Source organism: Aeromonas sobria, from assembly GCF_050266975.1.
GTDB classification, from domain to species: Bacteria; Pseudomonadota; Gammaproteobacteria; order Enterobacterales; family Aeromonadaceae; genus Aeromonas; species Aeromonas sobria_B.
Map to the genome: position 1 here is coordinate 1 of NZ_JBKISU010000011.1, position 57127 is coordinate 57127.

A 57127-nucleotide genomic window follows, 5' to 3' on the forward strand; every position below is an offset into this window, starting at 1 on the left:
CCTCCTCTTTGAACTCAGCAGAGTAAGCCTTGGTCGTGATGGTCAAGCCAGCTTCACCACTGGCTTTCCAGTGCTCAGTCCAGCGGCGAACGGCGCCATGATCGACCCCAAACAGGGCGGCCGTCTTTTTGGCACCGTCATGACCGTTGAGATAGTGAAGAACGACCTGACGTTTGAAGTCGGTCGAGTATTTTTGCTTTCCCATAGAAACGAAGAACCCCTACTCGTTGGGTGTCCAACTTTCGGGGTTCACTTCACTCGGGCGGCCTTGTCATGATTGGCGAGTCAGCGTCTCACCCGCAGCATTTCTTGAACTTCTTGCCACTGCCGCACAGGCAGGGATCATTGCGCCCGGGCAGCGGCAGGGGGTCGACCGCAAACTGCACCCCGTCGGTATAGACCCAGCGCCCCGCCAGGCGCACGAAGCGGGATCGCTCGTGCAGGCAGTGGCGCTGCCCCTGCAGGACAAACCAGGCCTTGAACTCCACCTCGCCCTCCTCATCGCTCGCCTCGCCCCCCTGGCTGGCCAGGATCTCGAGCCCGGTCCAGCGGGTCTGCTGGTCGGCCAGCTCGGCCGCCGTGAGACTGCCGAGATAATCCGGGTGCCAGCTCTGCACCAGGTATTCCCCCAGTCCCAGCACGAAGGCGCTGTAGCGCGAGCGCATCAGCTGGCGGGCGCTGGGGGCCGCCTTGCCCTGATGGAAGGGGGCGCAGCAGCTGGCATAGGGGAGGGCGGAGGTGCAGGGGCAAGGGGTCATGGCATCTGTCGTCTGTGGATCATGGGAGCGCAATTGTAGTCAAAGCGGGGGGCCGCAGACCAGCGCCGCGGCCGGTTAAGTGATAGGGGCCTAGAACTTGGTGGCGCGATTTGGGGATTGGCCGAGAATATGGGAACATTAGCCATCTTTCGCCCGCTTCGTTAACACACCCTATGAATGAGATCGTCAAAGGCAGTATCGATTTGATCCGTCAGCTCAACTACGGCCTGGTCTACGCCAGCCTGGAGGAGCACAAGGAGCTGTCCCGCACCGATCTCTCCCGCCTGACCGGACTCTCCCCCGCCAGCATCACCAAGATCACCCGGGAGCTGCTCGATGGCGGCCTGGTGGTGCCCTGCGGCGAGAGCTCGGTCGGCCGCGGTCGGCGCCAGATCCTGCTGCGCATCAACGAGCGCCGCTTCCAGTTTCTGTCCATGCGCCTGGGGCGGGGCTATGTGGACATGGCCCTGTTCGACTTGGCGGGGCGCTCCCTGGCCCGCCATCGCCATCAGTTCAGCGACGGGGAGCGCGGTGATCTGCTGCCCAGCCTGATCCAGGCCATCGAGGCCTTCTTGCCCAAGCGGGCCCTGCGCCTGGCCTGCATCGCCCTCTGCCTGCCCGGCCAGGTGGAGCGTCACTCCGGCATGGTGCGCCACTTCCCCTACTATGATCTGCGCAACTGGCCCCTCGGGCCGACCCTGGAGCAGGCCTTCTCCGTGCCCGTGCTGGTGAGCGGCGACGTGCGCACCTGGATCCAGGCCGAGCGCGAATGGGGCGCCGCCAGGAACTGCGCCGATGCGGTGCTGGTGTTCGTCCACAACGACATAGGGGTGGGCATGGTGGTCAACGGCCAGCTCATGGAGAGCGAGTCCGCCATGCTCGGGGATCTTAGCCATCTGCAGCTCGAACCCTATGGCCAGCGCTGTTACTGCGGCGGCTTTGGCTGCGCCTGCACCCTGGTCACCAATCAGGCGCTGGAGGCCCAGTATCGCGAGCTGCGCGAACGCATGGCGGACACCGCATCGGATCTGCCCGAGAGCGTCACCATCCGCGAGCTGTGCGAGCTGGCCCTGGCGGGCAACAACCTGTGCCAGGACATCTTGCACCAGGCGGCGGGGCGTCTGGCCCGGGTGCTGGCCAACCTCATCTGCCTGCTCAATCCCGGCAAGCTGCTGCTGGGGGGCGAGATCACCCGGGCCGATCGCCTGCTGTTCCCCATGTTGCATCAGGCCCTGGCGAGCCAGCTGCCCGCAGATTACCTGGTGCGCCTGCAGATAGAGTCCACCCATTTCTACGAAGATCCCACCAAGCCCACCTCGGTGCAGGTGCACAAGGCCCTGCGCGACGGCAGCCTGCTGCTGGAGCTGCTTCGCGGCGGGAGCGGAGAGTCATGAGGGGCGGCGGGACCATCCCCTGCGGCCAGGGGCGGGAGGGGATCGATGACACTGGGACTGCAGGGACGCTTCCTTCTCATCTTGTGTTTTATCAGCCTGTTGCAACTCATCCTGCTCAGCACCGCCAGCTATTACTATGTCTCGGAGCAGCGCTACCGGGAGATAGGGGATCAGGCCCTGGACGTGGCCCAGCTGGTGGCCCGGGACCCGGCCGTGGTGGCCCAGGTGCGCCGGGCCGACACGGCGCGCCTCAATCCCCTGGTGGAGCGGATCCGCGCCGATGTGGGGGCCAGCTTCATCGTCATCGGCGACAGCAATGCCCTGCGGCTGGTCCACCCCAGGGCCGATCGCATTGGCCAGCCCATGGTGGGGGACGATCCGACCCGGGTCCTGGTCCATGGGGAGTCCTATGTCTCCCACGCCCAGGGCTCTCTCGGGGTCTCGGTGCGCGGCAAGACCCCGATCCGGGACGAGCTGGGCCAGATCATCGGCGTGGTGTCGGTCGGCTACCTGGTGCGGGACATAGATGCGGACTTGCGGGGCTTCCTGCGCTTTGGTCTCTTCATCACCCTGCTCATCGTGCTGCTCAACAGCCTGGCGGCGGGCTGGCTGGCGCGGCGCTACAAGAAGGCGATTTTCGGCTTCGAACCCGAGCAGATAGGGCGCCTCTACGCCGAGCTCGACTGCACCCTGCGCACGGTGCGCGAAGGGATCCTCACCATAGATGGCGAGGGGCGCCTCACCTCCCTCAACCCCAACGGCGTCAAGTTGCTGCGGCTCGAGGAGGAGCAGGCCAGGCGGGCCATCGGCCGCCCCATCAACGAGCTGCTGCCCGAGACCCGGATGCTCTCGCTCATCGACGATCCCACCCCGCAATATGACGAGGAGATCTGGCTCAACGGCCAGCAGTTGATCGTCAACCGCCTGCCCCTGGTGCGGGGCGGCGAGCTGATCGGCGCCGTGTCGAGTTTTCGGCGCAAGGACGAGCTGGCCGAGCTGACCGCCCAGCTCAGCCAGGTGCAGGCCTACAGCGATCTGCTGCGGGTGCAGACCCATGAACACAACAACCAGCTCGGCACCATCGCCGGGCTGATCGAGCTGGGGGCCCATGAGGAGGCTCTCGCCTTCATCGGCCGGGAGGCGGAGACGGAGCAGACCCTGCTGGCCTTCCTGATGGAGGCGATCGCCAAGCCCAAGGTGGCGGCCCTGCTGCTCGGCAAGTACCACAGGGCCCACGAGCTGGGGCTGGAGCTCATGGTCGAGCCGGGCTCGCGGCTGCACGACATTCCCGCCCGGGTCTCGGGATCCCAGTTGGTGACCCTGCTTGGCAACCTCATCGACAACGCCTTCGAGGCGACCCGCCGCCACGGCGCCCCCTATCAGCCCATCCGGGTCTCCCTGAGCGATCTGGGGCAGGATCTGGTGCTGGAGGTGGAAGATGGCGCCGGCGGCGTCGATCCGGTGCTGGCGGATCGATTGTTCGAGCCCGGGGTCAGCTGCAAGGCGGAGCCCGGCCACGGCATCGGGCTCTCCCTGGTGCACAAGACCCTGGATGCCCTCAAGGGACAGATCCACATCGAGGCCACCGAGCGGGGCAGCTGTTTTGTCTGTTACATTCCCAAGGACGCGTGAATGATCAAGGTATTGATAGTGGAGGACGATCCGGCCATCGCCGAGATCCACCGCCGCTTCGTCGAGCGGCTGCCGGGCTTCGTCCTGTGCGGCCTGGCCCTCACCTTAAGCGATGCCCGCGAGCAGATCGCCGTGCTCAGACCCGATCTGGTGCTGCTCGACGTCTGGCTGCCGGACGGCGAGGGGCTGGGGCTGCTCAAGCAGCTGCGCCAGGAGGGGGCCGAGGTGGATGTCATCTTGCTCACGGCGGCGCGGGAAGCCGCCACCCTGCAGGAGGCGATGCGCCTCGGGGTGGTGGATTTCATCTTGAAGCCCGTGGTGTTCGAGCGCCTCAAGGGCACCCTGGAGAAGTATCAGCAGAGCCGGCTGGCCCTGGCCAGCCTGGCGGACATCAGCCAGCAGGACGTGGACGCCCTGTTGGGTGCCGGCGCCGCTGGCAGCCAGCCCCTGACCCTGCCCAAGGGCATCGATGCCCTCACCCTGGAGCGGGTCCTGAGCGCCCTGGCGGGCCAGGGGGCGAGCGCCGAGGAGATCGGCGCCAGGGTGGGGGTGAGCCGCACCACGGCGCGCCGCTACCTGGAGTTTCTGGTGGGTCAGCAGCTGGCGTTCCCCGAGCTCGAATATGGCACGGTCGGGCGGCCGGAGCGGCGCTATCGCCGCCGCTGAACCCGGTGTCAGCCAACCAAACAAAGAGCGCCTTTCGGCGCTCTTTTCGTACATGACGTTGTGTCACTCATCAAGGTCTCTGCGCGTTATGGGTAGGGTACAGGGCGGCAGAGTGTCATCGATTCAGTGATCCGTGACCGGGGTGCCCTTGGGCTCCTTGCGAGCCTGCCACCACTGCCAGAGCGGGATCAGCAGCATGGTCAGGGTGATCAGGGTGAATGCCAGGGTGATGGGGCGCTCCCACAGGAAGCTCAGGCTGCCGTCGTTGATCACCAGGGCGCGGCGCAGGTTGTCCTCCAGCATGCCCCCCAGGATGAAGCCGAGCAGCATGGGGGCCATGGGGAAGGTGAGCAGGCGCAGGCCGATGGCGATCAGCGCAACGATGACCATCACATGGATATCCATGGTGTTGAACGACACCAGATAGACCCCGGTCAGGGAGAAGAGCAGCACCATGGGGATGAGCACGGGGCGCGGCACCGCCAGCACCTTGGCCAGGTAGGGGATGAGGGGCAGGTTGAGTACCAGCAGCACCACGTTGCCCAGATACATGGAGATGATCACCGACCAGAACACATCTGGATGCTCCATGAACAGGCGCGGGCCCGGCTGGATGCCGTAGGCCACCAGGGCGCCGAGGATCAGGGCCGTGGTGCCGGAGCCCGGGATCCCCAGGGTGAGCAGGGGCACGAAGGAACCGGTGGAGGCGGCGTTGTTGGCCGCTTCCGGCGCCGCCAGGCCGCGCAGGCTGCCCTTGCCGAACTGATCCTGATGTTTTTTGCCTGCGATGTTGCGCTCGGCGCCATAGGCCATGAAGGCGGCGATGGTGGCGCCGGCCCCCGGCAGCACGCCGATGAGAAAGCCCAGCACCGAGGAGCGGGCGATGGGGGGCGCTATCTCGCGCACCTCCTCGCGGCTCAGCTTGAGGCTGCCCAGATGCTGCATCTGTTTGGCCTCCTCCTCGCTGTTGTCCTTGCCCGGGCGCAGCACCGCCATCAGGATCTCCGCCAGGGCGAAGGTGGCCATGGCCAGCAGCAGGAAGGAGAAGCCGTCCCGCAGATCCGGCAGGCCGAAGGTGAAGCGGTCCACCCCGACGCTGCGGTCGATGCCGATGGTGGAGATCATGATGCCAAACAGCGCCATGATCAGCGCCTTGAGCACCTGACCCTTGCCGGCAAAGGCCGCCACGGCGGAGAGGCCCAGCACCATGAGGGCGAAGTAGTCCGCCGACTGGAAGGAGAGGGAGACCTTGGCCAGCAGGGGGGCCGCCACCATCAGCATGATGGCGGAGAGGGTGCCGCCGGTGAAGGAGGCGTAGGCGGCGATGGCCAGCGCCTTGCCCGCCTGACCCTTGCGTGCCAGGGGGTAGCCGTCGAAGGCGGTCACCACGGTAGCCGAGCAGCCGGGGGCGTTGATCAGGATGGAGGAGGTGGATCCGCCGAAGATGGCGCCGTAATAGACCCCCGCCATCAGGATGATGCCGGAGGAGGGATCCAGGCCATAGGTGATGGGGATCATCAGGGCGATGGCGGTGACGGGCCCCAGGCCCGGCAACATGCCGATAAAGGTGCCGACGAAGCAGCCCAGCACCACCATCATCAGGTTGACCGGCAGCAGTGCGGTGCCGAGTCCTTGCAAGATTCCGTCTAACATGGTGACTCCTTAAAACCCGAGCAGGGTGAACAGGCGACCCGGCTCCAGATAGACGTTGAGCCCCTTGGTGAGCAGGGCCCAGAAACCGAGGGAGAAGGGGACGCTGATCATCAGGCCGTAGCGCAGGCTGGGCTCACCCAGAACCCGTATGCCCAGGGTCAGGAAGGCGATGGTGGAGAGCACGAAGCCAAACCAGGTCAGCCCCAGGCCATAGACCACCATGAGTCCGAGCAGGATGAAGACCCGGCGCCAGTCCCCCTCTTCCCGGCGCAGGGGCTGGCCCCCCGGAAAGATCACCAGCAGCAGGGAGAGCAGCACCCCGAGCCCGGCCAGGGCATAGGGCAGGGTGCTGGCGGTGAAGGGTTCGTACTCGTCGCCGGGGTAGCCCGGGATCTCGGTGGCGTAGTAGCCATAGGCGAGGGAGAGCAGCAAAAACAGCAGGCCTCCCAGTCGCTCCTTGGTGATGTTCATGTCTGTCTCTCCAACATGGACGGCGGGCCAGTGCCCGCCTGTGATGTGACAACCAGGATTACTTGATGAAGCCGAGCTCGCGCATCAGGCCGCCGATCTGCTGCTCCTGGCCATCGAGGAAGGCGGTGAACTCGGGACCCGACTTGTAGAGGTTGGTCCAGCTGTTGCGGCTGCGGACCACTTCCCACTCCGGCTTGTCGTACATCTGCTTGAGCAGGGCGGCAAACTCGGCGGATTTCTCCGGGCTGATGGTGGGGGAGGCGAAGTAACCGCGCCAGTTGGCGAAGACGGTGGGGTTGTTCTGCTCGCTGAAGGTGGGGACCTGATCCGCCCCCGGCAGCCGCTGGTCGGAGGTGACCCCGAGGATCCGCATCTGGCCGGACTTGACTGCTTCCATCGCCTCGCCAAAACCGGTGGAGATGGCCTGGGTCTCTCCGGCCAGCACGGCGGCCATGGCGCTGCCACCGGCATCGTAGGCGACGTAGCGCAGCTTGCTGGCGTCGGCGCCGGCATTCTTGAAGGTCAGGGCGGCGACCAGGTGATCCAGGCTGCCACGGGCGGAGCCCCCGGCGATCTTCACCTTGGCGGGGTTCTCCTCATAGGCGGCCAGCAGCTGGGCCCAGTTCTGATAGGGGGAGTCCGCCTTCACCGCCAGGGCCTGGTAATCGGCGATGATGGCGGCGACCGGGGTGAGATCCCGGAAGGACTGGGGCAGCTCCTTGGAGAGGGATTTGACGATGATGGGGGTGGAGTTGACCATCAGGGTCTTGTCGGACTGGGCCGAGGTCTCGATGAGGTGGGCGATGGCCTTGGCGCCGCCACCGGCGGACATGTTCTGGTAGGAGACGGTCTGGACCAGACCGGACTTGGCCAGCACTTCACCTGTGCCTCGGGCCGTGGTATCCCAGCCGCCGCCGGCGCCGCCGGGGATCAGGAAGTGAACGTCGTCGATCTGGGCGTGGGCGCCGAAGCTCAGTGCGAGCAGGCTACCGATCAGGGTGCGCTTGAAGGTTCCTTGCAACATGGTGCTCTCCTTGTGATTGTTGCGGGAAGGTTAATGCGAGGTGGCCACCCGGAAAAGATTGTGACCGAAATGGTTATTTAGGCTGTTGTGGCCATTGTGTTCATTCTGTTCGCGGCTTTTCCCCGGGGGCGCCGTGCAACGGGGGAGATGAGGGGGCGAGCTGTCTATCGGGGGATCTGAGGCGTGGGATCTGAGGCGGGCGGGCCGAGGGCGCCGCGCGGTTGAACGACCAGAGGGGGTGCGAAGGCTGCAAGGGGCCGGATAGAAAAAAACCGGCGCACATGGCGCCGGTTTTGATTCACTGCGACTGGTTTACAGAGAGGCGGTGAAGGTACGGGTGATGACGTCCTGCTGCTGCTCTTTGGTCAGCGAGTTGAAGCGAACGGCATAACCGGAGACGCGGATGGTCAACTGCGGATATTTCTCCGGGTTCTCCATGGCGTCCAGCAGCATCTCACGGTTCATCACGTTGACGTTCAGGTGCTGACCACCCTCTACGTTGCTTTCGTGGTGGAAGTAACCGTCCATCAGACCGGCCAGGTTGGCTTTCTGGGCTTCCATGTCTTTGCCCAGGGCGTTCGGCACGATGGAGAAGGTATAGGAGATACCATCTTTGGCGTAGGCGAACGGCAGCTTGGCGACGGAAGTCAGTGAGGCAACCGCACCCTTCTGATCACGACCGTGCATCGGGTTGGCACCCGGGCCGAACGGCGCACCGGCGCGACGACCATCAGGGGTGTTACCTGTCTTCTTGCCGTACACCACGTTGGAGGTGATGGTCAGCACGGACTGGGTCGCCACGGCGCCGCGGTAGGTGTTGAGCTTCTGGATTTTCTTCATGAAGCGCTCGACCAGGTCGCAGGCAATGTCATCGACGCGGGCGTCGTTGTTGCCGAACTGCGGGTATTCGCCGTCGATTTCAAAATCGATGGCCACGCCGTCTTCGTCGCGTACCGGCTTGACCTTGGCGTACTTGATGGCAGACAGGGAGTCGGCCGCAACCGACAGACCGGCGATGCCGCAGGCCATGGTGCGATAGACGTCACGGTCGTGCAGCGCCATCAGGGAGGCTTCGTAGCTGTACTTGTCGTGCATGTAGTGGATGATGTTCAGGGCAGCAACGTACTGCTTGGCCAGCCAGTCCATGAAGTGGTCCAGACGGTCCATGACGTTGTCATAGTCCAGGTACTCGCTGGTGATCATCTCGGTCTTGGGACCGACCTGGATCTTGAGCTTCTCGTCCATGCCGCCGTTGATGGCGTACAGCATGGTCTTGGCCAGGTTGGCACGGGCACCGAAGAACTGCATCTGCTTGCCGACGATCATCGGGGAGACACAGCAAGCGATGGCGTAGTCATCGTTGTTGAAGTCGGCACGCATCAGATCGTCGTTCTCGTACTGGACGGAAGAGGTCTCGATGGACACCTTGGCACAGTACTTCTTGAACGCCACCGGCAGCTTCTCGGACCAGAGGATGGTCAGGTTCGGCTCGGGGGAGGGGCCCATGGTGTACAGGGTGTTCAGCATACGGAAGCTGTTCTTGGTGACCAGGGTACGGCCATCCACGCCCATGCCGGCCAGGGTCTCGGTGGCCCACATGGGGTCGCCTGAGAACAGTGAATCGTATTCCGGGGTACGCAGGAAACGCACCATGCGCAGCTTCATGACCATGTGGTCCATCAGCTCCTGGGCTTCCTGCTCGGTGATCAGACCCTTTTGCAGGTCACGCTCGATATAGACGTCCAGGAAGCTGGAGGTACGACCGAAGGACATGGCGGCACCGTTCTGGGACTTGACCGCCGCCAGGTAGGCGAAGTAGGTCCACTGCACGGCTTCCTTGGCATTCTTGGCCGGAACCGAGATGTCGCAGCCATATTTGGCGGCCATCTCTTTCATCTGATCCAGGGCGCGGTATTGATCGGAGATCTCTTCGCGCAGACGGATGGTGGCTTCCAGGTTGACACCGTTTTCGAGATCGGCCTGCAGGGACTTGAACTGGGCCAGCTTGTCGGCCATCAGGAAGTCGATGCCGTACAGGGCCACGCGGCGGTAGTCACCAATGATGCGGCCACGGCCGTAGGCATCGGGCAGACCCGTGATGACGCCGGATTTGCGGCAGTTCAGGATGTCCTTGGTGTAGACATCGAACACGCCCTGGTTATGGGTCTTGCGGTACTCGGTGAAGATCTTCTTGACCATGGGGTCCAGCTCGCGGCCGTACACCTTGCAAGAGGTCTCTACCATCTTGATACCGCCGTTGGCGATGATGGCGCGCTTGAGCGGCTTGTCGGTCTGCAGGCCGACGATCTGCTCCAGGCCCTGGTCGATATAACCGGCATCGTGAGCGGTAATGGTGGAGGGCAGGTCGGTATCAAAATCGACCGGCGCATGGGTGCGGTTCTCGATCTTGATGCCTTCCATGACCTTGTCCCACAGCTTGGTGGTCGCATCGGTCGCGCCAGCCAGGAAGGACTCGTCACCTTCATACGGGGTGTAGTTCTTCTGGATGAAGTCGCGGGTGTTGACAGAGGTCTGCCACTCACCGGCTGCGAAGCCTTCCCATGCTGCCTGGAACTGCTCGTTAAGTTCTGCCATTTTCATTACCTCACACGGTATTGATGTAGTACCCCGTCATCATCCTTAATGATGGCGACGGAAGATAAACCAGTAAGTCAGACCAACCATGACGCCGCCACCTATGATGTTGCCAATGGTCACGGGTATCAGGTTGTGAAAGACGAAGTTCGAAACGGTCAGGTCGGCAAACTGCGCCGGGCTCTGGCCGATGGCCTGCCAAAACTCCGGGCTTGCGACGCTGTGGATTGCGATGCCAACCGGGATCATAAACATGTTTGCGATGCTGTGCTCGAAGCCCGATGCCACGAACATGGCCACGGGGAGCAGCATCACCATCACCTTGTCGGTGGCGCTGCGGGCGCCGAAGGCCATCCAGACGGCGAGACACACCATGAGGTTGCACAGGATGCCGAGCGCCAGGGCCTCGAAGAAGGTGTGATGCAGCTTGTGCTGGGCCACTTTCATGGCGTTCAGCCCCCACTGACCATCTGCCGCGGTGTACTCGGCCGACATGATGATGAGCGCGACTATGATGAGGCCGCCGATGAGGTTGCCGAAGTAGACCAGGCCCCAGTTCTTGAGCAGCTGGCTCCAGCTGATGCGATTCGCCGCCTTGGCCACCAGGGTGAGGGTGGTGGAGGTGAACAGCTCGGCACCGAGCAACACGCACAGGATGAGGCCGAGGGAGAAACACAGACCGCCGACCAGCTTGGCCATGCCCCAGGCCATGCCGCTCGAGCCCGTGGTGACCGTGATGTAGAAGACAAACGCGATGGCGATGAAAGCGCCCGCGGTGATGGCCAGCGGGATGACCTTGTATGCGGGCTTGGTGGCCTTGGCATAGGTGATGTCTTCGGCCAGTGCGGCTATGGTTTCGGGCTTGAGACAGTCAAAGGGGGATTCTGCTTTCAATTCTCATTATCCTGCGATTTTGCCTGTGGAAATAATAACAAAGGGGCTGATCCCCAAAATTGATGCCGATCAAGATTGACCGATTGCGAATGTAATTTTACTACAGCTTGGGTGGCCGGTATGGCTCCCCTCCCACCCTGTTAGTTTCAACTGATATATAAATGATATTTTTATAACTAAATGATTTTAGTCAGGTTATAAAATTACAACTCGGCTGAGTCCGCACCTGGCCTCCCTTCTCCCCCCTGGCTGCATCGTCCCGAGCATGCTCCCTCTAAAGGGGTGATTTCTGTTGGTTATTATCATGGGGTGAGGACGAGCCACCAGTATAGCCGAGGCTGAGTCGGTTACATATGACAACCATCTGATCGGATGCACCCGAACGGGGAGGCAAGGGGGGACGAATCGAGCCTGGCGCGGATCTGCGGGGAGCCAGGTTGAGGAGAGGTTGGGAGCGCGAGCGGGACCGAAGCAGGGACATCGCGAGGGCGCGATCCGGTGTGGTGACCATAAAAACCGGCGCCTTGCGGGCGCCGGTGTTGCTGCGAAGTGAGCGGGAGCGGGTTACACCACGCCCTGGCTGCGCAGGTAATCCTCGTAGGTGCCGCCAAAATCGCGGATGCCGTTCTCGGTCAGTTCCATGATGCGGGTCGCCAGCGACGAGACGAACTCACGGTCGTGAGAGACGAAGATCAGGGTCCCTTGATACATCTCCAGCGCCAGGTTCAAGGATTCGATGGATTCCATGTCTAGGTGGTTGGTCGGCTCATCCATGATCAGGATATTGGGGCGCTGCATCATCAGCTTGCCGAACAGCATGCGACCCTGCTCGCCACCGGAGAGCACCTTGACCGGCTTCTTGATGTCGTCCTGGGAGAAGAGCAGACGACCCAGCACGGAGCGCACCGCCTGCTCGTCTTCGTTGGCCTGTTTCCACTGGGCCATCCAGTCGAACACGTTGAGATCGGTGTCGAAATCCTCGGCGTGATCCTGGGCGTAGTAGCCGATCTGGGCGTTCTCGGACCACTTGATGGTGCCGCTGTCCGGTGCCAGCTCCCCCATCAGGGTCTTGATCAGGGTAGATTTACCGATGCCGTTGGTCCCCAGGATGGCGACCTTCTCGCCCACTTCCAGCATCATGCTCAGCCCCTTGAACAGCGGCGCCTCGCCATACCCCTTGGACAGCCCTTCGATCTCCAGGATGTTGCGGTACAGCTTCTTCTCCTGCTCGAAGCGGATGAAGGGGTTCTGACGGCTGGAGACCTTCACTTCCTCGATCTTGATCTTGTCGATCTGCTTCAAGCGGGAGGTGGCCTGGCTCGACTTGGAGGCGTTGGCACTGAAGCGGGAGACGAAGGATTGCAGGTCGGCAATCTGGGCCTTCTTCTTGGCGTTGTCGGCGATCAGACGCTCGCGGGCCTGGGTGGCCGCCGTCATGTACTCGTCGTAGTTGCCCGGGTAGACCCGCAGCTCGCCGTAGTCCAGGTCCGCCATGTGAGTGCAGACGGAGTTCAGGAAGTGACGGTCGTGAGAGATGATGATCATGGTGCTCTCGCGATCGTTGAGCACCTGCTCCAGCCAGCGGATGGTGTTGATGTCCAGGTTGTTGGTCGGTTCGTCCAGCAGCAGGATGTCGGGGTTGGAGAACAGCGCCTGCGCCAGCAGCACCCGCAGTTTCCAGCCCGGGGCCACTTCGCTCATGGGGCCGTTGTGCAGCTCGATGGGGATGCCGGCCCCCAGCAGCAGCTCGCCAGCGCGGGATTCCGCGGTGTAGCCGTCATACTCGGCGACCAGGCCTTCCAGCTCGGCGGCCTTCATGTAGTCGTCGTCGGTCGCTTCCAGGTTGGCGTAGATGGCATCGCGCTCGGCGATGGCGGCCCACAGCTCGGTGTGGCCCATCATGACCACGTCCAGCACGCGCATCTCTTCGTAGGCGAACTGATCCTGACGCAGCTTACCGATCCGCTCGTTGACGTCCAGGCTCACATTACCGCCAGTGGGCTCCAGATCGCCGCCGAGGATCTTCATGAAGGTGGACTTGCCACAGCCGTTTGCGCCGATAAGGCCGTAGCGGTTGCCGCCGCCAAACTTGACGCTGATGTTCTCAAACAACGGCTTGGCGCCGAACTGCATGGTGATGTTGTTGCTGCTTAACAAAGGATCTGTCCCGGGTTGTCTGCCAAATGGCGCGCATTATGGCACAAGCTCCCCGAAAGTTTTAGCGAGAAGTGTGATCCGGGTCGGCAGACGGGGTGACTCGGGGGGAGAGCGGGGGCGCGATGGCGGCCAGAATGGGCGTCATAAGAGCCTGTTAAGACTAAAGTCGTGATTTCCTCCAGACAAACTGCTGCTAGATTGAGCGTGAAACATTTCGTTAACAAATGGAGTTGGGAAATGGCATTTGAAAGTGAAGACAAGGCCAAGGCCTACTGGCGGGAGAACCTCTCCCTGATGCTCAAGTTGCTGCTGGTGTGGTTCGCCGTCTCCTATGGGGCAGGCATCATACTGGCCGACTGGCTCAATCAGTTTCAGTTGTTTGGTTTCAAGCTGGGCTTCTGGTTTGCCCAGCAGGGGGCCATCTATGTGTTTGTCGTGCTGATCTTCGTTTACGTTCACCAGATGAACAAACTGGATCGCAAATATGATGTTCATGAAGACTGAGGTGTGAAATGGATTTACAGACACTGACATACATAGTGGTCGGCCTGACCTTCGCGCTCTACATCGGGATCGCTGTCTGGGCGCGCGCCGGATCAACCAAGGAGTTCTACGTGGCCGGTGGCGGGGTCCATCCCGTTGCCAATGGCATGGCCACGGCCGCTGACTGGATGTCGGCCGCCTCCTTCATCTCCATGGCCGGTCTCATCTCCTTCATGGGGTACGATGGCGCCGTCTACCTGCTGGGCTGGACCGGTGGCTATGTGCTGCTGGCGCTGTGCCTGGCCCCCTACCTGCGCAAGTTCGGCAAGTTCACCGTGCCCGACTTCATCGGGGATCGCTACTACTCCCAGACCGCCAGAACCGTCGCCGTGGTCTGTGCCATCCTGATCTCCTTCACCTATGTGGCGGGTCAGATGCGCGGGGTTGGGGTGGTCTTCTCCCGCTTCCTCGAGGTGGACATCACCACAGGAGTGGTCATCGGCATGGCGGTGGTCTTCTTCTACGCCGTACTCGGTGGCATGAAGGGGATCACCTACACCCAGGTGGCACAATACTGCGTGCTGATCTTCGCCTACATGGTGCCGGCCTTCTTCATCTCCATCATGATGACGGGCCACATCCTGCCCCAGACCGGTTTCGGTGCCACCCTGGTGGATGGCTCCAACACCTATCTGCTCGACAAGCTGGACACCATCTCCCAGGATCTGGGCTTTGCCTCCTACACGGACGGGATCAAGTCCAAGATGGACGTGTTTGCCATCACCTGTGCCCTCATGGTCGGCACCGCCGGTCTGCCCCACGTGATCGTGCGCTTCTTCACCGTGCCCAAGGTGCGTGATGCCCGCATCTCCGCCGGTTGGGCGCTGCTGTTCATCTCCTTCCTCTACACCACGGCCCCTGCGGTTGCCGCCTTCGCCCGGGTCAACATGGTCGACACCATCAATGGTGCCGATGGCCAGGGCACCGAGTATGCCAATGCCCCTGTGTGGGTGAAGAACTGGGAGAAGACGGGGCTCATCTCCCATGAGGACAAGAATGGCGATGGCCGCATGTTCTACTCCAACGACGATCGCAACGAGATGAAGGTGGACCGCGACATCATCGTCCTGGCCAACCCCGAGATAGCCAAGCTGCCGAACTGGGTCATCGCCCTGGTGGCGGCCGGCGGCATCGCCGCAGCGCTCTCCACGGCGGCGGGCCTGCTGCTGGTCATCTCCACCTCCATCTCCCACGATCTGCTCAAGCGCAACCTGATGCCCAACATCACGGACAAGCAGGAGCTGCGCTATGCCCGTGGCGCCGCCGCCGTGGCCATACTGGTGGCTGGCTATCTGGGGATCAACCCGCCGGGCTTCGTGGCCGAGGTGGTGGCCTTCGCCTTCGGCCTGGCCGCGGCCAGCTTCTTCCCCGCCATCATCATGGGGATCTTCTACAAGAAGATGAACAAGGAGGGGGCCATCGCCGGCATGCTGGCAGGGATAGTGTTCACCATCGGCTACATCATCTACTTCAAGGGCATCTTCATCGCGCCCATGGCCGCCAACGTGCCGGAAAACTGGCTGTTTGGCATCTCGCCGGAAGGGATAGGCACGGTCGGCATGGTGATCAACTTCGTGGTCTCCTACGTGGTGAGCCTGCTCACCAAGCCGGTGCCTGAAGAGGTGCAGCACATAGTGGAGAGCATTCGCTTCCCGAAAGGGGCGGGTGAGGCCCACGAGCATTGATCCACTCAGGGAGGGGCCAGGCCCCTCCCGTCGGAGGCACCATGGCCCTGGTTGAGATAAGTGAGTTTCTCGCCCGAACCACCCCCTTCCAGCAGTTGGGGAAGGAAGAGCAGACCGAGTTGGCGCGAGCCATCTCGGTTTATTATTTTCGGGCTCATGAGGTGGTCCCCGCCCCGGCGGGGCGCTTGATGATAGTGCGTACCGGCCTGTTTGCCCGCCACGACGGCCAGACGCTGCTGGAGAAGCTGCAAGAGGGAGACTTTGATGGCTACCAGCCGTCCGAGGGGCGCAGCGACCGGCTGATCTGCGAGGAAGACGCCCTGGTCTACTGGCTCGAGGGCGAGGCGTTTGGCCGTTGTCGGCAGCGCTGGCCCGTGCTGGACAACTTCTTCCTGCGCCTGGCGGCTCGCACCCTGCACCAGCAGATGCCGCCCCCGACCGAGGGCTATTTCACCCTCAAGGTGCGCGACCTGGTGCGGGATCACAAGATAGTGACAGGCCCCCGGCAGACGGTGCAGGCCGCGGCGCAGCTGATGAGCGAGCGGCGCGTCTCCTCCCTGCTGGTGGAGGAGGAGGGGCGGCTGCTTGGCATCATCACGGACCGGGATCTGCGCAGCCGGGTGCTGGCGCAGGGATTGCCTGCGCAGACACCGGTGGCCCAGGCGATGACCCGGGATCCGACCACCATCGATCGGGAAGCCTATCTGTTCGAGGCCCTGCAGCAGATGGGGCGCTGGCGAGTCCACCATTTGCCGGTGATGGGGGAGGGGCGAGTAGTCGGCATGGTGACGGTCACGGATCTGGTGCGGGCCCAGCAGGAGCATCCCGTCTATCTCCTGACCGACATAGAGCGCCAGCCCGACCTCGAGGGCCTGGTGCGTTGCAGCCGGCAGATCCCCAGGTTGACCCGTATTCTGGGGCGCCAGGGGGTGCCGGCCCACGAGGCGGCCCATATCCTGGCCACGGTGACGGACGCGCTGACCGGGCGGCTGATCGCCCTGGCCCTCTCTACCCTGGGGCCGGCCCCTTGCGAGTTCTGCTGGCTCGTGTTTGGCTCCTTCGCCCGCCGCGATCAGGGACTGAACGGGGATCAGGACAACGGCCTGCTGCTGGCCGAGCCCGCGGTGGGGACGGTGGCCGACTACTTCGCCCGTCTGGCGCGCCTGGTGTGCGACGGCCTGGCCCGCTGCGGCCTGCCCTATTGCCCCGGCAACATCATGGCGACCAATCCGGCGCTCTGCCTGGACGAGGCCGGCTGGCTCGCCCGCTTTCGGGGCTGGTTCCAGACCCCGACCCCCCAGGCCCTGCTCAACGCCACCGTCTTCTTCGACGTGCGCCTGGTGGCGGGCAGTCAGGCCCGTTTCGATGCCATGTTCGGCGCCATGGTGGTGGAGGCGGCGGCCCAGCCCCTCTTCCTGTTGCACCTGGCCCAGACGGCGTTGCAGCGGCGGGCCCCCCTCGGCCTGTTCAAGCACTTCATCCTGGAGCCGGACGGGCAACAGCACAGGGGGCTGGATCTCAAGACTCGGGGGCTCAGCCTCATCACGGATCTGGTGCGGGTCTATGCCCTGGCCGCCGGGGTGACTGCCGTCGGAACCCGCCAGCGCCTGCGAGACCTGGAGGCGGCCGGCGCCATGGACAAGACGTTGTGCCGCAACCTGGGGGATGCCTTCGACTTGCTGGCCGAACTGCGCTGGAGACTGCACCTCGAGCAGCAGGAGAACCAGGAGACGGATCACCTCTCCAACCACCTGGATCCCGGCACCCTCTCGGGCCTGCAGCGCCATCAGCTCAAGGAGTGCTTCGCCGTGATCGAGGAGGGGCAGAGCCTGCTCTCTTACCGTTTCTGTCGCCAGCTATGAGTGCGGCAACCTGGTTTGGCCGCTGGCCCCATCTCTGGCGGGCCATGCGATCGGGACAGACCCTGGCCGAGCGCCGCTGCCTGGCCATCGATCTGGAGCTGACCGGCCTGGATCCCCGTCGGGATCACATCGTCAGCCTGGGCTGGGTGCCCATCGAGGGACGGGAGATCCGGCTGGCCCAGGCGCGCTACTTCCTGGTACGCCCCCCCGTCAGCGTGGGGCAGAGCGCCATCTACCACGGGGTGCATGACAGGGACTTGCAGGAGGCAGAGTCTCTCGAGACCGCCCTGCGCGCCCTGATGGATGCGGCGCAGGGTTGCCTGCTGGTGGCCCACAACAGCACCCTGGAGCGCCGCTTCCTCGCGGCCGCCTGTCGGCAGTGCTTCGGCCATGAGCCGGGCTGGCCGTTTCTCGATACCCTGCGCCTCGAGCTGGCCCAGTTGCACCGGGCGGGGCGCACGGTCGGGGATGATGCCCTCACCCTGGCCCGTTGCCTGGCGCGTCACCATCTGCCCCCCCTCACCAGCCATCATGCCCTGGAAGATGCCTACGGCTGCGCCCTGCTGCTGCTGGCCCAGACCCGGCCAGAGACCCGGCTCGCCCCGCTGCTGCTGCAAGCCGGTTGAGGCGCTTGTGCTCCACCGCCTTCGCCCTTAGTCTAGTGGTTCGACCAGTTTCCACGACAAGGATGACCCATGGAAATGACAGTAACGACGCCCCTCTCGGGCCGGCCCAGGGTGAGCCTCACCTTCGATGAGGGCATCGCCGAGGTGGTGCTGACGCGCCCGGACAAGCTCAACGCCCTGGACCTGCCCATGTTCCGGGCGCTGGAGCAGACGCTGGTGCAGTTGCAGCAGACGCGTGGCTTGCGGGCGGTGATCCTGCGCGGCGAGGGGCGGGGCTTTTGCGCCGGGCTGGATGTGAAATCCATGCTCAGACAGCCGGTGGCGGCCCTCGATATCCTCAGACGCGAGGCGGACGAGGCGACCAACCTGGCCCAGCGGGTGGCCTATGGCTGGCACCAGCTGCCGGTGCCGGTGATCGCGGTGACCCAGGGGGTCTGTTTCGGCGGCGGCCTGCAGATTGCGCTCGGGGCCGATTTTCGCTTCAGCACCCCGGATTGCCGCTTCTCTGTGATGGAGATCAAGTGGGGCATCATCCCCGACATGAGCGGCAGCGTCACCCTGCGCAACCTGATGGGGGTGGACAGCGCCATGGCGCTGGCCATGAGCGGCCGCGAGCTGGAAGCCCAGGAGGCCAGGGCACTCGGCCTGGTGAGCCGGGTGTGCGAGGATCCCCTGGCCGAGGCGCGCGCCTTCGCCAGGACGCTTATCACCAAGTCGCCGGATGCGCTGGCGGGGATCAAGCGGCTCTACCAGCAGGCCTGGGCCCGCAGCGACGAGGCCATGCTCAAGGAGGAGACCCGGCTGCAGCGGCAGATCCTGGGGCGCCCCAACCAGTGGCGGGCCACCCTCAACAGCCTGTTTCGCTGGCGGCTGCGGTTCGGACCGCGCCGCAACGCCCTCTGAGCAGGCGCAGGAAAAGAAAATGGCAGCCTCGGCTGCCATTTTTGATGGGGGTACTTGTGCTTATTTGGCGATGCTATCGGGATCCGCCTCGAAGGGGTGACCCGTGTTCTCGCGCATCAGGTTCACTTCGGCACGGTTGTCGATCCAGTAGTCCGCGTTCTTGATCCCCAGTTTCTCCGGGTGGAACACGGGGTCAACCCCTTGTGCCAGCTGGGCCTCGTAGTCCTTGAGGCAGACGAAGGCGGTCTTTTGCAGCAGCAAGATGGCGACGATGTTGAGCCAGGCCATCAGACCGACCCCGATATCCCCCAGACCCCAGGCCAGATCGGCGGTCTTGACGGTGCCGTACACGGTGGCGGCCATCAGGGCGATCTTCAGCAGGAAGGTGAGCCAGGGACGGCGGATCTTGCGGTTGATGAAGGCGATGTTGGTCTCGGCGATGTAGTAGTAGGCGACGATGGTGGTGAAGGCGAAGAAGAACAGGGCGATGGCGACGAAGTAGTTGCCAAAGCCGGGCATCATGCTCTCCATGGCGGTCTGCACATAGCCAGGACCTGCGGCAATGCCGGCGATCCCTGTGTAGATGGCGGCGCCATCCGGGCCTTGTACGTTGTACAGACCGGTGATCAGCAGCATGAAGCCGGTGGCGGAGCAGACGAACAGGGTGTCGATGTAGACGGAGAACGCCTGCACCAGACCCTGCTTGGCCGGGTGGCTCACCGCTGCCGCGGAGGAGGCGTGGGGGCCGGTGCCCTGGGCGGCTTCGTTGGAGTAGACGCCGCGCTTGACGCCCCACATGATGGCCAGACCCAGAATGGCACCGAAGCCGGCTTCCAGACCGAAGGCGCTCTTCCAGATCAGCAGAATGATGGAGGGCAGCTGGCCGATGTTGAGGGCGATGATGACGCAGGCGACGATGATGTAGCCCAGCGCCATGAAGGGCACCACTGTACTGGCGAAGTGAGCGATGCGCTTGACGCCGCCAAAGATGATGAAGCCCAGCAGCAGGGCCAGCACGGCCGCGGTCACGTTGGGGCTGATACCAAAGGCGGTCTGCAGGCTGGAACCGATGGAGTTTGCCTGCACACCTGGCAGCAAGACGCCGCAGGCGAAGATGGTGGCGATGGCGAAGATCCAGGCGTACCAGCTCATGCCCAGACCCTTCTCGATGTAGAAGGCGGGGCCGCCGCGGTACTCACCGTTGATCTTCTCCTTGTAGACCTGACCCAGGGTGGATTCGACGAAGGCGGAGCTGGCGCCGAGGAAGGCCACCATCCACATCCAGAACAGGGCGCCCGGGCCACCGAAGGTGATGGCGGTGGCCACACCGGCGATGTTACCGGTACCGACCCGGCCCGCCAGTGTCATGGAGAGCGCCTGGAAGGAAGAGACCCCGGCTTCGTTGGATTTTCCCTTGAACATCAGGCGGATCATGCCTTTGAGGTGACGCAGTTGCAAAAAGCGGCTGCGCAGGGAGAAGTAGAGGCCGACCCCCAGGCACAGATAGATGAGCGCTGGGCTCCAAATCACGCCATTGATGGCATTCACGATCTCGTTCATGTACAACAACTCCTTTGTTGTGAGACTGGTGGCGGGCTTTTGCCCACTCGAACTTTGTTATTCAGTCATTTCTGCTGTCGGCCTTGGCCGAGGCGTCTAACATATCGACTTGTTTCGGCGCTTCCCAGTGAAATTTGCGATCCTGTTGCCAATTTGTGAACTGGTCGTGATGGCGAGGCGGTTCACCGGGCTATGCCGAGGGGGTTAACTGGGTTATTTTCTCCTGAAACAGTACCTTGGCAGTGATTAAGCAAGTTTGGGGCCAATCATGAAAGAGCAACAAGAAGCGAGCCGGGAGAGCGGGCTGATCCGCCCGGCATGCGGCGAGGATGTGGCGGCGGTGGCCCGGCTGCTGGGGCAGCTTGGCTATGAGCAAGAGGGTGATCGACTGGCTGCGGCCCTGGCCGAGCAGGAAGCCGATCGCCAGGTGCTGGTGGCCGTGAAGGGGGCCAGGGTGGTCGGCGTGCTGGTGCTCCATCTGTTGCGCCCGCTCCACCTGGCCAGCGGCTGGGGCCTCATCTCGGCCCTGGTGGTCGATGAGCCGGCGCGGGGCCTGGGAATGGGCGCCGCCTTGCTGGCGGCGGCCGAGGCCCTGGCCCGGTCGGCCGGCTGTGGCCAGATGGAGCTCTCCAGCAGCCTGCATCGCGAGCGGGCGCACCATTTTTATCTCCGTCAGGGCTACCTGGACACACCCAGGCGTTTCGTCAAATCCCTGGCCATCACGGCAACATGAAGAGGAGTCGGTCATTGGGGGTTGCAACATGGTGGGCACAGACCCGCCTCGGTCGCTGGCTAAGCCGGCGGCTCGGTGCACCGAGTCAGTGCAAATCCACCGCGGCTGCCCACAGATCGGGCACCGTCATGGGGGAGGAGTGGCGTGAGTCGCTCGCGGCCATTCCCATCCTGCAGGGGCTAAGCGAGGAGGAGGGGGCGCGGCTGGTGGCCCTGGCCGAGCGGCTGCTTGCCCGCAAGAGCTGGACCCTGATCGGAGTCGAGCTCAGCGAGCGGCAGCGCCGTGTCCTCGCCCTGCAGGCGGCCCTGCCGGTGCTGGCTTTGGGTCTGGAGTGGTATAGAGGCTTTCACGAGATCATCATCATTCCCGAACCCGTCTCCCGCCGCCAGCAGGTGCAGGACGAGTTCGGTCTGGTCAGCGAGTTTGAAGAGGAGAACGCCGGGGAGGCCTGGCCCCAGGGGCCCCTGGTGCTGGCCTGGAGCGAGCTGCAGCAAGACGGTGACTGGGATGGCTACAACCTGATCATTCACGAGCTGGCCCACAAGCTCGACATGCTGGGAGGGGATGCGGACGGCGCGCCGCCCCTGCCAAGCGGCATGGATCAGCGGCAATGGACCCGGGCACTGCAAGGTGCGTTCGATGAGATGAACGAGCAGCTGGCCAGGGGCGAGGTGACGCAGATAGATCCCTATGCCGCCTCCCACCCCGCCGAGTTCTTCGCGGTGTGCAGCGAGAGCTTCTTCACCGATCCCCTGCGCCTGCGTGCCGTCTTTCCCGCCGTCTACCAGCAGCTCGCCCGCTTCTATGGCCAGCAGCCCGCCGACCGCTTCCCGTCAACCCGCTTGCTGGCGGGGGATCCCGAGGGCACTGGCTGACAGAGACTTGGCCTTGGCGCCACAAAAACAAAAAGGCACCCGAAGGTGCCTTTTTCACATCAGCCTGTCTGGCTTGAGCGGTGCAGCTTACGCGGCAGCCTTGAGCTGGGCGGTGGCGGCTTTCTTGTGATCGCCGATGGGCAGCACGGTGCGACCGAACTGCTCGTTGATCACGGTGGCCATGGCCAGGTAGATGGCGCTGGCGCCACAGATGATGCCCTCGAAACCGGCGATGGTGCCGATCAGGGTGCTGCCGGTGAAGTCACGGGCGGCCAGCAGGAAGAAGAGCACGGTCAGGGAGGCGAACACGAACTGCTTCACCCGCGGGAAGTTGACGGTCCCGATCAGCATGAACAGGGTGAACATGCCCCACATCAGCAGATACCAGCCCATGTAGGCGTGGGGAGTGGCGTCGGCCAGACCCATGGTCGGCATCACCAGCAGGAACACCAGGCTCCACCAGAAGGTGCCGTAGGAGATGAAGGCGGTGACACCGAAGGTGTTGCCACGCTTGTACTCCATGATACCGGCGATGATCTGGGCCAGGCCGCCATAGCACAGACCCATGGCCAGGATCATGGCGCTGATGGGGAAGAAACCTGCGTTATGGATGTTCAGCAGAATGGTGGTCATACCGAAACCCATCAGACCCAGAGGGGCAGGGTTGGCCAATTTTTCGCTCACTTGGTGTTCTCCAAAGATAGAGGTGGGGGGTTGATCAAAGGACGCGGGATTTTAGGCAGGGCCCCACGCCCTCGCAAGGGGGGAGGGGGGATTAATGATAAAAAAACTGCAACTCGGACCACAATGGCGATAGGTCGTGGAAAAGTGGTAGTTATCTGGTAAATGAAAAACGCTTTTTAGGTTATTTTTTTGTGTTGATCCGGCTCGGGGAGCCCATGCCCAGGGGCGGCTCCGGCTTGTTTCGTCCGCAGGCAGGGTTGGCCTTGGCCCTCTGCGCGCCGCCAGCCGGCGCAGGCCCTTGCCTGGCGACCCTTTGTCAGGGGAAACAGGGATAAAGGGCCCCTTTACTCTCCTTGGCCGCGAATGTCCGCGGAACCTGGCCCCGGGGCCAGGTTCCGCGCCGCCAACCCCTGGGTCATTTGCTTCCTTGCCAACCAGATATGCCAACAAACAAACGGTAATCGGACAAAAGTCATCAGACAAGGGCCATCAAGCAGAAGCCAGTAAACACGGGGGCCGGCTGGCAAGGATATGCCATCAAACTAGTGGCGTAGAAAACCACACTGCGCTGCCGTCTGCCCCGAGGAAAGGGCTTCGCCGCCTGCATGAAAGAGGCGCGAGTCCGTGGTCTCTGCCATCAACATGAAAGGGGCGCGAGTCCGTTGTCTCCGCCGTCAACATGAAAGAGGCGTGGGCCAGTGATCCTGGCGTCAGAAAGAGGTCAGTGGGCGCCGCCAGAGCGGGAGAGGGGTGGCCTCGGACCGCCAGCGGCCTGGGGCCATACCGTCAGCGCCAGGGGCACTCAGCCAGCAGCCGAGGGAAGGGGAGCTTGATCAAAGAGTCGCCAGCGGCCTGGGGCCATACCGTCAGCGCCAGGGGCACTCAGCCAGCGGCCGAGGGAAGGGGAGCTTGAGCAAAGAGTCGCCTGCGCCGCCAGCATCATAGGGGCAACGACAGGGCATCGGCATTAGGCCATCGATGGCTGGGTTGCCGCCCGTCCCAGGGGGCAGGAAAACCGGATCCATGCCGGGGGCTGAGCCGGGCAGGCAGCTCGCCATCCAGGGAAGGCATGGCCGATGATAGCGAGGCGTTTGCCCAGAGCAATGGGCCCGACGGCCAGAGCAGGAGAGGGGTGGGCACAGGCTCGTTTGCGGCGCCGGATCCATACCGTCAGCGCCAGAAGTGCACCGCCAGCAGCCGAGGGGAAGGCAGGGTGCGATGACAGGGCCGCCAGCAGCGCTGCACATAGCCTCAACGACAAGGATCACCGCCAGCAGCCGAGGGTAGGGGGCTTGATATGACAGGGCTGTCAGCGGCGCTGCATCATAGCCTCAACGACAGGGGGCACTGCCAGTCGGGACGGAGGAAGGCAGAGCCATGGCCGGGCCCGCCCTGTCCCCGGGTCGATCAAGAGGTCTGGCTGCGAGGCTGGCCGTCCCGAGCCGCCAGCAGATCCAGGGCCCCGCTGCAGCGGCGCTCCGCCGCCTCCAGCTCGGCCAGCACCATCTGGATATCCTCTTGCTGCTGGCGCAGGGCCTCGCGCTTGGCTTCGATCAGCTGCACCATGGAGAGCAGCTGGGTACGGCTGGAGCGGTCGGTGTCGTACATGTCGAACAGCTCGCGGATCTCCGCCAGGCTGAAGCCGAGCCGCTTGCCGCGCAGGGTCAACTTCAGCCGGATCTTGTCCTTGTGGCTGTAGATGCGGTTCTGGCCCTCCCGGGTCGGCGAGATGAGCCCCTCGTCCTCGTAGTAGCGGATGGTGCGGGCCGTGATGTCAAACTCCTGGGCCAGCTCGGAGATGCTGTAGGTGATCTCCTTGCCTGCGTGATCATGTGGCATGGCAGTTCCCCTCCTGGGCGTCGATGCTGCTTCCCCTGCTCCGGGCGGACAGGGCCCGACCCACCCGGGAGCCGTTGGGGCGGCCGAGCTGCTCGCTCACCCATTGGCCGGTGGCGGCCAGTGCGTCCAGATTCACCCCAGTGCTCATGCCAAGGCCGTGCAGCAGATAGAGAACCTCTTCCGAGGCGACGTTGCCCGAGGCGCCGGGGGCATAGGGGCAGCCGCCGAGCCCGGCCACCGAGCTGTCTATGGTGCGGATGCCCCGCTCCAGGGCGGGGATCAGGTTGGTAAGGGCCTGGCCATAGGTGTCATGAAAATGCACCGCGAGGCGGCCCGCCGGGATCTCTCTGAGCACCGCATCGAGCATGGGCACTACTGTGCCCAGGGTGCCGACCCCTGTGGTGTCCCCAAGGGAGATCTCGTGGCAGCCCAGATCCAGCAGGCGCTCGGCCACGGCCGCCACCCGCTTGGGGGAGGTGGGCCCGTCGAACGGGCAGGCGATAACGGTGGAAAGATAGCCGCGCACCTTGATGCCGAGGCGGCGGGCCTCGGCCACCAGGGGGGCGAAGCGGATCAGTGATTCCTCCACGCCGATGCCGATGTTGGCGCGGGTGAAGCCGTCGGAGCAGGCGGTGAACAGGCCAATCTCGTCCACCCTGGCCTGGATCGCCGCCTGCAGGCCCTGCAGGTTGGGCACCAGGGCGCCATAACGGACCGGGCCCTGGCGGGGCAGCATGGCCAGCAGTTCGGCGGAGTCCGCCATCTGCGGCACTCGCCTGGGGGAGACGAAGGCCCCCACCTCTATTCGTTGCAGGCCGCTGGCCGCGAGCCGGGTGATCAGCTCCCGCTTCTGGGCAAGGGTGAGGTGGACGGCCTCGTTCTGCAGGCCGTCCCTCGGCCCCACCTCGACCAGGCTGACCCTGTCATCCCCTTCAATGATGTGCGTCATCTTGCCCCCTCATGGTGACTCTTCATGTTCTCTCCTGCTCTGTGGATGCCGGCTCGCCGCCCTCCCGGGTCGCGTCTTGAAAGCGCACAAGGGAGACTCCCTGGCTGATCTGCTGCCCCACCTGGCAGAGCAGCTCGGCGATCACCCCATCCTGCTCGGCGCGCACCTGATGCTCCATCTTCATCGCCTCCATCACCAGCAGGGGTTGCCCCCGGCTGACGGATTGCCCGGCCTCGACCAGCAGGGCCACCACCAGGCCATGCATGGGGGCGATCGCCCCCTGAGGGTCAGGGGCCTGGTGATCACCAGGGTGCCGATGGCGGTGATCATCGGCGGCGAAAGGAATGCGCCTGCCATCGAGTTGCAGCACGAAGGCCCCGTCTGCCCCCGGGGTGACGGGGCAGCGCAGCCAGCGGCCCGCCCGCTGCAGGCGGATATGATCAGTGCCCAGCGCATAGGGGTAGGTTTCCCCCTGCCAGGTGAGCCGATCGCCGTGCCCGGCCAGGGTCAGCACCCGGCTCTCCTCGCCGATGCGCACCGCCGCCGAGAGGCTCCTGCTCTCCCCCAGCCGAAAGCCGGGGGCCTGCTGCCAGGGGGAGGGGCCGGTGCGGCTGGCGAGCCAGAGGGTGGCCAGCGGCCAGGCGAGGTCCGGGGTGGCCAGGGATTCGGTGGGAATGGGCCACTGGGTGTGATGCGCCATGGTCAGCACGTCCGGCTCCTCGCAAAGGCGCAGCAAGAGCGGGCCGTTGTGCACCAGGGGGCCGAGACTCAAGGCTGCCAGGGCATCGGCCAGCCTGGCGAAGGCCTGGGCGCGGCTCTGGCCGTGGGCGACCAGCTTGGCGATCATGGGATCGTAATAGGGGCTCACCTCATCGCCGGCGCTCACACCTGTGTCGATGCGCACCCCCTGTGGCCAGTGCAGCCAGTGGATGGGGCCGCTCGCGGGCAAGAAGCCTGCGCCAACGTCCTCGGCATAGAGGCGCGCCTCCACCCCATGGCCGCTCAGCACCACGTCTTCCTGGGTGAGCGGCAGCGGCCTGCCCTCGGCCACCGCCAGCTGCCAGGCCACCAGATCCTGGCCGGTGACCGCCTCGGTGACCGGGTGCTCCACCTGCAGCCGGGTGTTCATCTCCATGAAGAAGAATGCGTCCCCGCACAGCAGAAATTCGATGGTGCCGGCCCCCACATAGTCGATGGCCCGGGCTGCGGCCACGGCGGCTTCGCCCATGGCGCGGCGAAGCGCCGGGGCTATGTCGGGGGCGGGGGCCTCTTCGATCACCTTCTGGTGGCGGCGCTGCAAGGAGCAGTCCCTGTCCCCCAGGTAAATGGCATGGCCCAGGGTATCGGCGAAGACCTGCACCTCCACGTGGCGGGCACGGGGGAGGTAGCGCTCCAGCAGCACGTTGTCATCCCCGAAGGCGGCCAGGGCTTCCCGTTTCACCGCCGCCAGGGCGGCGTCAAACTCGTCAATCTGCTCGACCCGGCGCATCCCCTTGCCACCGCCGCCGCTGGCGGCCTTGATCAGCAGCGGAAAGCCGATGCGGCTTGCCTGATCACGCAGCAAGTCGGGGTCTTGATCCGGGCCGTGATAGCCGGGCAGCACGGGGACGCCTGCCGCCTCCATCAGTGCCTTGGCGCCGGACTTGTCCCCCATGGCGCGAATGGCGGCGCCGCCCGGGCCGATGAAGCGCAGCCCCAGGTTGGCGCAGGCGTTGGCAAAGTCGCTGTTCTCCGACAGAAAGCCGTAGCCGGGGTGCACGGCGTCGGCCCCGGCCTCGCGGGCAATCTTCAGCACCTTGGCGGTGTCGAGGTAGCTCTCCCGCGCGGGGGCGGGCCCCAGATGCCAGGCCTCGTCGGCTTGCCTCACGTGCATGGCGCGGGCGTCGGCATCCGAGTAGAGGGCTATGGTGTGAATGCCGAGGCGTTTCGCCGTCTTGATGATGCGCACGGCAATTTCGCCGCGATTGGCGATCAGCAGACGCTGGATGGGAGTCTGATCTGTCATGTCTGCTCCTCGTTATTCATAAAGGCACCCTCGTTCATGGAGCGATTGAGGGGGGCAAGGGGTTGATCCCCCCGGTGATCCTCGCCGCGGCTGGCGACCAGCAGGCCCTTGATGGGTCGGTATTGCGTCATGTCTCATCCTTGAAACGGGGGCGCCAGCTGGGGGGGCGCTTGTCGAAGAAGGCCTGGATCCCCTCCTGGGCTTCGAGGCCGACCCGCACCCGGGCGATGGTCTCGACGGTTCGCTCTTCGTACTGGCGGCCGGGCTGGTGCTCGATGGCGGCCAGCAGTCGCTTGGTCTCCTTCATCGCCTGGGGGCCGTTGCGACACAGGCGCATGCCTAAAGCCCGTCCTTCCGAGAGCAGCGTCCCCGGCGAGCAGAGCCGGTGCGCCACGTTGAGGCGGCAGGCGGTGATGGCATCGAAGGGCTCGGCGCTCAGCATGTAGCGGCGGGCCTGGCGCATCCCCATGGCGCGCACCACATAGGGGCTGATCACCGCAGGCACCAGTCCCAGGCTCACCTCGGAGAGGCAGAAGCGCGCATCCTCGCTGGCCAGCACCATGTCACAGGCACAGAGCAGGCCGAGCGCCCCGCCATAGGCCGCCCCCTGCACCAGGGCCAGGGTGGGGAAGGGGAGCTCGTCCAGGGCTTGCATCAGGTGCGCCAGCACCCGGGCATCCTCCCTGTTTTTTTCAAACGAGCTGGGATCGAAGTCGCTATGGAGCTGGTGGCGCATCCAGTTGAGATCGGCGCCGGCGCAAAAGTGGTTGCCCTCGGCCCGCAGCAGCAGGGCATGGGGGCGTTCGGTCTGGCCATGGGCCAGTTCCCCCAGGCAGTCGAGCAAGCCCTGCATCAGCGCGGCGTCGAGGGCGTTGTGGCGCGCCGGGCGTGCCAGCACCAGCTCGGCCAGGGGGCCGTGGCGCTCCAGCCGACAGCCGGCCAGGGGGTCATTGCACAGTGGGTCGGACATGTCGCACTCCTTACATCCGGAAGATGCCGTATTGCTCGGGCCCGGGTCTGGCTCCCTGGCAGGCGGCCAATGCCAGGGCCAGCACGGTGCGGCTCTGGGCCGGGTCGATGACGCCGTCATCCCAGAGCCTGGCACTGGCATAGTAGGGGTGGCCCTGGCGCTCGTACTGCGCGATCACGGGGGCGCGCATGGCCTCCGCCTCCTGCTCGCCCAGGGTCTTGCCCTCGGCCGCCAGCTTGTCCCGGCGCACCTGCACCAGCACATTGGCCGCCTGCTCGCCCCCCATGACGGAGATGCGACTGCCCGGCCAGCTGAACAGAAAATCGGGCTCATAGGCGCGGCCGCACATGCCGTAGTTGCCGGCGCCAAAGCTGCCGCCGACGATCAGGGTGATCTTGGGCACCCGGCTGCAGGCCACGGCGGTGACCAGCTTGGCGCCGTGCTTGGCGATCCCCTCCCGCTCGGCCTGACTGCCCACCATGAAGCCGGTGATGTTCTGCAAAAACAGCAGGGGAATGGCGCGCCTGTTGCACAGCTGGATGAAGTGGGCGCCTTTCTGGGCGCTGTCGCTGTGGAGCACGCCGTTGTTGGCTAGGATCCCCACTTGCATGCCCTGGATGCGGGCAAAGCCGGTGACGAGTGTGGTGCCGAACAGGGCCTTGAATTCATCCAGCACAGAGCCATCCACCAGGCGGGCGATGAGCTCCCGGGCGTCATAGGCGCGCTTGAGGCTGGTGCCCACCAGGCCATAGAGCTCCTCGATGGGATAGAGGGGCTCATCGTAGCTCGGGTGGCACCCAGGCAAACCTGAGGCTGGCAGGCTGTTTTCCCCCAGATTGCTCACCAAGGTGCGGGCGATGGCCAGGGCATGGCCATCGTCTTCGGCCAGGTGATCGGCGACCCCGGAGTGGGCGCAGTGCACCAGGGCGCCCCCCAGGGCCTCGGCGCTGATCTCCTCGCCGGTGGCGGCCTTGACCAGGGGCGGGCCCGCCAGGAAGATGGTTGCCTGCTCCTTTACCATGATGGACTCGTCCGCCATGGCGGGCACATAGGCGCCCCCTGCGGTGCACAGCCCCATCACCACGGCGAGCTGGGGGATATTCTGGGCCGACATGCGGGCCTGGTTGTAGAAGATGCGGCCAAAATGCTCCCTGTCGGGGAACACCTCGTCCTGCATGGGAAGGAAGGCGCCGCCGGAATCCACCAGATAGAGGCAGGGGAGGCGCAGCCGCTCGGCGATGGCCTGGGCCCGCAGGTGCTTTTTCACCGTGAGGGGGTAGTAGGTGCCCCCCTTGACGGTGGCGTCGTTCACCACCAGCAGGCAGAGCCGGCCCGCGATCTGGCCTAGCCCTGTGATGATGCCGGCGGCGGGCACGGGTTCCTCATAGACCTGCCAGGCGGCCAGGGCCGAGAGCTCGAGGAAGGGGGAGCCGGGGTCGAGCAGCTGATCGATGCGCTCTCTGGGCAGCAGCTTGCCGCGGGCCTGGTGGCGGGCGTTGTTGGCCGCGCCGCCGCCCTGGGCTATCTCGGCGAGGCGGGCGTTGAGATCGGCCACCAGGGCCTGCATGGCGGCCCGATTGGCGGCAAACTCGGCGCTCGTTGTATCCAGGCGGGAGTGGATCTGGCTCATGGGTGTTCCCCCATCTGGTTGTTGTTGCCGATGGCAGGTGACAAAGGAAGACGCGTCATACCTGCTCTCCCATCAGCTCGCGGCCGATGAGCCAGCGGCGGATCTCCGAGGTGCCGGCCCCTATCTCGTAGAGCTTGGCGTCCCGCAGCAGGCGGCCTGTGGGGTAGTCGTTGATGTAGCCGTTGCCGCCGAGCAGCTGGATGGCATCGAGCGCCATCTGGGTGGCATTCTCCGCGGCAAACAGGATGGCGGCGGCGCAATCCTTGCGGCTGGTACGGCCCAGATCGCAGGCCGCTGCCACCGAATAGACCAGGGCGCGGCTGCTGGCCAGGCGGGTATACATGTCCGCCAGCTTGCCCTGCACCAGTTGGAAATCCCCTATGGCCTGGCCGAACTGCTTGCGTTCGCGCACATAGGGCAGCACCACGTCCATGCAGGCCTGCATGATGCCAAGGGGACCGGCGGCCAGCACCACCCGCTCGTAGTCGAGGCCGCTCATCAGCACCCGGGCCCCGCCGTGCAGGGGGCCGAGCAGGTTCTCGGCCGGCACCCGGCAGTGGTCGAACACCAGCTCGCAGGTGCTGGAGCCGCGCATGCCGAGCTTGTCGAGCTTCTGGGCCGTGGTGAATCCCGGGGTGCCCGCCTCGACGATAAAGGCGGAGATCCCCTTGGCCCCGGCATTGGCATCCGTCTTGGCATAGATGACGAAGGTGTCCGCATCGGGCCCATTGGTGATCCACATCTTGTTGCCGTTCAGCACATAGTGATCGTCCTCGCGTACCGCGGTGAGCCGCATGCTGACCACGTCTGAGCCGGCCCCCGGCTCGCTCATGGCGAGCGCCCCCACCTGTTTGCCGCTCACCAGATCGGGTAGATAGCGCGCCTTCTGATCAGGGGTGCCGTGGCGGTGGATCTGGTTGATGCAGAGGTTGGAGTGGGCGCCGTAGGAGAGGCCGACCGAGGCACTGGCGCGGCTCACCTGCTCCATCACCAGCACATGGGCCAGATAACCCAGATCCACCCCCTCATACTCTTCCGCCACCGTAATGCCGTGGAGCCCAAGCTCACCCATCAAGGGCCAGAGGTCGCGCGGGAAGGCGTTGCTCTGGTCAATCTCGGCGGCGCGCGGGGCGATCATTTTCTGGCAGAAGGCCTCGACCTGTTCGGTCAGGGCGCACAGGGTTTCATCCATCAGGGCATGCATCCTTGCTCTCCTTGGTCTCTGGTGCTCACCTGTCTCGCGCTCCCGAAACGGAAGGGAAACTGGTCAGTCCATTCGTGATTTAAGTTTACGTTAGCGTAAACGTAAATGAGTTGTTAGTCTAAGGTAGATTCGTTGAGTGCCGACTGCAAGGGGCATAGCCCCGAGCGGGCAAACGCAAGGAGTGAGCAAGATGATCAGCGAGTGCATCCGGTCTGCCGGCCTGCCTGAGGGGCTCTGGCACAGTGCCAGCCACCGGGCAGCCAAGGAGAGTGCGGCATGAGCCAACACCATACCCAGTACGGGGATCTGCCGCTCTATATCGGCGGCGAAGCCTATCCTTCCGCGAGCGAGTCCTGGATCGAGGTGACCAATCCGGCGGATCAGAGCCTGCTGGCGCGCGCCCCCAGGGCCACGGCCGAGGAGGTGGATCTGGCGGTGCGGGCCGCTCACGACGCCTATCTGCTGTGGCGGGAGGTGCCGGCTCCCGAGCGGGCCCGGGTCATGTTCAACTATCAGCATCTGCTGAAACAGCATCACGACGAGCTGGCGACCCTGCTGGCCCAGGAGACCGGCAAGAACTTCGCCGACGCCAAGGGGGATGTGTGGCGCGGCATCGAGGTGGTGGAGCAGGCCTGCGGCGTTGCCAGCCAGACCATGGGGGAGACCATGGGCAATGTGGCGCGCCGGGTGGATGGCCACTCCTGGGTGCAGCCGCTCGGGGTCTGCGTCGGCATCACGCCGTTCAACTTCCCGGCCATGATACCGCTGTGGATGTTTCCCCTGGCGGTGGCCTGCGGCAACGGCTTCGTGCTCAAGCCCTCCGAGCAGGATCCCCTGACCCCCATGCGCCTGGCCGAGCTGTTTACCGAGGCGGGGGCGCCGGCGGGCATCCTCAGCGTGGTGCATGGCGGCGCCGAGCAGGTGGATGCGCTGCTGGCCCACCCTGACGTCAAGGCGGTGAGCTTCGTGGGCTCGGCCCGGGTCGGCGCCCACGTCTATCGCACCGCCACCGACCACCTCAAGCGGGCCCAGTGCTTCGTCGGCGCCAAGAACCACATGGTGATCATGCCCGATGCCAACAAGGCGCAGGTGCTCGGCAACCTGGTAGGGGCCGGGGTGGGGGCGGCCGGCCAGCGCTGCATGGCCATCAGCGTGGCGGTGTTCGTGGGCAGCGCCCGCGACTGGATCCCGGATCTCGCCGCCGAGTTTGCCAGGGTCAAGCCGGGTGTCTGGCACGATCCCGAGGCAGCTTATGGTCCCCTTATCAGCCCTGAAGCCAAGGTTCGAGTCGAGGGGTTGATTGAAGCAGGCATGGCCGAGGGGGCCCAGTGTCTGCTGGACGGGCGTTTTTGCGACGTGCCCGGCTACCCGGTGGGCAACTGGGTGGGGCCCACCCTGTTTCGTGGCGTGACCCCCGAGATGCGCATCTATAAGGAGGAGATCTTCGGCCCTGTGCTCGCCTGTCTGGAGGTGGAGAGTCTGGACGAGGCGCTCGCCCTCATCAACGCCAACCCCTATGGCAACGGCACCTCCCTCTTCACCGGCTGCGGCGCCGCGGCCCGCAAGTTTCGCCACGAGGTGGCGGTGGGCCAGGTGGGGATCAATGTGCCCATCCCGGTGCCGCTGCCGTTCTTCTCCTTCACCGGCTGGCGCGGCTCCTTCTACGGGGATCTGCACGCCTACGGCAAGCAGGCGGTGCGTTTCTACACCGAGACCAAGACGGTGACCGAGCGCTGGTTCGACGAAGACATCGCCACAGGCCCCAACATGACCATCCACCTGCGCTGAGGGAGGCGAGTTGCCCATGAATTTCAATTTGACCGAGGATCAGCGCGCCTACTGCGAGGCTGCCACCGCCTTTGCCAACGAGGCGCTCAAGCCCAATGCCGCCCGCTGGGACAGGGATCACGAGTTCCCCATCCCCACCATCAGGGAGGCGGCGGCGCTCGGCTTTTGCGGCCTCTATACCCCGGAGCAGTACGGCGGCCTCGGCCTGCCGCGCCTCGATGCCTGCCTCATCTTCGAGCGTCTGGCCATGGGCTGCACCTCCACCACCGCCTACCTGACCATCCACAACATGGTGAGCTGGATGCTGGGCAGCTGGCTGCCTCCCGAGGTGGCAGCAGAATGGGTACCGAGGCTGGCCAGCGGCGAGCTGCTGGGCTCCTATTGCCTCACCGAGCCGGGGGCGGGATCGGACGCCGCCGCCCTCAAGACCCGCGCGGTGCGAGACGGCGATGACTACCTCCTCGAGGGCAGCAAGGTGTTCATCTCGGGGGCGGGCAGCACCCAGGTGCTGGTGGTGATGGCCCGCACCGGGGGGGAGGGAGCCAGGGGCATTTCCGCCTTTATGGTGCCCGCCGATACGCCGGGTGTGAGCTATGGCAAGGCGGAGGAGAAGATGGGCTGGCACAGCCAGCCGACCCGGGAGGTGAGTTTCAGCGCCGTGCGCATCCCCGCCCGTTACCGGCTGGGGGAGGAGGGAGAAGGGTTCAGGTTTGCCATGCAGGCCCTTGATGGGGGGCGCATCAACATCGCCAGCTGCTCGGTGGGCACCGCCCAGCAGGCCCTGGATGACGCCCTTGCCCATGTGCAGCAGCGCCAGCAATTTGGCCATCCCATCGGCGAATTCCAGAGCGTGCAGTTTCGTCTGGCGGACATGGCCACCGAGCTCGCCGCCGCCCGCCTGCTGGTGCGGCAGGCCGCCGCCAAGCTCGACGGCGGCAGCCCGGACAAGAGCGCCTGGTGCGCCATGGCCAAGCGCCTGGCCACGGATGTGGGCTATCGGGTCTGCGACGAGGCCCTGCAACTCTTTGGCGGCTATGGTTATATCCGCGAATACCCGCTCGAGCGTTACCTGCGTGACACCCGGGTCCATCGCATCCTGGAGGGGACCAACGAGGTGATGCGGCTCATCATCGCCCGCCGCCTGCTGGCGACCCCCTCCCTGATCCTGGAATGAGGGGCGCCAGATGCTGCCCACACACAAGGACGATCCCATGACGAGGATACAGCTGGAATACCACGGCCACGTGGCCTATATCACCCTCGACCATCCCCCCGCCAACACCTGGACCCTGGCCAGCCTGCGTGCCTTCGTGCAGATGATGGCCGAACTCGATGGCAAACCCGAGATAGTGGCCCTGGTCGTGCGCGGGGCCGGCGACAAGTTCTTCTGCGCCGGCGCCGATCTCAAGATGTTTGCCGATGGCGATAGCCAGCATGCCGAGCAGGTGGCCCAGGCCTTTGGCGAGGCATTCGAGGCCCTGGCCCGCTTTCACGGGGTCAGCATCGCCGCCATCAATGGCTTTGCCATGGGAGGGGGCCTGGAGGTGGCGCTCGCCTGCGACATTCGCATCGCCGAGCAGCAGGCCATCATGGGGCTGCCGGAGGCGTCGGTGGGCCTGCTGCCCTGCGCCGGCGGCACCCAGCGCCTGACCGAGCTGGTGGGGCCGGGCTGGGCCAAGCGCATGATACTGTGCGGCGAGAAGGTGGATGCCACCCTGGCCTACCAGATCGGCCTGGTGGAGGAGGTGGTCAAGGTGGGCCGCGCCTGGGAGGCGGCGCGCCAGATGGCGACCCATGCCGAGCGCCAGAGCCCGGCCGCCCTGCGCGCCTGCAAGCAGCTCATCAACGAGGGGCGTCGCCGCCCCAGGGATCAGGCCCTGCCCATGGAGCGCACCCTCTTCCTCGGTCTCTTCGAGGACCCCAATCAGCGGGAGGGGGTGGCCGCCTTTCTCGAGAAGCGGGCGCCGCGCTGGCGTTATGGGGCGGCGAGGGAGCGCAATGAACCGAACCAGCAGCCGGGATGAGGGGGTATCGATGACATCTGAGATGAGAGAGGGAGTCCGGGCAGAGCGGTTGCCGACCCGGGATGGCCGATGGCTCGGGGTGTTGACCCTGGACAGCCCCGCCTCCCTCAATGCCTTGAGCCTGCCGATGATCCAGGTCCTGACTCGGCACCTGCGCGACTGGGAGCAAGATCCCCGGGTGTGCGCCGTGCTGCTGGAGGGAGCGGGGGAGAAGGCGTTTTGCGCCGGGGGGGATATCCGCTCCTTCTACCATGAGCGCCAGCGCATGAGCGATGGCGAACTGTTTCACTATGCGCGGGACTTCTTCTTGCAGGAGTACCGGCTCGACCTGCTGATCCATCAGTATGGCAAGCCCCTTGTCTGCCTCGCCGACGGCATCTGCATGGGCGGCGGCATGGGGCTGCTGGCGGGAGCCCGTTTTCGGCTGGTAACGGACTCGAGCCTGCTGGCCATGCCGGAGGTGAGCATAGGCCTCTACCCCGATGTGGGGGCGAGCTGGTGGCTGAGCCGCCTGCCCGGGCGGCTCGGGCTCTGGCTCGGCCTCACCGGGGCCCGCTGCAACGGCGCCGATGCCCTGGGGCTGGGGCTGGCGGACTGGGGACTGGCCCGCACCGATCACCCCCGTCTGATGGCGGCGCTGCTGGCGCTGGACTGGCAACAGGATGGCGAGGCCCTGGATGACGCGCTGGCGTTGTGCTTCTCGGCCCTGGCGGCCCGGGCGACCCTGCCGCCGCCCCTCTTGCTGCCCTGGCGGGAACAGATCGAGGCCCTGCTGGCGGGCCGCAGCCTGGCGGGGGTGCTGGCCCGCCTGTTCGCGGCGCCCCTGGAGGGGGCGCTGGCCCAGCAGCGGGAGACCTGCCGCGGCGGCAGCCCTTTGAGCCGGGCCTTGCTGTGGCGCCAATACTGGCAGGGGCGTCACCTCTCCCTGGCCGAAGCCTTCGCCGAGGAGCTGACCCTGTCGGTGAACTGCGTGCTGAGGGGGGATTTTATCGAAGGGGTCAGGGCGCTGCTCATCGACAAGGACAAGGAGCCTCACTGGCAGGGGCCCGAGGCCCTGGACGGGATCGCGGACTTCTACCGCTGGCCGGCCCTGGCGGGGGAGACGGACAACCCGCTCTGGCGCGGGCTGAAGCAACAAGCTGACAAGCAAGGGAGAGCATCATGATCACAGGGGTAGGGTTTATCGGCCTTGGCAACATGGGGGGGCCCATGGCGGCCAACCTGGCCAGGGCTGGGCTGAGGGTGCAGGTGTTCGATCTGCTGCCCGATCATCTTATCGCCGCCGAGCAGGCGGGCTGTCATTGCGCCGCCAGCGCCGCCCAGGCGGTCGCGGGGTGCGATCTGGTGATCAGCATGCTGCCCGCCGGGGAGCATGTGGTGGGGCTCTGGCTCGGATCTGGCTCTGGGGACAGAGTGGGCAACGGCCTGCTGGCCGCGCTGAGCCCGGACACCCTGGTCATCGACTGCTCCACCATAGACGTGGCCTCGGCCCGGGCCGTGGGGGAGGCCGCCCGGGCCCTGGGTCATCGCTTCATCGATGCCCCCGTCTCCGGCGGGGTGGCGGGGGCGGCGGCTGGCACCCTCACCTTTATCGTCGGTGGCGAGCGCGCCGATTTCGAGGCGGCCAAGCCGGTGCTGGCCCACATGGGGCAGAACCTGTTCCATGCCGGGGGCCTGGGGGCGGGCCAGATCGCCAAGATGTGCAACAACATGCTGCTCGCCATCCAGATGGCGGGCACCGCGGAGGCCCTGGCGCTGGGGGTGAAGGAGGGGCTGGATCCGGCCGTGCTCTCCGGCATCATGGCCAAGAGCTCGGGCAGCAACTGGAGCCTGGAACGTTACAATCCCTGGCCCGGGGTGATGGAGAATGTGCCCGCATCGCGCGGCTATCAGGGGGGCTTCATGACCCGGCTCATGGTGAAAGACCTGGGGCTGGCCATGGCCCTGGCCGAACATGCCCACAGCGCCGTTCCCCTGGGGGCCCTGGCCCGCAACCTGTTCAACCTGCATGCCAGCCGGGGGGAGGGGGAGCGGGATTTCTCCAGCATCCTCAACCTCTATCGGGAAGCCGAGTGAGACGAGATGGCCAAGGGGCGGGGCGCACCTGGCCCGTCAGCAGAGACAACGAGGAGCCGAAATGGAACTGAACAACAAGCTGATCGCCGTGACAGGGGCGGGGCGAGGGCTGGGGCGGGCCATCGCCCTGGCGTTGGCGGCCCGGGGGGCCAGGCTGGCCCTGATCGATGTCAACCGGGCGGATCTGGAGATCACCGAGGCCGAGCTGCAGAGCCGGGGCGGCGTCTGCTCGCTCCATGTCTGCAACGTGGCCGACGAGCAGGAGGTGGAGGCGAGCTTTGCCGCCATCGAGCATCTGGGCTCCCTCGCCGGCCTCGTCAACTGCGCCGGGATCCTGCGGGACGGCATGCTGATCAAGGTGAAAGAGGGGGCGCTGGTGGAGAAGATGAGCCTGGCCCAATGGCAGGCGGTGATCGACGTCAATCTGACCGGCACCTTCCTGTGCGGGCGGGAGGGGGCGGCCCTGATGGCGCGCCACGGCGAGGGAGGGGTCATCATCAACATCTCCTCCATCGCCCGGGCCGGCAACATGGGGCAGAGCAACTATGCCGCCAGCAAGGCGGGGGTGGCCGCCCTGGTGGTGACCTGGGCGCGGGAGCTGGCCCGCCACGGCATCCGGGTGATGGGCATCGCCCCCGGGGTGTTTGCCACCGAGATGACGGCGGCCATGAAACCCGAGGCCATGGATCGCATGTTGCAAGCGATCCCTGCCGCTCGCCTGGGGCAGGCCGATCAGCTGGCCGATGCGGTGGCCTTCATCCTCGGCAACGACTATCTCTCCGGGCGCATGATAGAGCTGGACGGCGGCCTGCGGATCTAGCCCAAGACGGCCAAAGGCGGCCGGCGACGGGGAGCCCTGGGCTCCCCGTCGTCATTTGCAGGGGCAAGGGGGCCTCTGCATGGCCATGCAAGGCGCCATGGGGGGGCAGAGGGAAAAGATGGCGGGATCTGGCCCCAATCCGGCAGAGTTTGACCCAGCTCACACGCCGATCCCCGTACTTCTGTAAAATTGCGCCCGGTCAAGGTGGCCAACGATCGATATGGCGAAGGATTGCGAGCCGTATAGTCATGCAATATAGTTGCCGCCTTTTTCAGGGGCAGGGATAGTCGCTCCCAGATGATGCGTGTCGAATTGAGCAGGGATCCTCAACCGCCGCCCAGACAAGCAACAGGATAGCGATGGACAAGAAACTCGGGCTCGGTGCGCTCATCTCGCTGGTGATCGGCTCCATGATAGGGGCCGGTGTGTTCAGCCTGCCGCAGAACATCGCCGCCCATGCCAGCGTCGGGGCCGTGGCCCTGGGCTGGACCATCACCGGGATGGGCATGATCTGCCTGGCCCTGGTCTATCAGACCCTCTCCCTGCGCCGCCCGGATCTCGATGGCGGCATCTTCAGCTATGCCAAGGCCGGTTTCGGTGACTTCGTCGGCTTCAACGCCGCCTGGGGCTACTGGATCTGCCAGCTGCTGGCCAACGTCTCCTATGCCGTGGTGGTGTTCAGCGCCCTGAGCTACTTCTTCGACACCCCGGACAGGGTCATCTTCGGGGATGGCAACACCCCGGTCGCCATCACGCTGGCCTCCCTGCTCATCTGGTCGGTACACGCCCTGGTGCTGCGGGGAGTGCAGGTGGCGGCCCTGGTCAACATGGTGACCACCATCGCCAAGATGGTGCCCCTCATCGTGTTCTGCGTCGCCGTGCTGCTCGCCTTCAATCTGGATACCTTCACCCTGGACATCTGGGGCCAGGGCAATGCGGAGCTTGGCTCCGTGATGGAGCAGGTCAAGTCCACCATGAAGGTGACCCTCTGGGTCTTCATCGGCATCGAGGGGGCCGTGGTGGTCTCGGCCCGGGCCCGCCATCGCAAGGACGTGGGCCGCGCCACCGTGCTGGCCCTGCTCGGCGCCCTGACCCTCTATGTCATGGTCACCCTCTTCTCCCTGGGGGTGATGAGCCAGCCCGAGCTGGCGGCCATGAAAAACCCCTCCACCGCCATGATACTGGAGGCCGTGGTCGGCCCCTGGGGCGCCTGGCTCATCAACATCGGCCTGGTGATCTCGGTGATGGGGGCCCTGCTGAGCTGGACAGTGCTGGCGGCGGAGGTGCCCTTCATCGCCGGCAAGACCGGGGTCTTTCCGGCCTGGTTCGCCCGGGAGAACGAGCGGGGCTCCCCCAGTGTCGCCCTCTGGTGCTCCACCTGCCTGGTACAGGTCTTCCTCATCATCATCTATTTCCAGAGCAGCACCTATCTGGCCCTGGTCAACATCACCACGGCCGCGGCCCTGGTGCCTTACGTCTTCTCCGGCGCCTATGGCCTCAAGCTGGCCCTGAGCGGCCAGACCTATCAGGGCCAGCCCCATCAGCGCAAACGGGACATGATGCTGGCCCTGGTGGCCACCGGCTACGGTTGCTGGCTGGTCTATGCCGCCGGGATCGAGTACCTGCTGCTGGTGGCCCTGCTCTACAGCCCGGGCATCTTCATCTACTGGAAGGCGCGTCAGCATCATGGCCTGCGCGGCCTCAACCGGCTGGAGCAGGGGATGACGGCGGCCCTGCTGGGGTTTGCCGTGCTGGCCTTCTACAAGGTGATGGACGGTACCATTCCTCTGAGTTAGTCGGCACAATAGCGAGGTGGCCCCTGGGCCACCTCTTTTTTTGCCCCCCTGGCGGCCCACCTCCCCGGTTCGCAGCCAGGGATTTACCACAAGGACACGAGATGCTGTTTCTGGGTTATCTGTTGCTGGGGGCCTTTGCGGGCGTATTGGGCGGGCTGTTTGGCATAGGCGGCGGTCTCATCATAGTGCCCGTGCTGGTGGTGAGCTTTCGGGCCATGGGATTTGAGCCCGAAATCATCACTCATCTGGCTCTGGGGACCTCGTTGCCCACCATGATCTTCACCGGTTTCAGTTCGCTCAGGGCCCATCAGGAGGCTGGCGCGGTCGACTGGGTGATGATCCGCCGCCTCGGGGTCGGCATGTTGATCGGTGCCTGGCTCGGTGGTATGACGGCCAACCTGCTGAGCGCCAGTACTCTCAATGTCATCATCGGCTGCTTCGCCTGGACCATGGCGTTGCAGATGGGGCTCAACCTCAGGCCCAAGGCGGAGCGGCATCTGCCTGGTCCAGTGGGAACCGGCATAGCGGGCACCCTGATCGGCTGGATGTCGGCGCTGTTTGGCATCGGCGGTGGTTCCCTGACCGTGCCCTACCTCACCTGGAACAGCGTGCCGATGCGCAATGCCGTGGCGGCCTCCGCCGCCTGCAGCATGCCCATCGCCCTGGCGGGCAGCTGCAGCTACCTCTACGCCGGCTGGGGTCATGCCAACCTGCCAGAGTGGAGTCTGGGGTTCATCTACCTGCCCGCGCTGCTGGGGATAGTGCTCACCAGCACCCTGTTTGCCCGCGTCGGCGCCAGGCTGGCCCACCGGCTCTCACCCACTCGCCTCAAGCAGGCCTTCGCCCTGCTGATGCTGCTGGTGGGGACAAAATTCATGTTGTTTAGCTGAACCATTCGGCAGATTGTTGAAAAATAAGGCTAACGGATTGCCTCGTGGCAGAAAGCCATTGCATTGACCGGCCAGTTTGCCTATTCTCCTCGCCGGTGGTCCCATTGGTCCTCTCGCATTGATAACCCGTCGACCTGGTCAGGACCGGAAGGTAGCAGCCAAGGTGGGGGACTCGAGTGCCGGGATGTGGCTGGTGGGGCCACCACCTGTTTCTGAAAATCAATAAGTTAGCCTCCAATACCCCTCTAGATCTCTTGGTCATCCACTTTGTGTGGAACAGAAGATGCTCGCCATTTTCTCCGCATTGCCTCTCTTGTGTTTTTCGTTCCGTCTTAGCCTTGTTGTGATCCTGTTTTTCTTCTTTTGGCATTCATCTGCGATGTCACCATGGCGTCTGGCCATCGTCTGCATGCCCGCTGCTTGATCCGTAGTCGGGAAACCCCGGCGTCTTGGTCTGCGGTTCTGAACCGCATGGTGTGAGGTAGGCCCAATGTGTCCTGCTGGCATGCCATCGGGCCCGCGCATGGCGGGCCCGATGGCTGTTTCACTCAAGGGGGGCGACGGGGACCTGCCGCTTGAAGGGGGTGGCTTTGCTGGCCTTGCGGTGTTCCGAGACCAGGATCAGCAGGCGCTGCAGGGCGATGAAACTGAACAGCAGCAAGCCGATGATGATCTTGGTCCACCAGGAGCTGAGGGTGCCGTCGAAGTTGATGTAGGTCTGGATCAACCCCTGGATCAGCACCCCGAACAGGGAGCCGAAGACGGTGCCCACCCCGCCGCTCAGCAGGGTGCCGCCGATGACCACGGCGGCGATGGCATCGAGCTCCACCCCGACGGCGGCGAGCGGATAGCCCGCAGAGGTGTAGAGCGCGAATACGATGCCTGCCAGGGTCGCGAGGGTGGTGGAGAGCAGGTAGATGCGAATGGTGGTGTGGCGCACCGAGATCCCCATCAGGGCCGCCGAGGTGGCGTTGCCGCCGATGGCGTAGACGTTGTTGCCAAAGCGGGTGCGGTTGGCGAGCAGGATGCCGAAGACCACAACCGCCAGCATGATGAGGGCCAGCAGGCTCAGGCGACCGCCCCCCGGTATCTTCCACGACAGGCTCGACAGGTAGGTGAAGCTGGGGTGATCGATGGGCAGGGACTGCTCCGAGATGAGGAAACTGGCCCCCCGCAGGAAGAACATGCCCGCCAGGGTGATGATGAAGGCGGGGATCTTCAGGGTGTCGATGAGCCAGCCCATCAGGGCGCCAAAGCCCGCTCCGAGCACCAGCACCAGAGGGATGGCCAGCACGGGGCTGACCCCCAGCTTCCCGATGAGCGTTGCCAGCAGCACGCCGGTGAAGGCGATGACGGCACCCACCGACAGATCGATGCCCCCCGAGAGGATGACGAAGGTCATGCCCACCGCCACTATGCCGAGAAACGCATTGTCCGTCAGTATGTTGCAGATGATGCGGGTGGACATGAAGGCGGGGAAGGAGGCCAGGCAGAGCAGATAGCCCAGCACGAAGACCATGATGGTCACCATCAGGGGGAGGTTGCGTTTAAACATGGCGAGTCCCTCGCTGGAACAGGTGGTTGAGGGCCGGCGACTGCATGACCAGCACCGCCAGCACCACCAGGGCCTTGACGATCTGGTTCCACTGGGGTTGGTAGCCGGAGAGCAGGATCCCTGTGTTCACCCCCTGGATGATCAGTATGCCGACCAGGGAGAGGGCGAGGTTGAAGCGCCCCCCCATCAGGGAGGTGCCTCCTATCACCACCGCCAAAATGGCGTCCATCTCGAGCCAGAGCCCGGCGTTGTTGGCATCGGCCCCGCGGATGTCGGCGGCGACTATCATGCCGGCGACGGCGGCCATCATGCCGCTCAGCAGGTAGGTGGCGATCACCACCATGGGGGTGTTGAGCCCGGCGTTCTTGGCGGCCTTGATGTTGATCCCCACCGCTTCGATGAAGAGGCCGAGGGCGGTGCGCTTGGTCAGCAGCCAGAGCAGCAGCGCCATGCCCAGGGTGATGATGACCGGGGTGGGCAGATAGAAGAGGGAGCCGCTGCCGATCCAGGCGAGGGCCTCGTTGTTGAAGGTGATGATCTGCCCCTCGGTGATGAGCTGGGCGATGCCCCGGCCCGCCACCATGAGGATCAGGGTCGCGACGATGGGCTGGATCTTGAACACGGCCACCAGCAGGCCGTTCCACAGGCCGCACAAGAGACCCACCCCGATGACGGAGGCGAAGATGATCGGCAGGCTGTGACCGCCGGTGGCCAGGCTGGCCATGGTGGCCCCGCTGATGGCCATCACGGCCCCCACCGACAGATCGATGCCGCCGGTGGCGATCACCAGCGTCATGCCGAGGGAGAGCAGGGCCACAGGGGCGCAGCGGTTGAGTATGTCGATGAGGCTGCCAAACAGCCGCCCATCCTGGACATGGATGGCGAAGAAGTTGTCGGCGACCAGGGCATTGATGAGCAGCACGCAGAGCAGGGCGGCGCACTGGGCCGTGCCCGTGGGCAGGGCTCTGCGGGGGCGCGTCGGCCCGCCGGAGAGGGGGATTGTGGATGACGTCATATCAGGCCTCACATGCAATGGCGTTCATGATGGCAGGGACGCTGAGGGCGTCCGTCGCAAGCTCTGCCACCTGTTTTCTGTCGCGAAGGACTATTACCCGATCGGCATAACCCACCAGTTCCTCGAGCTCGGAGGAGATGACCAGCAGGGCCAGCCCGTTGGCGCAGAGGGATTCGATGAGGCGGATGATCTCGGCGTGGGCCCCCACGTCTATGCCCCGGGTGGGCTCGTCCAGGATCAGGAACTGGGGCTTGGTGAGCAGCCAGCGGGCGAGCAGCACCTTCTGCTGGTTGCCCCCGGAGAGAAACTGGATGGGCTGCTCCGGCCCCGGGGTCTTGATGGCCAGCTGTTCGATGAGGCGGGCGGTGATCTCGTCCTGCTCCTTGCGGGGCAAGGGGCGCAGCCAGCCCCGCTGGGCTTGCAGGGCCAGCATCATGTTTTCGCGCACCGAGGCCGAGGCGATGATGCCGGCGCTCTTGCGATCCTCCGGGCAGAAGCCAAAGCCGTTGGCGGCCGCCTGGCGCGCACTGCGGATGGTCACCGGCTTGTCTCGCACCCGGCACTCGCCACTGTCACTTGGCACTATGCCGAACATCAGCTCGGCGGTCTCGGTGCGACCCGAGCCGAGCAGGCCGGCGAGGCCCACTATCTCGCCGGGCATGACGTCGAGACTGAAGGGGGCTATGACCCCGCGCTTGCCATAGTCCCTGAACGACACCATGGGCTGGTTGCTGCGCAGCGTCTTGCCCGCCCGCTTGAGGGCATTGTCATCCAGCTCGCGTCCCAGCATCATCTTGACCAGCTCCAGTTGTGGCAGCGCGGCCGTGTCGCGGGTGCCGACCAACTCGCCGTTGCGAAGCACAGTGATGCGATCGCTGATGGCGTAGACCTGATCGAGAAAATGGGTGATGAAGATGAGGCTCACCCCCTGATCCCGCAGGCGAGTCATCAGGGAGAACAGCATCTGGACTTCGCTGGCATCCAGGCTCGCGGTGGGCTCGTCCAGGATCAGGATCCTGGCCGAGAGTGACACCGCCCGGGCGATGGCCACTATCTGCTGCATGGCGACCGAGTAGTGACCCAGGGGAAGGGTGACATCCATCTCGAAGCCGTGGTCGGCCATGATGGCTTGGGCCTGCCGGGTCATGGCGCCCCGGTCGATGAAGCCGAAGCGGCGGGGCTCGTGGCCGATGAAGAGGTTGTCCGCCACCGACATGTTTGGCAGCAGGTTGACCTCCTGATAGACGGTGCCGATCCCCAGGCGCTGGGCATGGGCGGTGTCCGTCGGGGAGATGGGGACGCCATCGAGTTCGATGCGGCCGGCGTCCCGTTGATAGACACCGGTGAGGGTCTTGACCAGGGTGGACTTGCCGGCGCCATTCTCGCCGAGCAGCGCCATGATCTCCCCTCGTCGCAGGGAAAAGTCCACCTGATGCAGGGCGCGTACACCGGGAAAGGTCTTGCAGATCCCCTGGGCATTCAACAGGACATCCTGATTGTTCTGTGACATGAAAATAGGCTCTCCGATATAACACGCCATATCGCAACCCAGCCGATATGGCGTGCTATTCAACTGGCTGGCTCAGCGGGCGAGCGGCATTAATAACCCATGTCTTTTTTCAGCGCGAGCTGGGCCTCGGCACTGTCAGGCTCGAACAGAATAGACGCCGTCTTGATCTGTTTGGGGGGCAGGGTGCCATCCTTTTTATACGCCAGCATGGCGTCGAAGGCGGGGCCCGCCATATTCGGCGTCAATTCCACCGAGGCATTGGCTTCGCCGGCCATCATCGCCTTGAAAATATCCGGCACCCCATCGATGGAGATGATCTTGATATCCGAGCCCGGTTTCAGCCCGGCCTCTTTAATGGCCTGGATGGCGCCGATGGCCATGTCATCGTTGTGGGCGTAGACGGCGCAAATATTCTTGCCGCTATTTTCCGCCTTGATGAAGCTCTCCATCACCTCCTTGCCCTTGCTGCGGGTGAAGTCGCCGGACTGGGTGCGGATGATCTTGATGGTGGGCACGGCCGCGACGGTGTCGAGGAAGCCCTTCTTGCGATCCAGCGCCACGCTGGCGCCGACGGTACCCTGCAATTCCACCACGTTGCAGGGCTTGCCATCCTGCTGCTTGATGAGCCACTGGGCTGCCACTTCCCCCTCGTGGACGCTGTCTGCGGCGACCCCGGTCATGAAGAGGCCGTCATCTTTCACCGTGATATTGCGATCCAGCAGGAACACCGGGATCTCGGCCTCTTTCGCCTCCTGCAATACCGGCTCCCAGCCGGTCTGCACCACGGGGGCAATAAAGATGGCATCCACCCCCTGGGCAATGAAGGATCGAATGGCCTTGATCTGGTTCTCCTGTTTCTGCTGGGCATCGGCAATTTTCAGGGTGATGCCGCGTTTTTGGGCTTCGCTCTTGGCGACCGAGGTTTCTGCGGCCCGCCAGCCGGACTCAGAGCCTATTTGCGAGAAGCCCACCGTCATCTCGGCAGAATATGCAGTGGCCGAGAGAACAAGGGTGCTGATAATGCTCGCCAGTTTCACTTTTTTATACATATGACACTCCTTTGTGATGCATGGTGAAATAAACCGGAACGCGTCAGGTTGTTATTGTACGGCTCAAGGGTAGAGGCTCTTGAATTTAACGGCGGGAGGTGGCTCACAGAAAATTTTCAGCAGCATGATGCTTCATACAAACAGCAGAAGAGTTCATACGTCGGGCGGGGTGAACCGTGTTTTCAATGCATATTTATTCGCATATCTGTGCTGGCGCCAGGATGACACTGGGCGAGAAGGTGGAGGTTGTTTGGCCCCTGTGGCTGGGAGCGTACAGTGCCGGGCCCTGATCTTGTGCCCCTGCGCTCGATATCATCTGAATGCCATGGTCGCCCCCGGACGCACCGCCCAACTGGCCAGATGTTACCCAGCACCCAGGGAGGCGCGATGGACTGCCTTTGACCATAGGCTTTTCAGGGGGGAGGTGGGTGGCATCAAGGGACATGGATCCGCATCCGCGCCGAGGGGCTGCCTTGCACAAAATGGTGCCAGACATGGTCATAGAGCGCCTGCTGCCCGGGGAAGCTCACCAGCGCCTTGGCCTCGGTGAGGGAACATCAGCGATATTCGGTGTGCTCGTCGTTGAGGGTCACCACCTGATTGGGCGGGCAATAGACCACGAACACAGGCACCACCATGACGGTATTGGTGGCGGCATCGCAACACTGCTCCAGATTTGGCCGTTGTAGCGCTCGGTCACCTTGATGCCCGTCTCCTCGACACACTCGCGCACTATGCTGCCAGCCGGTTTCACCCGATTCGACCGTGCCCGCCACATGGCACCAGAAGCCGCCCTTTACACGTTTCATCACCAGCAGCTTTGTTTCGCCATCAATCGTTGAAATGGCGACACCGGAGACGGCTTTACAGCGGATGGGGATCATGGGAGAGGCTCCAAAAACAGGTTCAATGGACGCCTATTGTTCGGCCGCCGACGTGAGGTTGGCAAGTGATTCCCTACCGGCTGCGCCTCTGCGGGCCAAACGTGACAGGGGGCGGTCAGCCCCCATCATGCGTGCGGTCAGCCCCCCATCATGCTCGCCGTCTGGATCGCCTCAATCAGCGCTGCCCGGTTGATGCGGGGGCGCTCGCTATCCAGCAGTTGTTGCCAAAGGGCGATGGCCTCCCCGTAGCGGCCATGCAGGAAATGATCGGAGGCGAGCAGCATCAGGGCGCTCACTTCCCCCTTGTCCTGTGCCAGGGAGGCGTCGAGCAGACGTTGCGACTGTGGGGTGAGCCGCTGGCCAGCCTGGTAGTAGAGCACTGTTGCCTGAGCGGCCTGGGTGGCGGCGCTGGCGCCCCCCTCCTGCAGGGCGAGGCGCTGGTAGGCGAGCAGGGCGTTGTCGTACTGGTCCCGATACAGATACCACTGGCCAAGCTCGGCCCAGGCCTCCAGATCGGCGGGATTGGCTTGCAGCCGCTGGTGCAGGGCCTCCAGCGCCTTGTCCTGCAAGTCTCGCGGGCTCAATCCCGCCAGGGGATCGGGGCGCGACTGATAGGCCTGCCACGCCTGATAGCGACCGGTGCTCATATAAGTGGCGGCGACGGCCGCGAGAACCAGGATGCCAAGCAACAGCAAGACGAGGGTGTGGCGGGAATGGCGACCGCGATCGTCATGCTGGCTGGCCAGTTGTTCGCGCAGGACCAGCTCCGCCGCCGGGATGGCATTGGCGAGGCGGGCCAACTCCAGCTCCCGATGGAGGGGTTCATGGGGGGAGAGGCCTGCCTGCTCCCCGAGCATGATCAACAGATTGAGTTCACTGCGCTGATCGGCGACGGGTTGATGGATTGCCTCTACGACGGGGATGATCCTCGCCTTCGTGTGCGTCAGGCGGCGCTGCAGGGCCAACAGCGCCAGTGCCAGCAGCAGCAGGGGCCCTCCCCATAGCAGCACCGTGCTGGCCTTGAAGGGGGGATCGTAGCGCACGAAATCACCAAAGCGCTCCGTCATGCGGGCGATCACCTGCTCATCGTTCTGTCCCTGGTCCACCCAGCGATAGACCTCGAGGCGCAGATCCCGGGCGATGGGGGAGTTGGACTCCACCAGGTTCTGGTTCTGGCACTGGGGGCAGCGCAGGGCGCGGGCCAGATCCTGAGCGCGGGTCTGCCGTTCGGGGTGGCGAAACTCATAGGTATCGACCCCGCTGGCCGTGGCCGATGGGCTCAGTGCCATGAGCAGCGTGATGGCAAGGGCCATCAGCAGCGGATTGAGGAGGGGGCGGATCGTCATGGCTGCCCCTTCATCTGTGGGGTGGGCAGGGCTCGGGCCCTGGCAAGCAGGGGGGCAAACTGGCGCTGCCAGATTTCCCGGGTGAGCAGACCGGTATGACGGGTCAGCAGGGTGCCGTCGCCGGCAAAGAGATAGGTTTCCGGCGTGCCGTAAACACCGAGCTCCAGTGCCAGTTTGCCGTCGGGGTCCGCCAGCACGGCGCGATAGGGGTTACCCGCCTCGGTGAGCCAGGCGCGGGCGGCGTCCCCCTTGTCCCGGTAGTTGAGGCCATAGAGGGGCACGGCGTTGGCCAGATCACCCAGCAACGAATGCTCGGCACGGCAGTTGGGGCACCAGCTGGCCCAGACGTTGAGCACGAAGGGCTCCCCTTTGAGCGCAGCGGTGTGAATGGGGGCGTCGCCAAGCAGATCGTCACTCTGCCAGGCGGGCAGGGTGCGCCCTGCGACAGCCTCATCCTGGCTGTAGGGATTGTTGCCAAGGCCGAGCCAGAGCAGGGTACCGAGCCCCAGACTGAGCACGAGCGGCACGAACAGGCGCAGACGGGCGTTCATAAGGACTCCTGTTCAAGCCGAGGGCAGGGGGCGGTAGCTGACGCGGGATGGCTAGCCAGCAGCGGCCGGCGGGCGAGCAGGCGCAGGGTGCCACCCGCCATCATCAACAGGCCACCGAGCCAGATCCAGCGCACCAGCGGCTTGTGGTGCAGGCGCATGGCGTACGCATCGGGCCCCATCTTCTCGCCGAGCACCACGTAGAGATCGCCAAACAGGCCCCCCTGGATGCCGGGTTCGTTCATGTTCATGGTGCGCACGCTGTAGTGGCGCCGCTCCGGAGTGAGCCTGGCCACCTCCCGGCCATCCTTGTACACGCTGACAGTGATGCGCTCGGCGGTGTAGTTGGGGCCGATCAGCGGCTCGCTCCCCTCATAGCGAAAGGTATAGGCGCCAAGCTGGTAGGGGCTGCCTGCTTTTAGTACTGCGCCCCCCTCCTGGCTGTGGTGGCTCACCTGCGCAATGCCGAGGGCGCAGACCGCCACCCCGAGGTGGGCCAGCAGGCTGCCGAGCCGGTTGGCACTCAGGCCATGGGTCTTGAATGAGACATTGATCAGCAGGCTCGCGATGAGCCAGAGGCTTACCATATTGGCGAGGATGCCGCTCCAGCCCAGGGTTCCCTGTTCGCGATAAGCGAGGCTGAGCAGGCCGCCCCCCAGCAGGCCGAGCAGGGGCGGCAGCAGCATCCGCAGGCGGGAGGATGTCATCAGCCCCTGCCAGCGCAGGCGCGGGATCTGGGTCATCAGTGCCATCAGCGCCAGGGCCAGCGGCACGAAAACAGCGTTGAAATAGGGGGCGCCCACCGACAGCGATCCCAGATGCAGGGACTGGAACACCATGGGGTAGAAGGTGCCGAGCAGCACGCTGGCGCAGGCCACGCAGAGCAGCAGTATTGCGGCGCCGAGCAGCCCCTCCTTTGACAGCAAGCCAAAGCGGGCATAGGGGGCGCGAATGTCTGCCCGCAGGGCAAACAGGGTGAGGGCGCAGGTCAATAGCAGCCCGAGCAGCAGCAACAGGGTGAGGCCGCGGCTGGGGTCCACCGCAAAGGCGTGCACCGAGGTGAGCACCCCGGAGCGCACCACGAAGGTGCCGAGCAGGCTCAGGGCGAAGGTGAAGATGGAGAGCAGCAGCACGCCGTGGCCGTAGGCGCCGCGCTTCTCGCAGACGATAAGGGCGTGTAAAAGCGCGGTTCCCAGCAGCCAGGGCAGCAGGGAGGCGTTTTCCACCGGATCCCAGAACCACCAACCGCCCCAGCCGAGCTCGTAATAGGCCCACCAGGAGCCGAGCAGGATGCCGGCGGTGAGAAACACCCAGGAGCCGAGCGCCCAGGGGCGGCTCCAGTGGGCCAGGGCGCCATCGAGCCGACCCGAGTGCAGCGCCGCCATGGCGAAGGCGAAGTTGACGGCAAAGCCGACGTAGCCGAGATAGAGCAGGGGGGGGTGGAGGATAAGGCCGATGTCTTGCAGCATGGGGTTGAGATCGCGCCCCTCAAGCGGCCCGGGGAACTGGCGGTCAAAGGGGCTGGAGAAGATCAGGGTGTAGAGGGCGAACAAACCGACGATCAGCCCCATGATGGCCAGCACCCGGGCGCGGATCATCGGATCGACCCGCTTCGAGCAGAGCGCCACCAGGGCGCCCCACAGCCCCAGCGCAAAGACGAAAAAGAGCATGGAGCCCTCGTGGCCGCCCCAGACGGCCGCCAGCTTGAAGCCCAGCGGCAGGGCGCTGTTGGCGTGCTGGGCCACATAGACCAGGGTGAAGTCATCCTGGCCAAAACAGCTGGCGAGCAGCCCCAGCGCCGCCCCGAGCAGGAGCGCAACCAGGAGGGCCAGCGGTGTTGCGCAGCCCAGCAGCGGGCGTGAGGCGAGCCGCAGCCCTAGCCAGGGCAGGGTGCCTTGCAGCAGGGAGAGCGCCGCTGCCAGCAGCAGTGAGAGATAGCCGAGCTCCGCCAGCACAAAACCTCCAGTTTCATTCGTTTATGTTATGCCCAAGCGTCTGCACAGCACCGGCGCTGGGGGATAACATCCACACTCTTGGAAACAAACCAGCGCCAGTCCCCCGAGGGCGGCTGGCGCTGGTGATCATACTTTTAAACAACCGTCATCTGGCCGGCATACGAGGATGACGCAGCATCAGACAGCAGCATGCCCATCAGGGTCATGCTGCAAGCCGACGTCGTATGGTCGCTTTTGCTACAAATCATGGATTTCCCCTTATACAACCGTCATCTGACCGGCATAGAGCACGAAGTAGCGCAGCAGCAGGATCCCCACCAGGGTCAGGCTGCACACCAGTACCAGATGACCGTTTCGCTCCCGCAGGGGCGCCGGGGTCAGCAGGGCCAGCAACTGGGGCAACAACATGCCGATCCCCACCACTCCGAGCCAGAACACCTGGGCCCAGAAGCCGCTGCCGATGGCGGCCCACATGGCCACCTCCTTCTGGCCGCCACCGAAATAGAGCCCGGTAAAGAAGCAGACCAGCAGCAACACCTCCACCGCCAGCACGGGGCGCTCGAAGCGGTGCACGAAGCTCACCCCCTGGCTGTGATGGTTCTCCTTGAACAGGGTGACCGCCAGCAGGATGGTGGCGGCGATACCGGAGCTGATGCCGGAGACCAGAAACAACACAGGCAGCACAGGGTTGTTCAGGAGCGGATAGGTCTTGAGCGCCGAGAGCAGAAAGCCGGTGTAGGCCCCCAGCAGCACGGCGAGCAGCAGCAAGAGCGGCGCCAGCAGCCGCTCGAAACGGGCCAGCATGGCGATCAGCCCATCCACAAAGGCGAACTTCTCTTTCAGCAACCGGCCGCGCAGGGTCTCGATTTCGGAGCGAAACACCACCCCTAGCCAGGCAAACAGCACCGCCATATAGAGCTGGAACAGCATGACCCCCATGGACATCACTGAGTCGAATTGGTAGTGGAACATCAGCTTCCAGAAGGTCCAGGGTCGGGCCAGATGGAAGATGAGGATGAGCAGCCCCAACACGACGCTCACCGGCGCCAGAATCGCAGTCGCCTTGATGATGCCGCTCTCGCTGCCGGCCCCCTTGCGGCGCAATAGCACAGAGAGGCTGGTGGCCCCGGCCGAGATGCCGAGCAGGAAGAGATAAATTGCTATGGGCCAGTCCCAAACGAGGGAGGGGAAGTGAAATGCGTCATGCCACATGATCCATTCCTCCTTCTGTTACTGCGTTAGATGGCGAGCGGGCAAATCCCCAGACGAGGGAGGGGAAGTGAAATGCGTCATACCACATGGTCATTCCCTCCATCGGTGATTGCCGGGGTAGATGGCGATGGGACAAGTCCCCACACCCGCGAGGGGAAGTGAAATGCCGCTTGCATGGTCATGACGTTATCTCCCCTTTGGGCACGCGGTACATCTTGGGCGAGGTGCCGAGTGCCTGCTTGTAGCGATAGGTGGTCTCCTTCACCAGCCGCTTGGCGATGGGGCTATTTGGATCATCCAGATTGCCGAACACCAGTGCCTTGGTGGGGCAGGATTCTACGCAGGCCGGCTCCTTGCCCGCCACCAGGTTGGTCTTGCGGCAAAAGTCGCACTTGTCGGCGACCTTGGTCACAGGGTTGATGAAACGCACCTGATAGGGGCAGGCGGCGAGACAATACATGCAGCCGACGCACAAGTCCGGATCCACGTCGACGATGCCATCCTCCTTGCGGATATGGGAGGCGCCGGTCGGGCAGACATGCACGCAGGGGGCGTTGTCACAGTGCTGGCAGGATTTTCGAAAGAAGTGGTACTCGGCGTCAGGAAATTCACCGACGGGACCGGAGCGGAGGATCTCGAGGCGCGAGACCCCTTGTGGCACCTGGTTCACCTCCCGGCAGGCATCCATGCAGGCGGTGCAGCCGATGCAGGCCGCCTCGTCATGGAGCATGCCAAAGCGCACCCCGTCTATGGTCTGGCTGTGGGCCAGGATGGCCGCGCCGGCGCGCACCGGGCCCGTCATCATGATGAGGGCACCCGCGCTCATCCCCGCCATAAAGTCACGACGAGAGCAGCTCATGGTGCCTCCTTGCCCGCATTGGCCTGCAGGGCGGCCGCCTTGGCTTGATGCTGCTTGCCGTGGCAATCGACGCAGATCTTGATGCGGGATTTTTCGGTTATGCCCACCATGGGCTCCTTGGCCGGGTGCAGCGCGTGACAGCTGGTGCAGCTGAGCTTGGTGGCGTGCACGTCGTGGGCCCAGAGCGCCTCGCGCAGGGGTTTGGGCTCGTGGCAGCTCATGCAGACCCCGTTCTGTTCAGCGATGGGGTAGGTCTCCTCGCTCTGCTTCTCATTGAAGCTGTCGCTAAAGCGCATCACGTCCTTGACCCCTTCCCTGTGCTGGGGGGAGGGCTGGCCGTGGCAGTTGGTGCAGGTGACCGGTGCCAGGTTGTTGGGATTGGTCGCCTGGCCGTGCTTGCCGTGCATCCCCTCGCTCTGCTCCTTGTGGCAGTCGGTACAGGCCTTGTCGGGGCTGCGCAAAAACTCCACTTCATGTGTTGCAGGTACCGGCGCGGCCGTCTGCTCGGGGGCCGCCTGGCCCTGCAGGCTGGTCAGCAGCATGGCCGCCATCAGCATCAGTCGTAAGAAATCCATCGTTAAATCACCCATAGGAAGCCTCCATCCGATTGCGGGCCCGACTCGGCGGGCCCGCAAATCTCGTTACTGTGCGAGCCGTCCGGCCGCTTTGGCCTCGGCATCCCAGGCGGGGACTGTGGTCTTGAGGAACTGGGCCTTGTCGCTGTTCATCTGCTTCATGTCCATGCCAAGGGCGGCCTGGGCCTTCTCCTTGCTGGAGATGTCGGGAATGGCGATCTCGTGGCTGATCCCCTTGGCGGCCAGCAGGCGTGCCAGCCTGGTGCGGGCGTCGGCGGCCTTGTCGAGGGCGGTGCCCAGCATGCGCAGCGCCACTTCCGGGGCGTGCATCTGCACCCCGTGGGAGGCGATGGAGAAGTCCCAGCGCCATTGGGCGTGACGGATGTCCTGCAGAATGTCTTTCATCTCGGCCTCGGTGGCGCCGGCATCCCAGGCCGCCTTGGCTTCAAAGTGGGCGTGCACCAGCTGCTTCTCGACTTTGAGCTTGATCTCGGTGACGGCATCCTTGCGCTGCTGGACTATGCCTTGCAGCATCTCCTTGCTCTGGGTGTGGCAGTTGCGGCAGGTCTGCTCGAAGCGATCGAAGGGGTTACCCACCTTGTGATCCGTGTAGACCTTGCCCTGCTCGTTCTGCACCTTGGGCATGTGGCAGTCGACGCAGGCGACGTTGTTCTGGCCGTGAATGCCGGCGCGCCAGGTCTCGTACTCGGGGTGCTGGGCTTTCAGCATGGGGGTCTTGGAGAGGGCGTGGGTCCAGTCGGCGAAGCCTATCTCGTCGTAATACTGCTCCATCTGCTCCACCGTGGTGCCCTTGCTCCAGGGGAAGGTTACCGCCTTGGTGGGGCCGCTGAAGTAGTACTCCACGTGGCACTGGCCGCACACCTGGGACTGCTGATCGAAGCGGCCCTGCTCCTTGAACGGCTTGCCGATGGCGGTCATGGCGCGGTCGGCATAGGGGCGGGAGAGGTGCAGGGCGGGCTTGCCCTCCTTGAACTCCTGCGAAGCGGTGTCGTGGCAGTCGGCGCAGCCGATGGTGTTGACAATTTCTGGCCCACCTTTTGCCCACATCCCCTTGAAGTAGCCATCCTCGCCTTTTTCATCGATGACGCGGGCCACGTCCGGGCCTTTGCAGCTCCAGCAGGCCATGGGCAGGGGGCCATCCTCGGCGGTTTTGGGGGCACCGGTGCGCAGGGTCTCCCGCACGTCGGTCAGGGCATAGAAGTGGCCGCGGGGCTTGTTGTAATCCTTGGCGAAGGCATAGCCGCCCCAGAGCACCACCATGTTGGGGTCTTCCGCCAGGGCGTCGGTGCGATCCTTGCTCTCGCTGGTGGCCTTCCAGCTGCTGAACTGATCGGCGTGATCCTTGGCGAACAGCTCGCTGCGTGTTTCTATCTTGCCCTCGGGCTGTTTGGACTGCGCCTCGTCTGCCTGCGCCGGGGCGCAGAGCAGGGTTGTCATCAGCAGGGCGGCGAGGCCCAGCCTGGTTGGTATCTTGTATGAACTCACGATCATCGCTCCCCAATAAAATACGTAGCAAAACCTGACCCTTGCCATCCATGACGTGGACACCAGTCTTCGCGTGTGGCGGGAGCAGGCAAACTGAACTCTTGTTATGAATGGAATCAATGAGATTCCACGATTGCTCGGCAGGAATACTACATAATGGGTAAAGGAAATGATGATTTATCGAGGTCGGTTTTGCGCTAGATCAATTCCCGTTGGCGCCAGATGGTAAAAGTGAGATCTCACGCCAAAATCCGAAGAAAAAGCGCCCCGTCTCTGGCCAGGCATGGGTGTCTTTTCAAAGGCTTTCCCCAAGGAGGGCCTTGTCCGGCTCTGCCTCTCTGGCCTGGCCATATCATCTGGTTATTGCCACCCCGGATAGATCAAACGCAATGGGCTAAGTGGCGCATCTGGCGGCTCTACACTCAATAAAATGAGTGAGGTAAACACGATGAAACGCTGGTGCTGGTTGCTTGTCCTGAGCCTGCTTGCCTCGTTCCCCGCCTGGGGTGAGCAAGGGGGGGAAACAGAGAAAGATGAGCGCGAGGCGCTCTCCTTTACGACCCAGGAGCTGGCCCAGCCCTGGCTGGGGGATCTGGATGCCATGCTGGAGCGACGCACCATCAGGGTGCTGACCAGCTACAACAAGACGGGGTACTTCATCCATAAAGGGGTGCAGCGGGGCGTCACCTATGACGCCTTCATGGCGCTGGAGCGCCGCCTCAACGAGCAGCTGCGCAAGGAGAAGGCCATCAAGCGCCATCTCAAGGTCCATGTCGTCTTCATCCCGGTGGCCCGGGAGGCGCTGTTCACCTCCCTCACTGCCGGCAAGGGGGACATAGCCGCCGCCAACCTCACCATCACGGACAAGCGCAAGCAGCAAGGGGTGGCGTTCACGGATCCCCTGCTCGAGAACGTGCGCGAACTGCTCGTCTCCGGCCCTCACTCTCCCAGGGTGGAAAGCGCCGCCGATCTGGGGGGCAAGACCGTCTTCGTTCGCCCCTCTTCCAGCTATTTCGAGAGCCTGCTCGCCTATAACCAGGCGCGCAAGGAGGCGGGAGAGCCCCTCATCGACATTCAGCCCGCCTCCGAGGCGCTGGAAGATGAAGATCTGGTGGAGATGGTGAACGCCGGTCTGCTGCCCTTTATCGTCATGGATGATCACAAGGCCCGCTTCTGGCAAAAGATCTTTCCCGAGATAACTCTTCATGAAACCCCTGTGTTCAGGGAGGGAGGCACCATCGCCTGGGCGGTACGCAAGGAGAGCCCGCAACTGCTGACCATGCTCAACGAGCAGATCAAGGCCCTGCGTGGCAAGGCGACCGGCGACGATCTGCTGGCGCGCTATCTCAAGCAGAACAAGTTCGTCAAGAGCGCCGCCGCCGAAGCCGAACGGAAAAAGTTTGTGCAGGTGGTGGATCTGTTTCGCGAGTACGGCGAGCGTTATGACATGGACTGGCTGCTGATGGCGGCCCAGGGCTATCAGGAATCGGCGCTCAACCACAAGGCGCGCAGTCACGTCGGCGCCATCGGCATCATGCAGATCATGCCTGCCACCGGCAAGGGACTGAAGGTGGGTGACATCCGTCAGCTTGAGCCCAATATCCACGGCGGCGTCAAATACATGCGCTGGATGATCGATCACTACTATGCCGACGAACCCATGACGGCGCTGGACAAGGCGCTCTTCTCCTTCGCCTCCTACAACGCGGGCCCGGCCCGGGTGGCGCGGCTGCGGGCCGAGGCGAAAAAACAGGGGTTGGATCCCAATGTCTGGTTCCACAACGTCGAGTACGTGGCGGCGCAGAAGATAGGCGCCGAGACGGTGACCTATGTCGGCAACATCTACAAGTACTACATCGCCTACAAGCTGGTGATGGAACAGCTCACTCACAAGGATCAGGCCATCACCACCCTGGAGCAGCATGCCGAGGCGCTGGATGAGGCCTCATCCGGGGCTGCTCCGACCGAGGCCGCCGCCACGCCCAAAGCGGCACCCCCTCAGCCTGCGGCGCCCTGACGATGTCATGAAAACAGTGCCTCGATTGAAAAGAGGTGCCGATGGGCACCTCTTTTCGCTGAGGATGGCCGCATGGCCCCCATCTATCAGATGAACATGCCGCCGGACACCTCGATGCGCTGGGCGGTGATCCAGCGGCAATCCTCCGCCAGCAGGGCGGCGATGGCGCCCCCTATGTCATCGGGGCGGCCGACCCGGCCCAGGGCCGTCTGGCCGGCAAGATAATCGTTCACCCCCTGATTGTCGCGCACCACACCGCCGCCAAAGTCGGTCTCGATGGCGCCCGGGGCCACCACGTTGACGGCGATCCCCCTGGGGCCCAGCTCCTTGGCCAGATAGTGGCTGAGCACCTCTATGCCCCCCTTCATGGCCGCATAGGCGGCGTAGCCC

Annotated in this window: 48 protein-coding genes, 1 other RNA gene and 1 pseudogene (1 of these 50 cut by a window edge); 20 read left to right on the top strand and 30 right to left on the bottom strand. The window is 64.4% G+C overall.

All coding sequences use genetic code 11. The features are described from left to right. Positions 1–205, bottom strand: a 205-nt coding sequence (locus tag ACLHZ1_RS08040) for a helix-turn-helix domain-containing protein (protein ID WP_427261549.1), incomplete at its 3' end; no start/stop codon positions are given. An 88-nt stretch (positions 206–293) separates the two neighbouring features. Then, positions 294–758: a YchJ family protein gene (locus ACLHZ1_RS08045; RefSeq protein WP_427261651.1), complete on the bottom strand. Its 465-nt coding sequence runs from the start codon at positions 756–758 to the stop codon at positions 294–296. Between the two features lie 173 nt (positions 759–931). On the opposite strand from ACLHZ1_RS08045, the gene ACLHZ1_RS08050 reads away from it, so the two are divergent. Genes ACLHZ1_RS08050 through ACLHZ1_RS08060 form a run of 3 tightly spaced genes read left to right on the top strand, consistent with a single transcriptional unit; the run spans position 932 to position 4450 of the window. Next, positions 932–2152 (top strand): ROK family protein, encoded by a 1221-nt coding sequence (locus ACLHZ1_RS08050; protein ID WP_408797789.1) that lies wholly within the window; start codon positions 932–934, stop codon positions 2150–2152. 45 nt (positions 2153–2197) lie between these two features. Then, the gene (locus tag ACLHZ1_RS08055; protein WP_427261652.1) at positions 2198–3784 is read left to right on the top strand and encodes an ATP-binding protein; all 1587 of its coding nucleotides are present in this window, start codon (positions 2198–2200) and stop codon (positions 3782–3784) included. Further along, the gene (locus ACLHZ1_RS08060) at positions 3785–4450 is read left to right on the top strand and encodes a response regulator (RefSeq protein ID WP_427261653.1); all 666 of its coding nucleotides are present in this window, start codon (positions 3785–3787) and stop codon (positions 4448–4450) included. Between the two features lie 123 nt (positions 4451–4573). Here ACLHZ1_RS08060 and ACLHZ1_RS08065 read toward each other — a convergent pair whose 3' ends face one another. From ACLHZ1_RS08065 to ACLHZ1_RS08090, 6 genes are all read right to left on the bottom strand, one after another. After that, on the bottom strand, positions 4574–6103 hold the full coding sequence (locus tag ACLHZ1_RS08065; protein ID WP_427261654.1) for a tripartite tricarboxylate transporter permease: 1530 nt from the start codon (positions 6101–6103) through the stop codon (positions 4574–4576). Between the two features lie 9 nt (positions 6104–6112). Next, positions 6113–6574: a tripartite tricarboxylate transporter TctB family protein gene (locus ACLHZ1_RS08070; RefSeq protein WP_408797796.1), complete on the bottom strand. Its 462-nt coding sequence runs from the start codon at positions 6572–6574 to the stop codon at positions 6113–6115. A 58-nt stretch (positions 6575–6632) separates the two neighbouring features. Beyond that, a complete protein-coding gene (locus ACLHZ1_RS08075; protein WP_427261655.1) occupies positions 6633–7598 on the bottom strand; it encodes a tripartite tricarboxylate transporter substrate binding protein in 966 nt (321 codons plus the stop codon). 312 nt (positions 7599–7910) lie between these two features. Further along, complete coding sequence (gene pflB, locus ACLHZ1_RS08080; protein WP_427261656.1) at positions 7911–10193, bottom strand: formate C-acetyltransferase; 2283 nt, start codon at positions 10191–10193, stop codon at positions 7911–7913. A 45-nt stretch (positions 10194–10238) separates the two neighbouring features. Beyond that, positions 10239–11087 carry a formate transporter FocA gene (focA, locus tag ACLHZ1_RS08085; RefSeq protein WP_427261657.1) on the bottom strand — a complete coding sequence of 283 codons (849 nt, stop codon included), beginning with the start codon at positions 11085–11087 and terminating at the stop codon, positions 10239–10241. A 564-nt stretch (positions 11088–11651) separates the two neighbouring features. Further along, positions 11652–13244, bottom strand: coding sequence for an ABC-F family ATPase (locus ACLHZ1_RS08090; RefSeq protein ID WP_427261658.1), 1593 nt, complete (start codon positions 13242–13244; stop codon positions 11652–11654). 237 nt (positions 13245–13481) lie between these two features. Here ACLHZ1_RS08090 and ACLHZ1_RS08095 point away from each other — a divergent pair, with 237 nt between their 5' ends. The 5 genes from ACLHZ1_RS08095 to ACLHZ1_RS08115 all read left to right on the top strand — a co-directional run bounded on the left by ACLHZ1_RS08095 (position 13482) and on the right by ACLHZ1_RS08115 (position 18863). Then, a complete protein-coding gene (locus ACLHZ1_RS08095) occupies positions 13482–13748 on the top strand; it encodes a DUF4212 domain-containing protein (RefSeq protein ID WP_408792904.1) in 267 nt (88 codons plus the stop codon). A gap of 8 nt (positions 13749–13756) precedes the next feature. Further along, positions 13757–15472, top strand: a complete 1716-nt coding sequence (locus tag ACLHZ1_RS08100) for a sodium:solute symporter family protein (protein ID WP_427261659.1) — start codon at positions 13757–13759, stop codon at positions 15470–15472. A gap of 41 nt (positions 15473–15513) precedes the next feature. Beyond that, positions 15514–17334, top strand: a complete 1821-nt coding sequence (locus tag ACLHZ1_RS08105; protein WP_427261660.1) for a DUF294 nucleotidyltransferase-like domain-containing protein — start codon at positions 15514–15516, stop codon at positions 17332–17334. A 44-nt stretch (positions 17335–17378) separates the two neighbouring features. Beyond that, entirely contained in the window at positions 17379–17960 is a 582-nt protein-coding gene (locus tag ACLHZ1_RS08110; RefSeq protein ID WP_427261661.1) for an exonuclease domain-containing protein, read from the top strand. A 75-nt stretch (positions 17961–18035) separates the two neighbouring features. Continuing rightward, on the top strand, positions 18036–18863 hold the full coding sequence (locus ACLHZ1_RS08115) for a crotonase/enoyl-CoA hydratase family protein (protein WP_427261729.1): 828 nt from the start codon (positions 18036–18038) through the stop codon (positions 18861–18863). A 60-nt stretch (positions 18864–18923) separates the two neighbouring features. Here the strand turns inward: ACLHZ1_RS08115 and ACLHZ1_RS08120 are convergent, their stop codons facing one another. After that, positions 18924–20423, bottom strand: a complete 1500-nt coding sequence (locus ACLHZ1_RS08120; protein ID WP_427261662.1) for an alanine/glycine:cation symporter family protein — start codon at positions 20421–20423, stop codon at positions 18924–18926. A gap of 268 nt (positions 20424–20691) precedes the next feature. Here ACLHZ1_RS08120 and ACLHZ1_RS08125 point away from each other — a divergent pair, with 268 nt between their 5' ends. Together ACLHZ1_RS08125 and ACLHZ1_RS08130 are read left to right on the top strand one after the other, a co-directional pair. Then, positions 20692–21156: a GNAT family N-acetyltransferase gene (locus ACLHZ1_RS08125; protein WP_427261663.1), complete on the top strand. Its 465-nt coding sequence runs from the start codon at positions 20692–20694 to the stop codon at positions 21154–21156. 128 nt (positions 21157–21284) lie between these two features. After that, on the top strand, positions 21285–22031 hold the full coding sequence (locus tag ACLHZ1_RS08130; RefSeq protein ID WP_427261730.1) for a zinc-dependent peptidase: 747 nt from the start codon (positions 21285–21287) through the stop codon (positions 22029–22031). Between the two features lie 87 nt (positions 22032–22118). Here ACLHZ1_RS08130 and ACLHZ1_RS08135 read toward each other — a convergent pair whose 3' ends face one another. From ACLHZ1_RS08135 to ACLHZ1_RS08170, 8 genes are all read right to left on the bottom strand, one after another. After that, a complete protein-coding gene (locus ACLHZ1_RS08135) occupies positions 22119–22715 on the bottom strand; it encodes an acetate uptake transporter (protein WP_427261664.1) in 597 nt (198 codons plus the stop codon). A 1407-nt stretch (positions 22716–24122) separates the two neighbouring features. After that, positions 24123–24554, bottom strand: a complete 432-nt coding sequence (locus tag ACLHZ1_RS08140; protein ID WP_408792916.1) for a MerR family transcriptional regulator — start codon at positions 24552–24554, stop codon at positions 24123–24125. After that, positions 24544–25503: a hydroxymethylglutaryl-CoA lyase gene (locus ACLHZ1_RS08145; RefSeq protein ID WP_427261665.1), complete on the bottom strand. Its 960-nt coding sequence runs from the start codon at positions 25501–25503 to the stop codon at positions 24544–24546. Before ACLHZ1_RS08145 ends, ACLHZ1_RS08140 begins: the two co-directional genes overlap by 11 nt. A gap of 22 nt (positions 25504–25525) precedes the next feature. Then, positions 25526–27508 (bottom strand): acetyl/propionyl/methylcrotonyl-CoA carboxylase subunit alpha, encoded by a 1983-nt coding sequence (locus tag ACLHZ1_RS08150; protein ID WP_427261666.1) that lies wholly within the window; start codon positions 27506–27508, stop codon positions 25526–25528. Further along, positions 27505–27639 carry a hypothetical protein gene (locus tag ACLHZ1_RS08155; protein WP_427261667.1) on the bottom strand — a complete coding sequence of 45 codons (135 nt, stop codon included), beginning with the start codon at positions 27637–27639 and terminating at the stop codon, positions 27505–27507. The genes ACLHZ1_RS08150 and ACLHZ1_RS08155 overlap by 4 nt, the downstream gene beginning before the upstream one ends. Then, on the bottom strand, positions 27636–28478 hold the full coding sequence (locus tag ACLHZ1_RS08160) for an enoyl-CoA hydratase-related protein (RefSeq protein ID WP_427261668.1): 843 nt from the start codon (positions 28476–28478) through the stop codon (positions 27636–27638). Before ACLHZ1_RS08160 ends, ACLHZ1_RS08155 begins: the two co-directional genes overlap by 4 nt. Before the next feature lie 10 nt (positions 28479–28488). Next, complete coding sequence (locus ACLHZ1_RS08165) at positions 28489–30108, bottom strand: carboxyl transferase domain-containing protein (RefSeq protein WP_427261669.1); 1620 nt, start codon at positions 30106–30108, stop codon at positions 28489–28491. A 55-nt stretch (positions 30109–30163) separates the two neighbouring features. Then, positions 30164–31312, bottom strand: coding sequence for an isovaleryl-CoA dehydrogenase (locus ACLHZ1_RS08170; RefSeq protein ID WP_427261670.1), 1149 nt, complete (start codon positions 31310–31312; stop codon positions 30164–30166). A 276-nt stretch (positions 31313–31588) separates the two neighbouring features. Between ACLHZ1_RS08170 and ACLHZ1_RS08175 the strand changes: the two genes are divergently transcribed. The 9 genes from ACLHZ1_RS08175 to ffs all read left to right on the top strand — a co-directional run bounded on the left by ACLHZ1_RS08175 (position 31589) and on the right by ffs (position 40905). Continuing rightward, positions 31589–33100 carry a CoA-acylating methylmalonate-semialdehyde dehydrogenase gene (locus ACLHZ1_RS08175; protein ID WP_427261671.1) on the top strand — a complete coding sequence of 504 codons (1512 nt, stop codon included), beginning with the start codon at positions 31589–31591 and terminating at the stop codon, positions 33098–33100. Between the two features lie 16 nt (positions 33101–33116). Next, on the top strand, positions 33117–34274 hold the full coding sequence (locus tag ACLHZ1_RS08180) for an acyl-CoA dehydrogenase family protein (RefSeq protein ID WP_427261672.1): 1158 nt from the start codon (positions 33117–33119) through the stop codon (positions 34272–34274). 37 nt (positions 34275–34311) lie between these two features. Beyond that, complete coding sequence (locus tag ACLHZ1_RS08185; RefSeq protein WP_408792932.1) at positions 34312–35124, top strand: enoyl-CoA hydratase; 813 nt, start codon at positions 34312–34314, stop codon at positions 35122–35124. Between the two features lie 22 nt (positions 35125–35146). Beyond that, positions 35147–36289, top strand: a complete 1143-nt coding sequence (locus ACLHZ1_RS08190; RefSeq protein WP_427261673.1) for an enoyl-CoA hydratase/isomerase family protein — start codon at positions 35147–35149, stop codon at positions 36287–36289. Then, on the top strand, positions 36289–37200 hold the full coding sequence (gene mmsB / locus ACLHZ1_RS08195) for a 3-hydroxyisobutyrate dehydrogenase (RefSeq protein WP_427261731.1): 912 nt from the start codon (positions 36289–36291) through the stop codon (positions 37198–37200). The genes ACLHZ1_RS08190 and mmsB overlap by 1 nt, the downstream gene beginning before the upstream one ends. Before the next feature lie 61 nt (positions 37201–37261). Beyond that, positions 37262–38020: an SDR family NAD(P)-dependent oxidoreductase gene (locus ACLHZ1_RS08200; protein WP_427261674.1), complete on the top strand. Its 759-nt coding sequence runs from the start codon at positions 37262–37264 to the stop codon at positions 38018–38020. A 359-nt stretch (positions 38021–38379) separates the two neighbouring features. Beyond that, positions 38380–39816 carry a basic amino acid/polyamine antiporter gene (locus ACLHZ1_RS08205; protein ID WP_427261675.1) on the top strand — a complete coding sequence of 479 codons (1437 nt, stop codon included), beginning with the start codon at positions 38380–38382 and terminating at the stop codon, positions 39814–39816. 101 nt (positions 39817–39917) lie between these two features. Then, a complete protein-coding gene (locus ACLHZ1_RS08210) occupies positions 39918–40706 on the top strand; it encodes a sulfite exporter TauE/SafE family protein (protein ID WP_408792940.1) in 789 nt (262 codons plus the stop codon). A 102-nt stretch (positions 40707–40808) separates the two neighbouring features. Further along, an RNA gene (gene ffs / locus ACLHZ1_RS08215) (signal recognition particle sRNA small type) lies at positions 40809–40905 on the top strand. A gap of 345 nt (positions 40906–41250) precedes the next feature. Here the strand turns inward: ffs and yjfF are convergent. The 12 genes and pseudogenes from yjfF to nrfA form a co-directional block, all read right to left on the bottom strand. Beyond that, positions 41251–42261, bottom strand: a complete 1011-nt coding sequence (yjfF, locus tag ACLHZ1_RS08220) for a galactofuranose ABC transporter, permease protein YjfF (protein WP_427261676.1) — start codon at positions 42259–42261, stop codon at positions 41251–41253. Next, a complete protein-coding gene (gene ytfT / locus ACLHZ1_RS08225; protein WP_427261677.1) occupies positions 42254–43276 on the bottom strand; it encodes a galactofuranose ABC transporter, ATP-binding protein YtfT in 1023 nt (340 codons plus the stop codon). The genes yjfF and ytfT overlap by 8 nt, the downstream gene beginning before the upstream one ends. A gap of 1 nt (position 43277) precedes the next feature. Continuing rightward, positions 43278–44786: a galactofuranose ABC transporter, ATP-binding protein YtfR gene (gene ytfR / locus ACLHZ1_RS08230; RefSeq protein ID WP_427261678.1), complete on the bottom strand. Its 1509-nt coding sequence runs from the start codon at positions 44784–44786 to the stop codon at positions 43278–43280. A gap of 89 nt (positions 44787–44875) precedes the next feature. Then, positions 44876–45835 (bottom strand): galactofuranose ABC transporter, galactofuranose-binding protein YtfQ, encoded by a 960-nt coding sequence (gene ytfQ, locus ACLHZ1_RS08235; protein ID WP_427261679.1) that lies wholly within the window; start codon positions 45833–45835, stop codon positions 44876–44878. A gap of 434 nt (positions 45836–46269) precedes the next feature. Beyond that, positions 46270–46719, bottom strand: a pseudogene (locus tag ACLHZ1_RS08240) (NUDIX domain-containing protein). A 137-nt stretch (positions 46720–46856) separates the two neighbouring features. Continuing rightward, a complete protein-coding gene (nrfF, locus tag ACLHZ1_RS08245; protein ID WP_427261680.1) occupies positions 46857–48065 on the bottom strand; it encodes a heme lyase NrfEFG subunit NrfF in 1209 nt (402 codons plus the stop codon). After that, positions 48062–48616, bottom strand: coding sequence for a DsbE family thiol:disulfide interchange protein (locus ACLHZ1_RS08250; protein WP_427261681.1), 555 nt, complete (start codon positions 48614–48616; stop codon positions 48062–48064). Before ACLHZ1_RS08250 ends, nrfF begins: the two co-directional genes overlap by 4 nt. Continuing rightward, positions 48613–50568, bottom strand: coding sequence for a heme lyase NrfEFG subunit NrfE (nrfE, locus tag ACLHZ1_RS08255; protein WP_427261682.1), 1956 nt, complete (start codon positions 50566–50568; stop codon positions 48613–48615). Before nrfE ends, ACLHZ1_RS08250 begins: the two co-directional genes overlap by 4 nt. Positions 50569–50826: 258 nt before the next feature. Continuing rightward, complete coding sequence (gene nrfD, locus ACLHZ1_RS08260) at positions 50827–51780, bottom strand: cytochrome c nitrite reductase subunit NrfD (protein WP_427261683.1); 954 nt, start codon at positions 51778–51780, stop codon at positions 50827–50829. Positions 51781–51958: 178 nt separating this feature from the next. After that, positions 51959–52639, bottom strand: a complete 681-nt coding sequence (locus tag ACLHZ1_RS08265; protein WP_427261684.1) for a 4Fe-4S dicluster domain-containing protein — start codon at positions 52637–52639, stop codon at positions 51959–51961. Continuing rightward, complete coding sequence (gene nrfB / locus ACLHZ1_RS08270) at positions 52636–53229, bottom strand: cytochrome c nitrite reductase pentaheme subunit (RefSeq protein WP_427261685.1); 594 nt, start codon at positions 53227–53229, stop codon at positions 52636–52638. Before nrfB ends, ACLHZ1_RS08265 begins: the two co-directional genes overlap by 4 nt. A gap of 51 nt (positions 53230–53280) precedes the next feature. Further along, positions 53281–54726 carry an ammonia-forming nitrite reductase cytochrome c552 subunit gene (gene nrfA / locus ACLHZ1_RS08275; protein ID WP_427261686.1) on the bottom strand — a complete coding sequence of 482 codons (1446 nt, stop codon included), beginning with the start codon at positions 54724–54726 and terminating at the stop codon, positions 53281–53283. A gap of 442 nt (positions 54727–55168) precedes the next feature. Between nrfA and ACLHZ1_RS08280 the strand changes: the two genes are divergently transcribed. Then, positions 55169–56737 carry a transglycosylase SLT domain-containing protein gene (locus tag ACLHZ1_RS08280; RefSeq protein WP_427261687.1) on the top strand — a complete coding sequence of 523 codons (1569 nt, stop codon included), beginning with the start codon at positions 55169–55171 and terminating at the stop codon, positions 56735–56737. Between the two features lie 86 nt (positions 56738–56823). Here ACLHZ1_RS08280 and ACLHZ1_RS08285 read toward each other — a convergent pair whose 3' ends face one another. Continuing rightward, positions 56824–57127 carry the end of an SDR family NAD(P)-dependent oxidoreductase gene (locus ACLHZ1_RS08285; RefSeq protein WP_427261688.1) on the bottom strand. The gene runs 455 nt beyond the window's last position, so the window shows 304 of its 759 coding nt (coding positions 456–759); its start codon lies off the right edge, out of view; its stop codon occupies positions 56824–56826.

What these genes read in the sequence shown, in the direction of transcription:
- ACLHZ1_RS08130 (WP_427261730.1), top strand. Translation starts at nt 21,285, where the DNA reads ATGGGGGAGGAGTGGCGTGAGTCGCTCGCGGCCATTCCCATCCTGCAG.
- ACLHZ1_RS08120 (WP_427261662.1), bottom strand. Translation starts at nt 20,423, where the DNA reads ATGAACGAGATCGTGAATGCCATCAATGGCGTGATTTGGAGCCCAGCG.
- yjfF (WP_427261676.1), bottom strand. Translation starts at nt 42,261, where the DNA reads ATGTTTAAACGCAACCTCCCCCTGATGGTGACCATCATGGTCTTCGTG.
- ytfR (WP_427261678.1), bottom strand. Translation starts at nt 44,786, where the DNA reads ATGTCACAGAACAATCAGGATGTCCTGTTGAATGCCCAGGGGATCTGC.
- ACLHZ1_RS08165 (WP_427261669.1), bottom strand. Translation starts at nt 30,108, where the DNA reads ATGAGCCAGATCCACTCCCGCCTGGATACAACGAGCGCCGAGTTTGCC.
- nrfF (WP_427261680.1), bottom strand. Translation starts at nt 48,065, where the DNA reads ATGACGATCCGCCCCCTCCTCAATCCGCTGCTGATGGCCCTTGCCATC.
- ACLHZ1_RS08060 (WP_427261653.1), top strand. Translation starts at nt 3,785, where the DNA reads ATGATCAAGGTATTGATAGTGGAGGACGATCCGGCCATCGCCGAGATC.
- ACLHZ1_RS08155 (WP_427261667.1), bottom strand. Translation starts at nt 27,639, where the DNA reads ATGACGCAATACCGACCCATCAAGGGCCTGCTGGTCGCCAGCCGCGGC.
- ACLHZ1_RS08140 (WP_408792916.1), bottom strand. Translation starts at nt 24,554, where the DNA reads ATGCCACATGATCACGCAGGCAAGGAGATCACCTACAGCATCTCCGAG.
- ACLHZ1_RS08280 (WP_427261687.1), top strand. Translation starts at nt 55,169, where the DNA reads ATGAAACGCTGGTGCTGGTTGCTTGTCCTGAGCCTGCTTGCCTCGTTC.
- pflB (WP_427261656.1), bottom strand. Translation starts at nt 10,193, where the DNA reads ATGGCAGAACTTAACGAGCAGTTCCAGGCAGCATGGGAAGGCTTCGCA.
- ACLHZ1_RS08075 (WP_427261655.1), bottom strand. Translation starts at nt 7,598, where the DNA reads ATGTTGCAAGGAACCTTCAAGCGCACCCTGATCGGTAGCCTGCTCGCA.
- nrfA (WP_427261686.1), bottom strand. Translation starts at nt 54,726, where the DNA reads ATGATCGTGAGTTCATACAAGATACCAACCAGGCTGGGCCTCGCCGCC.
- ACLHZ1_RS08250 (WP_427261681.1), bottom strand. Translation starts at nt 48,616, where the DNA reads ATGAACGCCCGTCTGCGCCTGTTCGTGCCGCTCGTGCTCAGTCTGGGG.
- ACLHZ1_RS08050 (WP_408797789.1), top strand. Translation starts at nt 932, where the DNA reads ATGAATGAGATCGTCAAAGGCAGTATCGATTTGATCCGTCAGCTCAAC.
- ACLHZ1_RS08180 (WP_427261672.1), top strand. Translation starts at nt 33,117, where the DNA reads ATGAATTTCAATTTGACCGAGGATCAGCGCGCCTACTGCGAGGCTGCC.
- ACLHZ1_RS08055 (WP_427261652.1), top strand. Translation starts at nt 2,198, where the DNA reads ATGACACTGGGACTGCAGGGACGCTTCCTTCTCATCTTGTGTTTTATC.
- ACLHZ1_RS08265 (WP_427261684.1), bottom strand. Translation starts at nt 52,639, where the DNA reads ATGAGCTGCTCTCGTCGTGACTTTATGGCGGGGATGAGCGCGGGTGCC.
- ytfQ (WP_427261679.1), bottom strand. Translation starts at nt 45,835, where the DNA reads ATGTATAAAAAAGTGAAACTGGCGAGCATTATCAGCACCCTTGTTCTC.
- ACLHZ1_RS08095 (WP_408792904.1), top strand. Translation starts at nt 13,482, where the DNA reads ATGGCATTTGAAAGTGAAGACAAGGCCAAGGCCTACTGGCGGGAGAAC.
- ACLHZ1_RS08205 (WP_427261675.1), top strand. Translation starts at nt 38,380, where the DNA reads ATGGACAAGAAACTCGGGCTCGGTGCGCTCATCTCGCTGGTGATCGGC.
- ACLHZ1_RS08170 (WP_427261670.1), bottom strand. Translation starts at nt 31,312, where the DNA reads ATGCATGCCCTGATGGATGAAACCCTGTGCGCCCTGACCGAACAGGTC.
- ACLHZ1_RS08210 (WP_408792940.1), top strand. Translation starts at nt 39,918, where the DNA reads ATGCTGTTTCTGGGTTATCTGTTGCTGGGGGCCTTTGCGGGCGTATTG.
- ACLHZ1_RS08160 (WP_427261668.1), bottom strand. Translation starts at nt 28,478, where the DNA reads ATGTCCGACCCACTGTGCAATGACCCCCTGGCCGGCTGTCGGCTGGAG.
- ACLHZ1_RS08125 (WP_427261663.1), top strand. Translation starts at nt 20,692, where the DNA reads ATGAAAGAGCAACAAGAAGCGAGCCGGGAGAGCGGGCTGATCCGCCCG.
- ACLHZ1_RS08185 (WP_408792932.1), top strand. Translation starts at nt 34,312, where the DNA reads ATGACGAGGATACAGCTGGAATACCACGGCCACGTGGCCTATATCACC.
- ACLHZ1_RS08115 (WP_427261729.1), top strand. Translation starts at nt 18,036, where the DNA reads ATGACAGTAACGACGCCCCTCTCGGGCCGGCCCAGGGTGAGCCTCACC.
- nrfD (WP_427261683.1), bottom strand. Translation starts at nt 51,780, where the DNA reads ATGTGGCATGACGCATTTCACTTCCCCTCCCTCGTTTGGGACTGGCCC.
- ACLHZ1_RS08175 (WP_427261671.1), top strand. Translation starts at nt 31,589, where the DNA reads ATGAGCCAACACCATACCCAGTACGGGGATCTGCCGCTCTATATCGGC.
- ACLHZ1_RS08105 (WP_427261660.1), top strand. Translation starts at nt 15,514, where the DNA reads ATGGCCCTGGTTGAGATAAGTGAGTTTCTCGCCCGAACCACCCCCTTC.
- ACLHZ1_RS08145 (WP_427261665.1), bottom strand. Translation starts at nt 25,503, where the DNA reads ATGACGCACATCATTGAAGGGGATGACAGGGTCAGCCTGGTCGAGGTG.
- ACLHZ1_RS08065 (WP_427261654.1), bottom strand. Translation starts at nt 6,103, where the DNA reads ATGTTAGACGGAATCTTGCAAGGACTCGGCACCGCACTGCTGCCGGTC.
- ACLHZ1_RS08045 (WP_427261651.1), bottom strand. Translation starts at nt 758, where the DNA reads ATGACCCCTTGCCCCTGCACCTCCGCCCTCCCCTATGCCAGCTGCTGC.
- nrfB (WP_427261685.1), bottom strand. Translation starts at nt 53,229, where the DNA reads ATGGGTGATTTAACGATGGATTTCTTACGACTGATGCTGATGGCGGCC.
- ACLHZ1_RS08200 (WP_427261674.1), top strand. Translation starts at nt 37,262, where the DNA reads ATGGAACTGAACAACAAGCTGATCGCCGTGACAGGGGCGGGGCGAGGG.
- ACLHZ1_RS08110 (WP_427261661.1), top strand. Translation starts at nt 17,379, where the DNA reads ATGCGATCGGGACAGACCCTGGCCGAGCGCCGCTGCCTGGCCATCGAT.
- ACLHZ1_RS08070 (WP_408797796.1), bottom strand. Translation starts at nt 6,574, where the DNA reads ATGAACATCACCAAGGAGCGACTGGGAGGCCTGCTGTTTTTGCTGCTC.
- ACLHZ1_RS08190 (WP_427261673.1), top strand. Translation starts at nt 35,147, where the DNA reads ATGAGAGAGGGAGTCCGGGCAGAGCGGTTGCCGACCCGGGATGGCCGA.
- ACLHZ1_RS08150 (WP_427261666.1), bottom strand. Translation starts at nt 27,508, where the DNA reads ATGACAGATCAGACTCCCATCCAGCGTCTGCTGATCGCCAATCGCGGC.
- ytfT (WP_427261677.1), bottom strand. Translation starts at nt 43,276, where the DNA reads ATGACGTCATCCACAATCCCCCTCTCCGGCGGGCCGACGCGCCCCCGC.
- ACLHZ1_RS08100 (WP_427261659.1), top strand. Translation starts at nt 13,757, where the DNA reads ATGGATTTACAGACACTGACATACATAGTGGTCGGCCTGACCTTCGCG.